This window comes from Pelagerythrobacter marensis, from assembly GCF_001028625.1.
GTDB lineage: Bacteria > Pseudomonadota > Alphaproteobacteria > Sphingomonadales > Sphingomonadaceae > Pelagerythrobacter > Pelagerythrobacter marensis.
Window position 1 is genome coordinate 275,821 of sequence record NZ_CP011805.1, and the last position, 57,671, is coordinate 333,491.

Here is a 57,671-nt window from a genome sequence, read left to right on the forward strand (position 1 = left end):
GACCGGCAGGCGCAGACAACCCGCCGCACTCGCCTCGTGCCTCGTTTCACGCCGAGGGTTGCAGGGGTGGCGATTGCTTTGGCGGCCTCGATCGCCGCAATCTTCGTTGCGATATCGATGCCCGCTGCGGATATCTATACGACCGAGGTGGGCGAACAGCGGATAGTGACGCTTCCCGACGATACGCGCGTCGCGCTGAACACCGATTCCGTGATGGAAGTCAGCTATTCCGGCGATCAGCGTGTGATTGAGCTCGACCGCGGTGAAGCCCTGTTCGAAGTCGCTCACGACAGTTCGCGCCCGTTCCTCGTGCGGACCCAGCAGGGCACCGTAACCGTGCTGGGAACGAGGTTCATTGTTCGCCACGATCGCGAGGCGGTGGAGGTGGCTCTGCTAACTGGAAAGGTTTCCGTACAGCCCGCTGACGTCCGCCGTCACCCTTTCCGAATTCACCCTGGCCAGCGCATTCGGCTGGGCGGTGTCGACGGTGCCCGCGTCGATGAACCGGCGCTCAACACGCTGACTGCCTGGCGCAGGGGCGAACTGGTTCTCCAGGGAACGTCGATCAGCGCGGCGGTTGAGGAGATGAACCGCTATAGTGAAAAACCGATCGTCATCAGCATGTCGGCGAGATTGTCGCAGAAGACGCTGAGCGGCATTTTCCGGGTTCGCGAAACGGAGCGCTTCGCGCGAACGCTTGCTGCGATGTACGGTCTCGACATCGAGATTCGCGATGACGGCTATTACCTCGGCGAAACCTGAAGCCCGATTGGGCTGGCCAAAAGTCTTGCCGCCTGACGCGACGAAGCTCTGTCCCGATAAAAGTGCGCGCAGTTCGAAATTTCTGCTGTGGGTTGCGTGCCGCCTGACGTCCTTCGGATAGATCACAACGGTTCTTCGCTTAATGAAGAGGCGTTGCTTTGCACAATGCCTATAGTATTTAGCTCGCCACATTAACAATATGTGGCGAGTTATTGGCGTTTGATATAAATTACTGCAAGAAAATTATTTTCTAGAGTCTTCTTATTGTAAGAATCTAAAAATAGATCGCTGATCACGGAGGCGGGTCGGAAATACGATCCGTAGGGATCAGTGGGGTATTTCAGAAATGGTGATGCTGGAGCGCACTGCTTTTGCGGTCGCAACTCTTTGCATGACGTGTTCGGGTGCGGCGTTTGCGCAGTCTGCGCAGGCCGTGGAAGATCGTCGCGTCGATATTCTGCGATATCGGGTGGAGGGGAACACGGTTCTGCCGCAGATCGAGGTGGAGCGTGCGATTTACCCGTTTTTGGGACCGGACCGGCCCGTCGAAGATGTCGAGCAGGCCCGGGCCGCGCTCGAGAAGGTTTATCGCGATCGGGGGTATGAGACTGTCGCGGTCCGCGTGCCCCAGCAGGACGTGCGGAACGGCGTCGTTCGCTTCGAGGTGACCGAGCTGCGGGTCGGGCGTTTGCGTGTGACTGGCGCGGAATGGACTTCGCCGGAGGAGATCAGGGAGAAAGCGCCTTCGCTGGCGGAGGGGACGGTCCCCAACTACAACGCGGTAAGCGGGGATCTGGCCGCGCTGAACACCTCGCGCGACCGGGTGATTGCGCCGGTCCTGCGCGCCGGCGAGACGCCGGACACGGTCGATGTCGATCTTGAAGTGACCGAGAGTGCGCCTTTCCACTGGACGGCCGAACTCAACGATCGCTACTCCTCGCGGACCGAGCGGCTGCGCGCCTCGGCCTCCGTGACGTACGGCAATCTGTGGCAGGCCGATCATTCGATCAGTTTGCAGGGCCAGTTCACGCCGGAAGATCCGGATCAGAGCTGGCTTGTCTCGGGTTCCTATGTTGCGCCGATCGCCGGCACGCCGCTGACGCTGGTCGCCTACGGTGTTCACAACGACAGCGACATCGGCGCCGTCGGTGGGATCAACGTCCTGGGATCGGGCGATATCGCCGGCCTGCGGGCGATCTATTCGATCCCCGGCGATAGCGTTTACCAGAGCCTGACCGCGGGTATCGACTACAAGAGCTTCGGCGAAGATCTGGTTTTGGGCGGTGATACGGCCTCGACGCCGATCGACTATATTCCGCTCAGTCTTGCCTATGGGCTGAACCACCGGGGCAGGAAGCTCGACGCCAATTTCAACCTTTCGCTGAACATGGGTCTGCGCGGGCTGGCTGCGACCAATGCGGAGTTTCGCGCAAAGCGTTCGCGGGCCAGCGCAAACTGGATCTACCTGCGTTCCAGCCTGGACATACTGTACCGCCTGCCGGCCGATCTGCAGCTGTCGATTGCGATGGCGGGGCAGCTTTCGGGCGAGCCGCTGATCAGCAACGAAGGTTTTGCAATCGGCGGGCTCGACAGCGTGCGCGGCTATCTCGAAAGCCAGGATCTGGGCGATCTGGGCTTTTCGCAGCAGATCGAACTGCGCAGCCCGGCGATTTCGGGCGGCGCCCTCAATGAACTGCGCTTCTTCGCCTTCACCGACATGGGCATCACCGGCATTCGCAAGCCATTGCCCGTTAACGGCGTGGTCGATGACGGGACACGCCTGCTGAGTGCGGGCGGGGGCCTGCGCGCGCGCTTCTTCGACAATGTCAACCTGATGCTGCTGCTGGCTGCGCCGCTGCGGAACGAGGAGTCCGTCGACACGGATTTCGGCGATCTTCGCGGCCAGTTCCGGCTGTGGCTCGATTTCTAATCTTTTCCCAGATCTTTCGGAGCGGACGAATATGAAAAAACTGCTGATATCCATGGCCGCCCTGGCCGCACTGGTGCCCGGCACCGCGGCGGCGCAGGAATGGTGGGATTCTGACTGGGGTGAGCGTCGGTCGATTTCGGTTTCTGCTGGTGATGTTGTTGGCGGTGCTGTTGGCAATGCGCCTGTTCTGGTTCGGCTTCACGCGGGCAATTTCGATTTTTCGCAGGTTGCGGCTGACGGGTCGGATCTTCGCTTCGTCACGGCGGACGGGACGCCGCTCGACGCGCATCTGGAGAGTTTCAACCGGCAGGCGGAAGTGGCTTTGGCCTGGGTCGAGCTGCCTTCGGTGGGCGCCGCGCAGCAGCAGATCTATGTCTATTACGGCAATGCGGATGCTCCGGCTGTAGGGACGCCGGCGGACACTTACGATGGCGAGCAGTCGCTGGTGGTTCATTTTGCCGAGGGTTCGGCCCCGCGCGATGCGACCGCGAACAACAATGCGATTGCCGACTTCGTGGGCGAACTGGTGCCCGAAGGTCTCGTGGCGGGCGGCGCCCGTCTGACCGGCAGCAGCCGGATGCAGATTGCGCCGAGCCAGTCGCTGACCATTGCCGCCGGGGGCGAGGCCAGCGTGTCGGCATGGGTCCGTCCTGCAGAACAGCAGGTGGGCGAAGCGGCGATCTTCACCAAGTATGGCGCGCAGGGGCCTGCGGGTGCGGAGCGGCTGTCGATCGGCCTGCGCGGCAATGCCCCTTACGTTCAGGTGATCGATGGTTCGGGCGCTGTGCGCGAGGCGGCGGCCGATGCGACGCTGGCGCCGGGCGAATGGGCGCATCTGGCGGTCAGTGCCGGGGACGGCGTGGTCACGCTATATGTCGGCGGACAGCAGGCAGCACAGGTTGCGGCCGATCTTCCGGCGCTCGGCGGCATGGCGCTGGTCGGCGCAAACGGGCAGCTTCCCTCGTTTGCCGGTGATCTTGACGAGCTGTGGCAGGCCAACACGGCACGTTCGGCGGACTTTGTTGCCTTTGCGGCGGCTTCGCAGGGGCGCGATGCCACAGTGGTTCAGACCAGCGGGGAAGCGCAGGAAGCGGGCGATGCGGCGGGTGGTCACAACTACCTGTCGGTGCTGTTCGGTGCGCTGACGGTCGATGCCTGGATCGTGATCGTGATCCTGCTTGTGATGCTGGCCATTGCGATTGCGGTGATGGTGAGCAAGGCGGGCCTTCTGTCGCGAGTGGAGCGGGCCAATGCCGCGTTCCGCGAAGCGTTCCGCAATGCTTCGGGGGAAGCCGGGCTGCACGATGGCCTGGTCGGATCGGATCGCCTGCAATGGGCACCGGCCTCGACCCTGGGGCAGCTGTTCTCCGTCGGGCGCGAGGAGACGCGCCAGCGCCTGGATGAAGGGCGCCGGTCGGCACGCGACCAGTTCGCACTGGCCCCGCAGTCGGTGGCGGCGATCCGGGCGGCGATGGATGCGCAGATGGCGCGCGAAGGGCAGAAGCTCAATGCGCGCATGGTGCTGCTGACGATCGCGATCTCGGGCGGTCCGTTCCTGGGGCTGCTAGGCACGGTGATCGGGGTGATGATCACCTTTGCCGGGGTTGCCGCGGCGGGCGAGGTCAACATCAACGCGATCGCGCCGGGCATTGCCGCGGCTCTGCTGGCGACGGTGGCGGGCCTTGCCGTCGCGATCCCGGCGCTGTTCGGATACAACTGGCTGCTGAGCCGCGTCGAGAAGGTCGAGATCGACAATCAGGTTTTCGTCGACGAGCTCGAGAAGCGTCTCGCCGAGACTTACCGCCCATCCGCTGCCGCACAGGCGGCGGGCTGAGCGCAGGGTCGAACGGGGAGACGAGCAATGCAGGTTCAGAAAAAGCGCAAGCCTTACGACGAGATCAACGTCACACCGATGGTCGATCTCACCCTGGTGCTGCTGATCATCTTCATCCTGCTGACCACGGCAGCGGTGCAGGGGATCAAGGTCAACGTGCCCAAGGCCAGTTCGTCGGTGAGCCTGGCCAAGCCGACGACCAAGGCGATCACGATCGACGAGAGCGGGCAGATCTACCTCGATACTTTCGCGGTGACGATCGACGAGCTTGAGACGCAGCTGCGCACCTTCAAGGCGACGACCGAGGAGTTCCCGGTGGTCGTGAAGGGCGACCGGGTCACCCAGTATGGCCGGATCATGGAAGTGCTCGACGTGTGCAACCGCGTGGGCATCGACCAGCTCGGCCTCGTCAGCGAACGGGTGCGGCCGTCATGAAGCCCGGTGCCGGTTCGCAGCGTCACGAGCCGACAGGCGGCGACGATCAGCGCATGTCCGCAAGGTCGTATCTGCTGATCGGCGGCATACTGCTCGCACTCGCGGGACTGTTCGCCTGGCTGTTGTGGCCGCGCGATGGCGGGCCGCCGCAGACCGAGCGGTTCGTGACCGAGATCGAGATGCTCCAGCCTCCGCCACCGCCGGAGCCGGAGATGGAAGATCCGATCATGGAGGAAGAAGAGGATATTCTGGAGCCGAGCGAGGAGCCGCCCAGCGAGACGCCGAACGAGGAACCGGTCGACCAGCCGCAGGATAGCCCGAGCGAGCCGAGCGATGCCAATCAGCTGGCCGGGCTCGACCGGCCCGCGGATGCAGGCTCCGACAACTTCCGCCTCGCGGCGGGCGGTGGCGGCGGACTGTTCGGACGCGGCTCCGGCGGCGGCGGAGGAGGCGGCGACTGGGGCGGCTATGTCGAAAGCCATATCCGCCGCGCGCTGCAACGCGACCCGCGCACCCGCGCTGCCAGAGGCTCGCTCCGGGTCGAGGTCACAATCACAGCCGACGGCCGCTTCTCCAGAGCAACCCTGCGATCCTCAACCGGAAACCCAGACCTCGACAAAGCCGTCCAGGACGTCCTCCAAAATATGCCAAGGCTCAGCGTCGGACGTCCCCAGGACAGACCGCCCCAGACTTTCGCCATCATCGACATGAAACGCAGTTGAGGCCCGACAGGGCCCTAGATTCAGGGAATCCATTCTATGAAAATCTCACTTCGAGGCATTCTGATGTCTTGCGGCGCCGGGCTGGTCCTGGCGGCCGCGGCCCCGGCCTCGGCGCAATCGGGCGATCCGGAGTTCTCGGTCGAACTCCTCCAGTTGATGGTCGACGAGGGGCTTCTGTCCGCCGAAAAGGCGCAGGGCCTGCTCGACCGCGCGAGAGCGCGGGTGGAGGAGAAGAAAGCGCGCGAAGTGGCCCAGGCCACCGCGATCGAGGTGCCTTACGTGCCCGAAATCGTGCGCGAGCAGATCCGCGATGAAGTAAAGGCAGAAGTTATCGCCAAGGCGCAGGAAGAGCGCTGGATCACCGCCGATCCCATTCCGAAATGGATCGACGGCATCGAGCTGTCCGGCGACATTCGCCTGCGGCGCGAACAGACCTATTTCAACGAAGACAATTTCTTCGGCTTTCCCGATCTGCAGTTCATCAACGACGCCGGCGGCGTCGTGGCTGCCGAGGGTGTGCCGACGCTCAACACGACCAACGATTTCGGTCGCTCGCTCTACCGCGCGCGTCTGGGTGTAAAGGCCCGGGTCGCCGAAGCGGTCGAAGTGGGCCTGCGGCTCGGCGCAGGTCGCGACCGTAGTCCGATCTCCACCAACGCGCTGCTCGGCGAATACTTCCAGAAGGACGGGCTGTGGATCGATCGGGCCTACCTGTCGGTACGACCGATCGATCAATTGACCCTCACCGGCGGGCGGATGCCCAACCCCTTCTTCTCGACCGATCTGGTCTGGGACGAGGATATCAATCCCGAGGGCGTGGCTGCCACCGTGCGCGTGCCGGTTACCGGCAAGGCGGGGCTGTTCGCTGTTGCCGGGGCTTTCCCGCTGGAATCCTACCAGACCAATGCTGTCGATCTCGAACGCTGGATGTGGGGCGTCCAGGCTGGCGGCGAGGTGAAGGCCGGCGATCTCACGTTCAAGGCCGCTGTCGCATACTACGATTATCGCAACCTCGAAGGGGTCAAGAACTCTCAGGATTCGCGCCTGACCGACTACACCGCGCTGCCTGTCCTCGGCATCGGCAATTCGAAGTTCAACATCCGCAACGATGCGACCACGCAACTGATCGGCCTGTCGTCCGATTTCGACGTGCTCAATGCCACGGCCTCGCTCGGCTATCGGATGTTCGATGACGTCGAAATCCGCCTGACCGGGGACTACGCCCGCAACCTGGCGTTCGACGCTGACGCGATTGCGGCGCTCGAATCCAGTTCGGCCAATCCGGGCGATACCGCATGGCAGGTCCGCCTCGATCTCGGCTCTCCAGCAATGTCCGGCTTCGGCGACTGGTTCCTCGGCGCCGCCTACAAGCGCCTCGAGACGGACTCGGTGCTCGACATCTTCACCGACAGCGATTTCGGTGCCGGCGGCACGGATCTTGAGGGCTACGTCCTCGAAGGCGGTTTCGGCGTTTACCGGAACACCTGGCTGGGTGCCCGCTGGCTGTCCGCAGACGCGATCGACCGCGCTGCGCTGGTCCCCGTCTACGGGGCCGACATCCTGATGATCGATCTCAACGCAGCCTTCTGAGGGACATGAAAACGATGCTCCGCACATTCAGTTTCATTGGCATTCTGCTGGCGTTTGGCACTTCCGCCATGCAGACGGCGGCGGTCGCGCAGGCGCCTCAGACGCAGGCGGCCGTCGCCGACCCTTCCCTCGCGCAGGATTTCGCAACCGGTGAGGAGGCGGCCGAACCTGCAATCGAACGGCTCAGGGCCGAGCTCGAGCGCCAGCGCCGGATCGCCGAGAACGCCCGTTATCAGGTCGAGCGGCTGCGCACCGAAATCGCTCTGAAGGACGAGCTTCTCGAACTGGGGCGGGAGCGTAACCGCGCACTCTACAGCACTGGCAGCGAGATCCTGCAGCGCTATGCCGACATGGGTCTCGGCGACGTCGTTTCCGCGCGCGAACCCTTCGTCCAGAAGGGCCGGGTCGAGCTGGAGAACCTGGTCCAGGACTATGAGGACGCGCTGCGCGCGGCCCGCTTCACTGGGGACACTCTGCCGCCGAGCGTCGAACAACGCATGCGCGAAGAGCTGACCGAGGCGCGCAGCGGCGAGCAGCCCGCCGACGCCGACACCGCCACCGACAACCAGGCCGAATAGACCTCCACCCGTTCCGGAGACACCCGATGCTTCCCACTTTCCTTCCTCGCGCAGCCCGCATCGCCGGTCGTAATGCCCTCATGACCGGTGCCAGCCTTGCGGCCATGGCCAGTTTCGCCATCGCCCCGGCCAAGGCGCAGGATGTGCCGCAGGACGTGGTATTCGGCGACATGATCGCGCTGACCGGCGGTAATGTGCAATTGCCCGATGGAAGCTATTCGCGATGGGAAGGGGCGAACAATCCGGTCATCGGCACCGATGCCGACGGCAATCCGCTCATGACCATCGAACAGACCAAGCAGCGCGCACTGCTCGATTGGGAACGCTTCAGCCTCAAGACCGGGGAAATCCTGGAGTTTCAGCAACAGGCCGCGGACTGGATCGCGGTCAACCGCGTCCATGGCGAACAGGCCAGCCAGATTGACGGCACGATCCGGGCGCAGGGCCGGGTCTTCATCCTCAACGATAACGGTGTCCTGTTCGGTGAGGGCGCCAATATCGATGTACGCCAGCTCGTCACCGGCAAGGGCGTCTCCGATGTGCTGATCGATGGCAATGTCACGACGATCGTCCAGAAGGACGAACGCGCCATCCTCAACTGGTCCGACATGTCCAGCCAGGCGGGCGAGGTTCTGCGGTTCCAGCAGGAGCAATCCGACTGGCTCGCGCTCAACCGATCGCTTCTTGAAGGCACGACCCGCCTTGCCGGGAATATCGAAGCAGACGGTCATGTCTATCTGGTCGCACCCGGCGGCCTTTCCATCGCCGGATCGATCGATGCCCAACAGGTGATCCTCAGTCAGCTCGATATCAGCGACGCGCAGTTCGAGGCGGGTCTCGATGAGAGAATTTGCGTAAGCCGCTGCAACAGCGGCTCGCGCTCCCCCACTTTCAGCAATAGCTGGGCGCCCGGATATGCCGATTTCGTTTCCGGCAAGATCGACGTGGATGAGTACTTCCGCGTGATTGGGGATGCCGCGTCGAGCGGCGGCGCGGACGTCTATGATGAGAATGACGAGAGCCGTTACAGCCTGATCGTCGAATCGACCGGCCAGATCACCACCGGCGCGCTTGGCAAGGCGATCCTGCTCGGTACCCGGGTCGACAATCGCGGCATCGTTTCTGTGACCGACGAAGGTCAGGTCATTCTCGCGGCGGGAGAAAATATCTGGCTCGATCGCGATCCCACACAGGATGGGCGCTTTGGCGCCTTCGCCGGTTACTGGGATATCTATCAGGCCGGGAGCATCCAGTTTGCCAGCGGCCTGCGTACAGTGAACGAGGCCAATCGCGCATTTTGGAAAGAGGTTACGGGCAACGACTACGAGTTGGGCTACCGCTTCGGAAATTTCGAATGGTCGCAAGTCGTGCCGCTCGCCGACGAGTTGTTGATCCTCAAGGCACTCGACCGGATCGACAGCCAGAACATCTATGTCCGTAATAGCGGGATCGTTAGTGCGGAGCGCGGCGGCTACATCGATTTCCGCGGCATGCGGATTGATCAATTTGGCGCGGTTCAGATGACGTCGACCGCGAATTTTCGCGGAACGATCAGCCTCGATGCGCGCAGCTATGCGCTCGACGAAGATGTCACCAACGATACGCTCGGCAGGCCGCTGCCCAACAACGGCGTCGTCACATTTGGCAAAAACAGCCTCACCCAGATTACGCCCGATCTTGAATCTGACGATACCATCCCGCTCACCGAAGGTGCCCAGAACGTCGGCACGCTGACGATCAATGCCTTCCGCGTCGACATGCAGGACGATTCGATGATTTACCTGCCCAGCGGGACGGTAAATGTCTGGCTCGACGACGAAAACAAGTTCAACGGATCGAACCGCGGCCCACAAGGCAGCAGCAACAATGAGACCGGCACACGCTTCCTCATGCGGCAGGGTGCGACGATCGATCTGTCGGGCTGGGAAACCACGGTGGGGATGGGATACCACCAGGTGAGCGGCAAAATCTTCGCAGCACAGCTCGCGGATTCTCCCGTCCAACGCGACGGCGTATTCTATCGCAAGGAAGTGACGGTCGACCGCCGTTACGGCACCGATCTCATCAACTGGGAAGGTTTCGACAATCTTTCCGCCGGGACGCTCGACCAGTTTCTGATCAATGGCGGCACGTTTACGCTCGACACCGATAACGACTTCATCATGATGTCGGGTTCGCTGATAGATATCTCCGGCGGCAGCATCACCTACGAAGCCGGTACGGTGACGACCACGCTGGTGCGGACGCTCGACGGGCGCCTGATCGATATCCGCGAGGCCAATCCTGACGAACTCTATATGGGCCTCGCCAACGAGTTTACTCAGTACGACGTCAAATGGGCCGAGCAGCAAACCTACATCGTGCCCTTCGTGTCGCCTACCGTCACGCGTCACGAGGAAAGCTATGTCGAGGGCGGCAATGCCGGTCTGATCGAGATCATAGCTCCCGATGTCGTGTTGCAGGGCACCGTGCTGGGTGATGTCACCATCGGCAAATACCAGCGTGAAAACATGCCCGATCTGGGCCAGTTCGTCATAGGGACGGGCGGCAAGGACGAAAGCGAATACAACTCGAACTATATCCGCGTGGACGGATACGAGAACGTCTTGGGTGCCGATTTCGGTATCGGCAATAATCTCAACTTTGCCTTTGCTCGCCAGAAAGGCCTGGAGCTCGGACTTCAGGGCGAGGAACTGGAGGTCTTTGTCGAAGGCTATACGAGCGGCAATCTCGCAGAGGCTTACGCGCGGTTCGAAGGCGAGGCGCTGGGGCTGGAGGGCGATGAACTCGATACGTTCATCGCAGACTATGCCGCAGCAAACCCGAGCGAGGATTACGCTCGCACATTTGGTGAAGCAGAGGGGCTGACGGGCGAGGCGCTGGACGCTTTCGTTGCCGAGTTTGTTGCTGCGCATCGACCATTCGGTGTCGAGTATGATGAAAGCCTGTTCGCCGCGGGCGACGGCGTTCCATCGGATCAGGTACTGAGAGACAACCTGCTGCTGACTTCGGACGATTTCTTCAATCGTTCGATCATGGGCAGCTTCGACATTACCGGCCGGTCTCAGCAGCCGCCTTCATCCGAATTGCCCGAAGGCGTGGCGCGCCACGGCGTGGTGATCGGCGAAGACGTCGCCCTGGACCTTTCCTATGGCGGCTCGCTCTCGCTCGCCATGCTCGACGGACAGATCGACTTCGCCGGCAGTATTCGAACCGGCGGCGGTGATGTGGCGCTGAGCGGCCGGGATCTTGTCTTCGGTGACGCGGCTGTAATCGACACCAGTGCCGGCTGGATCAATGAATACGAGGGGGCGAGCGGTGAATTCGGCCCTCGGCCGCTGGCAGACGCGATCCGCATCAATGGCGGCGATGTAACTTTGTTCGCGGGACAGGGTTCGGACAGTGCAGATGCGGGCAGCATGGTTCTGCCGGCATCTGTGACGCTCAACATGTCAGGCGGAGCCTGGGCTCGCCGTGACGGAACGATACGGGGCGGGACCGGCGGCGATCTTTTTATCGGGGGTCTCGATGCGAAGGAGCTCGCGGGCGATGCGCTGTATGATGCGGTTGCATTCGGACTGGGCGGTAATGGCAAGCTGACCCTCCAACTGGGCGGCACTGTCTACATTGGCGAGGAGGCCGGTGAATTCCCGGTCGATCCCGATGGCGAAGACACACCGATGCTCGCCCCTGGCGAAGACGGGGCCGATCCTGCACCGGGGCCGGAGCTTCCGGATTACTTGCTGCTTTCGCCGGAACTGTTTGGGAACAGCGGATTTTCAGCGATCAACGTCCAATCCGATCGCCTGATGGTGACCGAGGGAACGACGGTCGATGCCCGGGCTGCAACCTACCGGTTGATCCCGCCCGCTCCCGATCGCTCCATCGCTCCATGGCAGCTCGCCGATACTGGCAGCGATCTTTCGGACCTGCTCGAAGTTGTCGAACTGCCGCTCGGCATGCGACCCAAGGCGGTTCGCCGTGGCATGGATGTGACGCTGAACGGCGGCAGCATTGCCGTCGTTGCCGATGGCGCGTCGGTTCGCACCGAAGCCGGCGGCCAGATCGCCATCAACGCCCATGACATTGAGATTCACGGTCTGCTTCAGGCTGACGGCGGTGCGATTGGCCTTGGCGGGAGCAATGCCGGCGGGTCGATCCACATCGGAAGCAACGCGGAACTGCGCGCGCGTGGCGTCGCGGTGGTGACCGACATCGTTTCCTCCCGCGACGGCAGCGAATGGCGCGATGGTTATGTTCTTGACGGCGGCGAGATCAGCCTGAGCGCCGCCAGCCTGACGATAGATGAAGGCGCCGTGCTCGATGTGCGCGGCGCGGAGGCGGTCTTCGACATCCTGCCCGAAGACGGCAGCAGTCTCACGCGCGTTCCGACGCTGATCGGGTCGGATGGCGGTTCGATCGCGCTCCTCGCCGGGAAGCTCGATATTGCTGGTGCGACTTACCTCGCGCAGGGCGGTGGGACGCGCGGGCGCGGCGGCAGCTTCTCCCTACAATTCGAAGCGACTTTTGGCGCAGCCGAAGGCGATGGCCCGTCGACCGTCGATATTGCCCAGAATCTTCTGTTTCCCAACGGAGGCGTTTACGAATTTTACGACGAAAACTTCAATCTGCTCAGAGATTTGACTGGGGTAGATCTCAGCACAATCGCCTACCTGTTTCGTTATACCGACTTTGGCTTTTTCGATATCGCGGTCGAACCCGGCCTTTCGTTCGATAGCGTTGACGAACTTTCAGGCTTTATTGCCTCGCAGTCGCTTGGCTCCCTGGGATCGCCACCGGCGCTGATCGTCGGCGATCCGGATGTGGCGTTTGAGTATGTCGGCGGCGGCGACGGAGCCGCAGGCTTCCCTGCCGGATTCGGAGATCTCATCGGCTACCTCGGCTATGTGGAGCTTCCAGCCTACGACGGGCCTCCCCGCGAAACACGACTGCCGATCGACGCGATTGTGAACGGTGGATTCTCGTCCCTTACGCTCGGTTCCAACGCGCCTCTCATGTTCGCCGGCGATGTTACGATCGGTGCGTCCACACCATTGCAGTCGCTCAAGTTCACCGCACCCCTCATCGCTGCGCTGGAAGGGGCGAACGTGTCGCTCTCGGCTGAGGTCGTAAACTTCAACGAACCTACTTCCTCGCTCGGCCTGGACCTTCTCACTTCCGCGCTTGCGCTGACCAACGCCGCGACGGATGGTTCCGGGGCCACGTTCACTACACATAGCGGCACAATCACCGACATCGAGACTGCCGCCTTCCTCGGTTTCGACGCAGTCAACCTCTTCAGCGACGGGGACGTTCGTCTCCGCGGATATCCTCTTGATCAACTGATCGATGGGGAGCGTGCGCCGTCGAGCATGTCGGTCAGCGGCGATCTCAACATCAAGGCAGACCAGCTATACGCCGCGTCAGGTCGCGACTTCACCCTGCGCGCCGGCGGAACGCTGGAAATCCTGCCGCAGGATTCCGGTCAGCCGATCAACGATACGCCTTACGAAGCAGCGGCAACGCTGACTCTCGAAGCGCCGCGCATCGTTCAGGGCGGAACGGTCCGCTCGCCGCTCGGCGCGATCATCCTGAGCGCTATCGACGACGGCAGCGAAGGCGCCGGGACAGTGACCTTGCTCGATGGCAGCATCACGTCGGTCGCATCGGATGGAAATATCGTGCCCTATGGCCGCCTGAACAATGGCGATACCTGGCTCAATCCGCTCTATTTCGGAAACGATGGGCTCGATGCAGCCGAACTCCGCATTCTGCCTGAGCGTCGGGTAACGATCGAAGGCCAGGTGGTGGATTTGCAGGAAGGTGCGCTCGTCGATCTCCACGGCGGCGGCGATCTGCTCGCCAGTGAATTCACCCCCGGCACCGGGGGCACACATGACTGGCTGTCGGGATATTTCGACAACGATTACGACTGGATCTCGGACAATTCGGGCATCTATGCGATCGTGCCCGACTATCAGGGCGATGTTGCGCCAGTCGGGCTTGGTGATGGCGGCCCGCTGGTTGGACAGAAAATCTACCTGTCCGGCGGCGGCGGACTGGAAGCTGGCCATTACACGCTCATGCCGGCCGAATATGCACTGCTTCCGGGTGCCTTCCGCGTAACCGCCAATCATCAGTATGGTGGCGACTACACCGATGTGCAGCTCGGTGCCGGGCGACCGCTCAACGACGGTTCGTCGCTTCAGGCCGGCTACATGTATCAGGGCGAGATCAGCAATCGTGATCAGCGCACCAGCGCTTTCCTGGTCATGCCGCGGGAGACGCTGTTCGCTCGCTCCACATACAACATACAAACGGCGAGCGGGTTCTTCGGATCGAAAGAGTTTCTGGAGAAGGCACTGCGCGAAAACCGCGAAGTGCCCGATGCGCCGCGCACGCCACTGGATGGTGGTTCCATCGTACTGGCGGCGACGGAAAGCATGTATCTCAATGCAAGCGTCGACAGCGCCGCAGCCGAAGGTGGGCGCGGCGGTCTGGCCGACATTGTTGCCCCCAGGATCGCCGTCGTCGGCGCCGATACGGATACCAGCGCTTACGACGGATATCTGTTGCTCGACAGCGAGCAGCTTTCGTCGCTCGGGGCGGAAAGTCTCCTGCTGGGAGGCACGCGAGAGCAGGGCGACGTCAATCTGGAACTTTCAGTCACGGCAACCGAAGTCGTGATCGACAATGCCGGTTCGGTGCTCGACGGTTCCGAGCTTCTCTTTGCTGCGCAAGGCGATATCGCCTTGATGTCGGGCAGCGCGATCGAGACGACCGGTACGATAAGCGGAGACGCAAGTAACCTGCGGGTTGTCAGCGCGCATGGCCGTTTGGTCGACACCAAGGGAACGAGCACGAGCAACGACGATGTCGTGGTTCACGAAGCGCTCGACTTCGGTAGCGTGTTGCGCCTTTCCTCGAACGATCAGATCGACATCTTGCGTGATGCCGATGCGGTATCGGCGTATTCCGAACTGAGCGAAGCCGAGCTGACGGCCGTCAACGACTATCGCGCGGCTCTAGGCTTGGCTGCGATCGGCACGGGCGGTGTGATCGCGATCCACGATGGCGCGTCGATCGCTTCGAGCGCATCGCTGACGCTGGACGCTACCGACAATGTGCTGATCGATGAGGCGGCAACTGTGCGCGCTCCGCAGGTCAGCGCGTCGGCTTCGCGTGTCAGCATTGGTGCCGTGCCCGATGGGGTGGGCGGCCTGGTGTTCGGCGAGAACTCGCTCGGCGCACTGGCGCAGGCTGAGGACATCCTCCTCAAGAGCTATAGCGAGATCGACTTTTATGGCGACGTTGCGATCGACGCCGCGGGGGCACTCACATTCGATGCGCGTGCGATCCGGGCAGTCGATCCGAGTGGAGGGACAGTCTCGATCGCGGCGGAAACGCTGACTCTGGCGAACAGCAACGCTGGCCGGTCCGATATTGCGACAGGCGATGCGCGTCTGCGCCTCGATGCCGACAATCTTTACCTCTCGGGCAATGACAAGTGGCTGATCGGATTCGATCAAGTCGAAATGAACGTCGCCGAATATGTCGTCGGCGGCGATGAAAACACGCTCTACGTTCCGGGCGCGCTCGATATCTCGGCTGGCGCCGTGACCGCTGAGAGCGGATCACGCCAGTTCTTCGATGCGAGCGGTAACATCAGTATCGCGGCCAATGGTGCCGAACTGGACGAGTTCGTGACGTTCGGCGCGACGCTGGGGTTCACGGGAGCGAGCGTAAGCAATGAAGGTACGCTCGCCCTGACCGGCGGCACGGTGCAGATGCGCGCACGCGAAGGGGACGTCGTGCTTTCCGGCGGGGTGATCGACGTCACGAGCGATCAGCTGGAAATCTTCGACAAGCTCGTTGGCGTGGGCGCGGGCAATGTTTCGCTCGTTTCGGACGTCGGCGATGTCCGCATCGCCGAAAGCGCAGCGATCGACCTCTCGGGCACCGAGGCGGGCGGCGATGCCGGCACGTTGACGCTCTCCGCCGCACAAGGTGTGGTGGCACTGGCCGGCACTGTCCGCGCCGACGCAGCCGAAGGGTTCCGCTCCGGCTCGCTCGCAATGACGGTGCGCACGCTCGACGACTTCGCCGGCCTTAACGCAGCTCTCGACAATGGTGGCTTCCGTCAGTCGCGCGCGTTCCAGGTCAATCAGGGCGATGTCGCACTTGATGGCAATGTTTCCGTCCAGCAATTCACCGTCGTCGCCAACGACGGCTCGATCGACGTTTCGGGTACGATCGAGACGCCGGGCGAGCGCGGCGGTCGCATCCAGCTTTCAGCATCGGATACCGTAAGGTTGGCGAGCACTGCCAGGCTGCTTGCGCGCGCAGGGGCCGAAGACGGCGCAGGCGGCACCGTCCTGCTCGAAACGCGGGGACGCAACGGCGGAATGATCGAGATCGCGTCTGGCGCACTTATCGACGTCAGCGGTGAAGGAGAGGGTGGCCGCACAGTCCGGCTGCGCGCCCCGCAAGTGGGCGGAGATGACGTTGCGATCGGCGCGATCGACGGCACGATTACAGGCGCCCGGCAAGTCGTGGCCGAAGCCTATCGCAGCTATGACGATGTCGAGACGATCGATCAGGCGGTGATCGATCTGGTCAGTGCAGATGCCGACGCGTTCATGGTCTTTGCCGATACGATCAACGCGCGGCTGGGTGGCGGCGTGGAAGTGGCGCCGGGCATCGAGCTGCGCAACAGCGGCGACATGGAACTGGTTACCGACTGGGACCTTTCGGGCTTGCGCTGGGATGACGTAGCAGGCGTGCTGACGCTGCGTGCCGAGGGAGACCTGTTGATCAACGGCAATCTCTCGGACGGGTTTGCCGGCACCGATGCGGATGCAGCATTGCTTGGCGGACCGAGCTGGACCTTCAATCTCGTCGGCGGCGCGAACATCGAAAGCCCCAATTCACTGGGTGTGCTCCCGCTCGGGCAGCTCGCGGCAGACGCTGGATCGGTCGTCATCGGCGGCACGCCGGACACCGTTGAATACTATATTCGCCCGGAAGACGGACGGACCCGGCTTTTCCTGCGCGACCCCAACACCGGCCGTTTCCTGCGCGATGAGAGCGACGGATATTACTACCAAAGCTTCACCGAACTCGAATGGGATGAAGGCGCGGGCACCTATCTCGACCCGATAACCGGCGAACCGATTCCGTACGATGCTGAAGCGGGCTATGCCGATGCCGACAATTATGCTGCGCGGCCGCTGCCCTGGGCCTGGTTCAATATCGGCGGGGCTTACGGAATTTTCGTGCCGAACCAGGATATGACCGAAGTCAACCGTATCTCGGGGAATCCGCTGACGCTGACGGACTATTTCCAATGGGATAACGCCACCGGCAACATCGTTCGCACCGGTACCGGGGCGATCAACGTCGCTTCTGGCCGGAACTTCGTGCTGCAGGAATGGCCCTCGGTCCTCTACACTGCTGGCGAAGAAGCCGATCCGGTTGCCGATTTCGATCCGGTGCTGACCGGCTACACTCCCACCAATGGCGGCGACATCAATATCACCGCGGCGGGTGACATCATCGGCGGCGCCAGCCCGCAATTGCCTTCGGGCTGGTTGAGAAAATGGGGGAGCGTCACGCCGGAAGGTCTGTTCGCAACCGCTTCCGATCGACCTTACAATCAACTCACCTGGGTCGTGGACTTCGGTCGCTATCGCGCAGGGGTCGGTGCGCTTGGTGGAGGCAATGTGTCCGTCGAAGCCGGCGGCAATATCAACGAGCTTAGCGTGAACATCCCCACGACCGGGCGCGTGGCCGGTGGCCGCACCGAAGGCGAGGAGACGGTGTTCCACCAGACTGGTGGCGGCAACCTCACCGTGCGTGCGGGCGGGAACATTCGCGGCGGCCAATACTATGCAGGCGACGGCATCGGCGAGGTTACTGCGGGGGGTGCGTTCCTGGCATCTCCCGACGCCGTTGCCCGAATCTATAACGAGACCAACTCGGGAATTCGGGACGCGATATCCTACGATTGCGGTCGTTCGACCTGTGTCGACATCCACTCGGATCCGAGTGTGTTCACCACTTATTTCGATCTCAACCCGGTCTTCTACACTTCGGGCGGACAATTGAGCCTGCAGAGCGGCGGCGACATGAATGTGGAGGCGGTTCTCGATCCGCTAGCCTACGGCATGTACGAGAACCGAGAGGCAGTGATGCTGAGCTACACCGAGGACGCCTCGGTCTCGATTTTCTCGGCAGGCGGTGACATTCGGATCTGGAACAATTCCCAAAACCTCCGGACACCTCGCAATCTCGGCAACCATATCCAGCACACGCAGTATGACGAAGTCATCGACTTCAGTGGCACTTTCAGTGCGCTGCGTTTGACCGAACTCGATATGACCCTGTGGCCCGGCACAGTTCAGGCCACTGCCGCAGCAGGCGATATTGCCGTGTATGGCGGCCTGCTGATGGCTCCTGCGAAACAGGGCAACCTGGAGCTGATCGCGCGCGACAATGTCCAGATCGGCAACTTTTCCACGCTGACCACGCCGAACTCCAACAGCCCAATTTTCGTCGAGCGCAATCTTCAAAGCTCGCGTTCCGGCATCTACATGAGCCAGGCCTTCCTCGAACTGTTGCCTACGCCTGAAAACCCGCTCACCAGCATGGGTGGCGAGCTGACCGAAGCAGTGCTGCGCCATGCGGGCATGAGCGGCACCTACAACGACGAATACTCGATCTGGTTCAGCCGCGAGGTTCTGCCCGATCTTCATGCCGGCGATCTTGAGCCCGCGCGGATCTATGCTGGGCTGGGCGAGATCGTGACAACCGAGACGGTCAACCTGCCCAAGCAGCTCGAAATGCGGGCCGGGTCGCATGTGTACTTCCCTCGCATCACGGTCCAGCACAACAATCCTACGGATTTGACGCTCATCGATGCCGGCGGCGGAATCTATTTTACGACCAATTCCTTCGTCAGGGTGGCGGGCGAAGGACGGCTCGACTTCGAGGCAGGCGGCGATTTCTGGATACCTAGCAATGAACACGGTATCACGACCGACGACGTCCTTCTCGAAATGGGCCGCAACACGCCGGCCGAATACTGGCGGCCAGAAACGGATGCGGCCGATATATCGATCACGGTCGGACTGGACCAGGAGGCGGATTATTCCGGCTTCGCCGAGTGGTTGTTCAATCCCGAAGGGGCGGAGACGCCGGACTATGCCCTGATCGATGCCGGAAACGGCAAGATGCTATCGATGTATCTGTTCGACAGGCTCAATGGACGGGCCGATCGGGACGGCGATATCGAACTGATATCCGAGGATCTCGAAGCCGGCTTCGTCAACTATATCCGCGGCTTGCAAGGGCTTGAACCGCTTGAGAGCGAAGCCGAGCAGGCGCGCTATCTCTACGATGCCTGGGATTACTGGCTGGCGCTTCCCGCCGGACAGGATACGCCGTTCGACGGCTTCTTCCCGCGCGGGAAAGAGGCTGCGAATGTCGAGCCGACGTTCTACCTCCCTGAAGCGCAGCAAGGTCTGGTCAACTATGTCCGGCAGATGCACGGCATGGAGGAGCTTGCAACGCAGGAAGATCAGCTCGCTTTCCTCGATGAGGCCTGGGCCATGTGGGAAGCAATGCCGATTGATGACCAGAAGCCCTTCTATCGCACCGTGCTCGGTCTGGAACTGCGCAGCACGGGCCGCGACGCGAACGACGCGGATAGTCCGCGGTACGAGACCACGTTCCGCGGGTATGACGCGATCGCCCGTCTGTTCCCGGGTGCCGAGAAGCGCGAAGACGAGGCACTGGCCGAAGGCGAGAGCCGTTGGGACGGTAGTTTTCAGACCTATGCCAGCCGCGTCCTTTCGCAGGGCGGTGGTGATATCAGCTTCGTCATCCCAGGCGGCCGGCTTGATCTTGCCAACGTCGCGGCGACCAATGAACAGACCGGACAGCCCAGTTCCCCTGTCGACCAGGGCGACGCACTACGCGCCGGCTTGATCACGCAGAACGGCGGGGCAATCAACGTCTTCGCCCATGACGATGTGCTGGTGAACAGTTCGCGCGTTCTGACGGCGAAGGGCGGTAACATCATGATCTGGTCGTCATACGGGGACATTGCCGCCGGCGCCGGTGCCAAGACTTCCATCAGCCCGGCCAATTTCAATTATGAGTACAATGAATGGTTCGATCTGGGACGTGAAGCCGCGGGGCTTCCGACCGGCGCGGGGATTGGAACGCTGGCCAGCACCGATGGGGCCCCGGCGGCCGATGTCGACCTGATCGCACCGAACGGGATCATCGATGCCGGCGATGCCGGGATCCGGGTATCGGGCAACTTCAGCGTCTTCGCCGTGCAGATCCTGGGCACCGACAATATCGATGTTTCGGGTATCGCCACTGGGCTTCCGGTGCCACCGGCGGCTCCGCCGACCTCGCTCGATACCGGTGACGTAGCTTCTCAGGCAAATCGCGCGATTGATGCGATCACTGATGCGATGGCCCAGGCGCAAGAAAACGCCGCGGTCCAGGCACCATCGATCATCGAAGTTCGTGTGACCGGATACGGCGAAGAAGAATGCGCAGAGGACCGGCGCAACTGTAGGCCGGCCGGAAGCGGAACCGGCGCCGCTGCCACGCTCCCCGAAGCTCCCGGTACCGTGCTCACTCAGGTTGCAGCGAAAGCTGCCCCTTCGGCGCGAGTGGCGTTTAGCCTGCCGGCGCAATCGCTGCGGACCATGTTGACCGAGATCGGCCGCTCGGCTGGCGTCAACATCCTTTACGATAATGGCGTCCTCAAGAACCGGCGCGTTGCGGGCCTTTCCGGGTCGATGACCGTGGAGGAGGCGCTGAACCGTCTGCTGACGGGTGATCGAGTCGAGGCGATCAGGCTGGACGCCAGGACGATTATTCTCGTCCCGCAGCGTAGCGGCCAGCCGCAGAGCCAGAGCCTAACGGCGCGGCTGTGATTGCAGACCACATTTTGCAGCGACTTTCGGGCCGACACTTCGTCCGAATGCTGGGAGACCGTACGTGACCGAGAATTCGAAATTGCCCCTTTTCTATAGCGATCCCGCTCCGCTGTCCTCGCAGCGGCATGCGTCGTGGCGTCTGAAGGCGGGCGATATGGGCTTCGCGGCGGAGACCGCATGCGTGCCAATCGTAGTCGGCGAGATTGCGGCGGCCTCGCGCGACTACCCGATCGTGTTCGGTGGCGGCGACGCCACGCCTCTGGCGGTGGTCGGGCTGGAGCAGGCCAATCTGTTCGTGAACGATGGGGAGTGGGACAAGCACAGCTATCTTCCCGCTTATGTCAGACGCTATCCCTTCGGCTTCGTGAAGACTGCCGAGCCTGAAAGCTATGCCCTGGCAATCGACGCGGGTTCCGAACGGCTCACCAGCAAGGGCAAGGACGGCCTAGCATTGTTCGAGGATGGGAAGCCAAGCGAAGTTACACGTCAGGCCTTGGCATTTTGCGATAGCTTTCGCCGTGAAGCGCAAGCCACGCAGGAGTTCGCAGAGGCGCTACAGAGCCATGACCTGCTGATCGACCGGCGCGCCGATGCGACCTTGCCTAACGGACGCCAGCTGGGACTAGGTGGCTTTCAGGTCGTCGACGCGGACAAGTTCGCAAAACTGGATACGCAAGTGGTGGCCCAATGGCATGCGAGCGGATGGCTGGCGCTTGTGCATTTCCATCTCGCCTCACTGGACCGCTTCCGCAGCCTGCTCTCGCGGCAGACGGCGCGCGGTACCGCCGGCAACGCTGCACCTGGAGCGGAGGCGGCTGCTTGATAGCGGTTCCCGGTAGGGGGACGGATGGAAACGCCACAGCGCGGATCCCGCGTAATCAATCCTGCAAGATTCACGGGATTGCCGCTGTGCGCAGTCAAGTTCCAGAGCCCCGGTTCCGGCACCGGGATGCTGATCTTTGAGTTGACCAGAGCGGAACGCGGGCCATCGCCAAGGCTCCGGTCAACTTGTTGCGATGATAGCATGTCCACTCCGGATTTCAGCATCCCGAACAAGCCCGTCTCATCCAACCTGAACGGTGACTCGTGCCCAAGCACTCGCGGCGAGCGATCAGCTGGTTCACGGTCGGCTGCCTAATACCCTGCCCAAACTCCGCGAACACCTCGCCAATACCAGGGCAGGATGGGACAATGGTCGCGTGCCCACAATCAGTCAGAAGGGTGAGGGCCTTCGTTTCCAGCCGCAAGAATAGCCGCCGCCGAGCCATCCAGAAATGGGAGGATGCCGTTCCGAACGAATTTCGAAAGCTGCACTTCATCCTCCCCATCGAGCGAGAAGCGTCCATCCGCGAGAATCAGCGCGAAGCCATAGGTTAGCGCGATATAGCCGATCGCCATGCCATGCTTCTCAAAATTCGGGCCCGAAGACGCTACTTCAGATACATCGCCATAGATGAACCTGGTGACCTCCATGAGCGATCGAGCCGATACATCGTCGTACTCATCGCCATCGACATGCTCCCGCCTGCGCAACATGAGGCGCATGAGTTGTTTGTTCCTCAGGCAAAATTGGATGAATTCGGTCGCGGAAGCGATCAGTAATTCAGGCTTCGATCCATGGCCTGACCATGTGGTAACTGCACGCGTGATGGCCTGATCGAGGGATGCAGAGGCAATTTTGGCGAGAAGCTCATCCAGGTTGTTGAAGTGATTGTAGAAGTTTGCGGGTGCAATACCGACCTCTCTCGCAAGGCGTCGGACGCTGACATTCTCAAGGTTTTCTGCGGCAAGTATTCGCTCGGCCGCCTCCCTCAGATCGGCTGCGACATTGCCTTTGTGATAGGCGCGACCCCGAGGGTTAGGCCCTTTGCTATCCGATGGATCTGCCATTCTGCAGGGTCCTTAAAGGCTGGCACCACTCCATTTATGGGGACATGAACCAACACCAGAAATGTTGTCACATTTATTCGCAAGTACAATCTCAGAATAAATTAAACGCATTAGCGTCTGATTGCAATGCGATGAGGTGGGTAAACTTCCCCGCGTCCTATATTTCGGACAGTCGTGCTGGAGCAAAAAAAGATGCGGCTCGCGACCTCGACTATCGCCCAGGTCGTCAGTACTCGTCCCAGCGTCGCCGGTGGCGCTCGCTAAACGAAGATCGCTTTTCGACACATCGGGCGATAGCCCCAAGCGCACGATCGGCAGGCTAGGCCGCAGGCGGCGATCCACTCTGAACGACCGTCAATAAATAAAGTTAACATGCCGTTATTACTTTATTTTTATTTCACTCAACTGCATATTTTCGGGTCGTTTGTTCCTGACAACGATATATTAACTTAATCTTTCATTTACAATTTGGCTGGACAAGCGATGCGAACGATGTTCATATCGAGTCGTTCGCGCAACCTGTGGGGGACGGGCGTTGGCTGAGCAGTGGGCAAGATCGTGTGTATCGCCTCCTCTTCGGCGTGAGGTTCACACCGGAGTGATTGCAGATGGCCGCCCTCTTCGGCCGCTTGCGAATGTCGCTTGCCTTTTTCCCGGTCTGGTCGGCTTTGGGGGATTTCAACGATGACTATGAGTGCGAGAATATCCAGGTGCCAAGGCCGAGCCTGGCGCATGTGGCGGCGCACCTCGGGCCTGATTCCTTCAGGCACCGCGACGTTGCGGGCGACCACTCTTGCCGCACTGCTTCTCAGCGCGGCGCCTTCGGCCGCCCAGACAGCAGCTGAATCGACGACCCAAGCACCTTCGGCCTTTTCCGAACAGGCTGCGCAGCTCGGTGTCAGCCGCTGCGCCAATCTCTTCGCCGGTATCGGCCGTGCTGCCACGGCGGGATCTACCTATGCCGTGCAAGTGCAGGCCGATGGCGATGATCCGGACGCGCACGCCGTGCAGGGAGTCGTCGGCATTGCTTATGACAGGCCGGATACCCAGGGCCAGGCAGCGGCCGTCGTATCGGCTGCTCCCGCTGGGCAGGGTTGCGAAGGGCAGATGGTTCGCGTTGCACCCTTCCAGGTATCCTGCCCAGAAGTGCTGGGCCTGCTTCCCGAAGGAAGCACTGCTGTGGGCGATCTCGCGGGCGTTCCGCTCTACAATCTCGGCGGTAACCAGGGGCAAGCGCTGCTGGTGCCAAGCGGGAGTTCCTGCGTCGTCGTATCGATCGCACGCATGGTGGATAGTCCGTAACGATCGCCGGAACGGCGCGCACTAACGCGCCAGTTCCGGATTCCCAAGAATCACTGTCGAACGGGTTCGCGCATCGCGTGGCCGAGGGTTTTGTGCGCCTGAAATTGATCATCAGGGCGAGAAGTTGAGGGAGTTTATCATGCTTGGATTCGATGCAGCTTCGCACCGGGAACGCAGCAATCGTTTTGCCGGGAACTGGATTCCCGGAGGGGCGAACACCGCATCTCAACGTCGCCGACTGATGGCCGCCTTGCGGATGGCGCACCGGGTTCTGGGCCTGAAGCGCAACAACCTCGGGCTTGGCGCGCTAGGCTTCGGAAGGCCCTGCGCGATTTTCGGTTCCGTGGCCGAACCTGCCCACGGCGGCGGCGCCTCCAACATCGGTGAGGCAAAATGGCTTCTGGCTGGAACAGCATCGCTCGCGCTGATGGGCGTTCTCGCGGCTCCTGCTCATGCACAGTACAACGCCGGCGGCGGTAACGCCACGGGCACGCGAAGCGTCGCCATCGGTGCAGACTCGAGGGCGAGCGGCGGGCTTGCCGTTGCTGTTGGCAGCGACGCGAGAGCAACCGGCCTCGAAGGCACGGCCATTGGCAACAACACGACCGCTTCTGGTGTCAATTCAACTGTGCTCGGCAATCAGGCGACTGCGGCAGGCGCCGGTAGCATCGCCATCGGTGCAAATATGGGGCTCGCCGTCGACGCGGCTTCGGCAAGAGGTATCGCGATCGGATGGAGCGCAAGCGTCAGCAATGCTGTCGGTGGACTCGCTCTTGGCAGCAACGCCGCATCCAGCGCGGATGGGGCCACGGCCATCGGACAGTCCGCCAGTGCCGCCGGGATAAATTCAACTGCACTCGGTACCTCCGCAAGTGCCGCCGGCAGTGGTACGTATAATGTCAACCGCGCCGATGGGCTCGGCTTTATCGACGGTCCCGCTACTTTCCATGCTACGGCTTTAGGCGAATCTGCAAGCGCGAGTGCTGGCGGCGTCGCCATCGGGTCTGGAACAACGAGCTCTGGCCTTCTCGCTGTTGCGGTAGGCAATGGAGCGACTGCCTCCGCCACAAGCAGTGCGGCGTTTGGGCCGGGAGCTTTCAGCACCGCAACCCACTCTCTGGCGGTAGGGTTTCAAAATCTTGCGAGCGGTCTTCGCAGCACCGCGATCGGCCCGATTTCGACGGCATCGGGCGATGAATCCATCGCGATAGGTCTGTCGTCTGCGGCTAGCGGAACGCGTGCCATCGCCTTCGGCGCCTCGCCCACCGGCTCGGTTCTGCAGGACACTGTCGACAACACGCAGGCGAGCGGCGTGGACTCGATCGCTCTCGGGACATCTTCCAAGGCTTTGGCAGACAATGCCGTCGCGATGGGCAATGGCGCAGTCGCCGATGCGGAAGAGGCGGTTGCTATCGGCAACGGCTCCACCGCAACCGGCGGCAAGGCCGTTGCCATCGGCTCGCAGAACATTGCCAACGGCAACGGCGCGGTCGCGATCGGCGACCCCAACACCGCGACCGGCGATGGTGCGGTGGCGCAGGGCATGGACAATACCGCGACCGGGAACGGTTCGGTGGCCATGGGCAACACCAATATGGTCGGCGGCGGAGGACAGGCCGTGAGCACGCCCGGCACCGCGGCGCAGGGCGCGGTCGGCATCGGCTTCCAGAATACGGTCGTCGGTCAGGGCTCGGTCGCGCTTGGCAACACCAGCAGCGCGCTGGGCGCCGGCTCGCTGGCCTTCGGCGACACCGCAGTGGCCAACAACGCCGGCGATGTGGCGCTCGGCTCCGGCTCGGTAACGGCGGCACCCGTACCGACCGCAAGCACGACGATCGGCGGCACGACTTACAACTTCGCTGGCGCAACACCGACGAGCGTCGTCTCGGTCGGGGCAGCAGGTGCGGAACGCCAGATCCAGAACGTCGCCGCGGGCCAGGTCAGCGCGACTTCGACCGATGCGGTCAACGGCTCGCAACTCTTCGCCGTGGCCGACACGCTCAGCGGGCAGCTCACCCATTATGTCAGCATCAATGATGGGGGCGTGAACGGCGCGAATTTCGACAATAACGGCGCGCAGGAAGCTGGTGCCATCTCCATCGGCGTGGGGGCCTCGACAGCTTTGGGTGCGGCGAACTCCTTGGCGCTCGGCACCGACGCGACCGTTGCTGGGGGCGAGGCTGTTTCGATCGGTCATGGCGGCACGGCATTGGGCGACGGCGCGGTCACTTTGGGTGGCGGTCTCGCCAACTCCGCGAGCGGAACTGGCGTCCTCGCCATGGGCAGCGGCAATACCGCAGGCACGATACCGGAGAATCCCCTGTCGGATCCCACGATGGGCTCCGTGGCACTTGGCACAAACAATACGGCTGGTGATGAAGCACTTGTGCGAGGATCTTTCGTCCGATTCATTGCGCCAGGCAATGGCGCGGTCGCGATCGGAGAGGATAACAGGGCTACAGGCCCTGGGAATATCGCGATGGGCTTCGGCTCCAGCGCTACAATTGGTTCGTTGAGTGGCGGCGGCGATCAATTCCGATACGGCACTATTGCAATGGGGTACGAGACAACCGCCATGAGCGGAGCTGTTGCCCTCGGTAGTCAGGCGAACGGACGATTAGGTGCGGTGGCGATCGGCACGAATGCCGACGCAAACCAATACACAATCGCTATCGGCAGTAACGCCAGCGGTGTCTCCGACGCAATCGTGCTCGGACGCGACGCGACGGGTAATGTCTTTTCCGTGGCTCTCGGTACGGGTGCACAGGCCGACGCAGTGACCGCAGGGGGGCGAAGGACCAATGCTAGCGTCGCTATTGGTAATGGAGCATCTGCGAATATGACCGACGCGGCGGATTCAGGTGGCATGATCGCGCTCGGCTCAAACGCAACCGTCACCCGTACCGGAGCTATCGGCCTTGGGGCTGCCGCCAATGTCGATGCTGCAGCAGGCCTGGCCCTCGGTTTACGTGCTTCGGTAACGGGCGAGAACGGCACCGCCATCGGCGTCGACAGCAGCGCCACCGGCCTCAATGCGCTGGCCTTCGGTAACGGTGCGCAGGCAACCGGCGACAATTCGATCAGCGTGGGCACTGGCAACGTTGTTTCGGGCACCGGCTCGGGTGCTTTCGGCGATCCGAACACTGTGATTGGCAGCGGCTCTTACGCTTTCGGCAATGACAACACTATCGCTCAGGACAATACCTTCGTGCTGGGCAATGATGTGACCACGACGCAGGGTAATAGCGTTGTGCTCGGCAATGCGTCGACCGATCGCGCAGCGACGGCGGAGACGGGAATCACGATCAACGGTACCGCCTACACTTTCGCTGGCACGGGATCGGCGGCGGCTGGCGTCGTGAGCATGGGTGCAGCGGGCGCCGAACGCCAGGTTATCAACGTGGCGGCAGGACGCGTTGCATCCGACAGCACCGACGCGATCAACGGGTCGCAGCTCTTCGCTACCAATCAGGCGGTGGAGGCCGCCGCAGCAACCGCCAGCATGGGCTGGAACGTCCAGGCCAATGGCGATGCTGCGACCAATGTCGCGCCGGGCGATACGGTTCAGTTCGTCGACGGCCAGAATATCGACGTGACCCGCACGGGCGCCGATATCACGATTGCCACTAGCGCGGATCTTGTTGCCGACAGCGTGACACTGGCGAGCGGGCAGGTGCTCGATGCAACCGGTCTCGATATGGCCGGCACGACGATCACGGATCTCGCGGACGGCGACGTGTCGGCGACCTCGACCGATGCGATCAATGGCTCGCAGCTCTTCGCTACGAATCAATTGGTCGATCAGAACGCGACCGACATCACCAATCTCGGCAATCGCGTGACGACTGTCGAGGGTGACCTCGCTGATGTCGGCAATACGATCACCAACATTGCCGGCGACACATCGACCACCTACACCGAAGCGAACGGCGACGGCATCCGTTACGCTCGCACCAACGAGCGCGGCCTGGCGGAGAGCGACTCGTTCGCCCAAGGGGTGGGCTCGACCGCAGTCGGCTACGAGGCGACCGCCACAGGCGAAAGCGCGCTCGCGCTCGGCCGCGATGCGCAGGCCAGCGAGGCGGGTTCGGTGGCGCTCGGCTCCGGGTCGACCACGGCCGCGGCCGTGGCGACGACCGGCACGACGATCGACGGGCAGGCTTATACTTTTGCGGGCGGCGCGCCGGTCTCGACCGTGAGTGTCGGCGCAGTGGGTGCGGAGCGGACCGTCACCAATGTCGCGGCGGGCCGCCTGAGCGCCAGTTCGACCGACGCGGTGAACGGCTCCCAGCTCTTCGCAACCAACCAGGCGGTCGAAGCCGCAACGACGACGGCCAACATGGGCTGGAACGTTCAGGCCAATGGCGATGCCGCGACCAATGTCGCGCCGGGCGATACGGTTCAGTTCGTCGACGGTCAGAATATCGAGGTGACCCGCACGGGTACCAATGTCACGATTGCCACGAGCGCCGATCTTGTTGCCGACAGCGTGACACTGGCGAGCGGGCAGGTGCTCGATGCAACCGGTCTCGATATGGCCGACACGACGATTACCAATCTGACCGATGGCGATCTGTCGACGACCTCGACCGATGCGGTCAATGGCTCGCAACTCTTCGCGACCAACCAGCAGGTAGCGACGAACACCACCAACATCGCTGGCAATACGACAGCGATCACCAATCTCGACAACGCGATCACCGACATCAACAATGGCGGAGGGATCAAGTACTTCCACGCCAACTCGACCGAACCGGATTCGCAGGCGCTGGGGACGAACTCGGTGGCGATCGGCCCGAATGCGGTCGCCAACAACGCCGGCGACATTGCCTTGGGCTCCGGATCGACCACCGGCGCCGCCGTCGCCACCACGGGAACGACGATCGGCGGAGTGGCCTACGGCTTCGCCGGCACTGCACCGACCTCGACGGTCAGCGTTGGCACGGCGGGGGCGGAACGGACGATCACCAATGTCGCGGCCGGCCGACTCTCGGCCAGCTCGACCGACGCGGTCAACGGTTCGCAACTCTACGCGACCAACCAGCAGGTGACGACCAACACGACCGACATCGCCAACCTCGACGGGCGGATGACGACGGTGGAAGGCGATGTCAGCACCCTCGATGGCCGTCTGACGACGGTCGAGGGCGACGTGGCCACCATCAACACCACGATCACCGACATCAACAACGGCGCGGGCATCAAATACTTCCGCGCCAACTCGACCGAACCAGACGCGCAGGCACTAGGCACCGATTCGATCGCCATTGGTCCCAACGCGGTTGCCAACAACGCGGGTGACGTTGCGCTTGGCTCCGGCTCAGCCACGGCAGCAGCCGTGGGCACCGCTGGCACCACGATCAACGGCACCAATTACGCCTTCGCCGGCGCGGCCCCGACCTCCACCGTCAGCGTTGGCGCGGTCGGCGCGGAGCGCACGGTCACCAATGTCGCGGCGGGGCGTGTCAATGCGGCATCGACGGATGCCATCAACGGTTCGCAGTTGTTTGCGACCAACCAGGCGGTCGAAGGCCTCGCCAGTCAGGCTGACGACCTCGACGAACGGGCCATCAAGTACGATTGGAACGACGCGAACGCCAACGGCGTGATCGATCCGGGCGAAGTAAACTACAACTCGGCGACGCTGGCGGGTGCCGGCGGGACCACGATCACCAACCTCGCCGACGGAGCGGTCGATGCGGCCTCCAGCGATGCGATCAACGGTTCGCAGCTTTACGGGGTGAGCGAGAGCATCGTGAACAACCTAGGTGGCACGTCGGTCGTCAATCCTGATGGGACGGTCACTGGCCCTACGTATAATATCGCGGGCAACACCTATAACAGCGTCTATGATGCCTTCTCGGCCGTCGACGGCAATCTGACCCGCTATTACAGCGTCAACGACGCCGGGGTGGAAGGCGCGAACTACGAGAACGACGGAGCGACCGGCGTGAATTCGCTGGCTGTCGGTGTCGGAGCAGGCGCTTCGGCGGATGGTTCCGGCGCGATCGGTGAAGGGGCGCTAGCCACGGTCGAGGGATCGTTCGCCCTGGGCTCGGGCTCGGTTTCCGATCGGGCGCTTGCTCCGTCGAGCGGCACGATCATCGCGGGGACGAACATTATCCCGTACAACACGAGCGATGCGACGCTTCTGGGCGCAATTTCGGTCGGCAACGCGGCGACTGGCGAATATCGCCAGATCACCAACCTTGCCGACGGGACCCAGGCGCATGATGCGACGACGATCCGGCAGCTCCAGGGCGCGATCGGTTCGGTTTCCGCCACCACGACCAAGTATTTCCATGCCAACTCTACAGCAGGAGACTCGCTGGCAGTAGGCGCGGAATCGGTCGCGGTCGGCCCGGAAACAATCGTGAACGGCGATAACGGCATCGGCATCGGTAACGGCGCTCTCGTCCAGCAGACGGCGCCCGGTGGCACCGCGATTGGCCAGAACGCCGAAGTGTCGGCTGCGGACGCCGTTGCTCTGGGCACCAATTCGGAAGCCCACGGCATTCAGTCGCTCGCGATGGGTGCAGGAGCCAGCGCGACATTCGCCAACAGCGTCGCGCTGGGTGCCGGCTCAGGCACTGGCGTGGGGGCGCAAGTCGGATACACGGGCTACGGGCTTGCCGCACCGCAGAGCTCGGTCGGCGAAGTCTCGTTCGGAAGCGCCGGTGCAGAGCGTCAGCTCACCAATGTCGCAGCAGGCTCGGCACCGACCGACGCGGTCAATGTCAGCCAACTGAACCAGGTGGCGCAGAACACCGCCGAGTCGCTGGGCGGGGGTGCTTCCTATGACTCGACGACCGGCGAATACACCGGCCCCAGCTACGATGTCGGCGGCAACACGTACGACAACGTCGGGGACGCGCTGGATGCGCAGAACACGCAGATCGCCGAGGTCGACGATCGGGTGACGGATGTCGAGGACACGGTCACCGAGATCGACGGACGCCTCACAACGGTCGAGAACAACGTCGACAATATGGGCGACAGCCTGGCCAGCGGTCTTGGCGGCAATTCAAGCTATGACCCGAACACCGGCATGGTTCAGACCGAGCTGAATGTGGGCGGCAACACCTACAACAACGTCAACGATGCCATCCAGGCCGTCAGCGACACGGCCAGCGCGGGCTGGAACATTCAGGCCGAAGGCGGTGCATCGACCAACATCGGTTCCAACGGCACTCTGAACGTGACGGGCGGTTCCAACACTGTGGTGACGCTGAACGGTAACGAGCTGGAGATCGGCATGGTCGACAACCCCACCTTCGCCGGCATGGTTACGGCGAACGGCGGGCTCGCGGTCGGCGCGAACACCAGCGTCGATATGGGGGGCAATGTCGTTCAGAACGTCGGCGCCGGGGCCGTCAGCGCGACATCGACCGATGCCGTCAACGGCTCGCAGCTCTACGAGGTGCAACAGGTCGCCAATAACTCCGTACAGTATGACGAGGGCGGCGAATCCGTCACCTTCAACCCCGGCGGATCGGCGACGAGGCTGCAGAACGTGGCCGCGGGTGAGGCGCCGACCGACGCGGTCAACGTCCAGCAGCTCAACGACGGGCTTGCAGGTGCGGTGGAAGAAGCCAACGCCTACACCGACTCCAGGCTTGCCGGAATCGACTACGACATCCGCGATTTGCGCGAGAATGCGAATGCGGGAACGGCGGGCGCGCTGGCGGCAGCCGGTCTTCCCCAGGCTTTCGAACCGGGCCGCGGGATGCTGTCCTTCGGCGCTGGCACGTACCAGGGGCAATCCGCGTTCGCTATCGGCCTTTCGCGGGTGCTGGATGATGGCAAGACCGTGATCAAGGCCGGCGCCACTTACGACACGCAGGAGCGTGCGGGTGCGAACGTGGGCGTCGGCTTCCAGTTCTGATCCGTTCAATCAATTCGACAGGAGGGCACACATGATAGCCAGACTTCTCGCGCTGCCGGCAATCGCAGCAGCATCGATCGCCACCATGGCCACTGCACAGGATGACGTTTCGGAGACCACCGTCGCAACTTATGTCCCGACGGTTGATCCGGACGCCTTCGGTCGCGCTCCGCTGGAGGAGCGCAAGACGGGTGTGACGGTGGACCCTGCCGCTGTGCGGATGATCGTGCCGGGGCTGGAAAAGTTCAGCATCTACCGACTTATCGGCCCACCCCATTTCGGAGAAGGCATTACGCGGCGGTGGAACTACGTTCTCTTCTTTCCGCTTGAGCCCGGAAGCATGGAGCGGGTGCGGTGCCGAATGGAGATTCGCTTCGAAAAGCCCAAGGGGCGCTACCATGTCGTCGTGTCCGAAGTGGTCTGGAAGGATCAGGCATGCGCGGACAGGGTTGCGGCGGCCGGCTGATTGGAGAATGAAGGGCCTCATGCGTGCCTTTACTCCTCTTGCCATCGTGCTGCTCGCCTGCCTTGGCGCTCCTGCGGCGGCCCAGACCTTCGGGCCGCCGATCGAGGGGCTGTGTCTGCTCTCGCGCTCGGCTGCTATTTCCGCCTCCCGCGCCGGCCAGTCGATGCAAGGCCAATTGCGGCAGCTCCAGTCTTCGCTCTCGAGCGAATTGGAACAACGCAGCGCGGCTCTGCAGCAGCAGCGAAGCGCGCTTGAGGCGCGGCGGAGCGCCACCGCGCCGATCGAATACCAGCGTCAGCAGGCCGCGCTTGAGCAACAGTTGCGCGCGCTCGATCAGGAGCAGAACGGGCGCTTCATCATCGCCCAGCAGCGCGGCCAGCAGCAAATCGACCAGGCGCTCAATACGGCCCTGGGCCGGGTGGTCAGCGGCAGGTCCTGCGCCGTTGTGATGGAACGCGACAACTCCTACGGATGGAACAACGCCATGGACATCACGCCCGCCGTCGCGCGCGAGATGGACGGCATCCTGCAGGCGGTCGATCTCGGCTGACGGCAGCGGCAAGGACCAGCACCGGTCGGCTTGACGGCATTGGCTGCGCACCTTGAAGTAGCCCGGTAGCAGCTGCCACTCATTACCGAATGGCGATGCGCACCTCTGCGGCGATATTGCGTACCGGTTCGAGAAGGCGCCGGGATCAACGTCAACACACTGTTGCGAACGCAGACGGCCTGTGCACTGACACCCGGCGGACACGCGCAGGCCATGACGTTTCTAAAGATCGGGAAGACAGCTTAAGGTGCCCGAACTGGTTCCCAATCCGGTCTCCTCCACTGGAACCACACCAGGGACCGCCTGACACCTGCTAGTCAGATGTCCGATAGCGAGCGTCACGTCTGCGGCTGGAGGCGGAAGGGCCTGTTCACATTCATGCTGAGCAGGCGCCCGCCGCAACTTAACCAACCAGGCGTGGCACGCCTTTCTGACCGATCGCGCAGGCGAGGCCTTTATCCCAGCCGGCCAGCCGTGCCGCAGCGTCGAAAGTTGACGCCAAAAATTCCAGCAACGTCTCGCGTGGATCCGGAGCGGAGCGAACGGCTTCGTACGGGAGCACGAATTCCCCCAGCTTCTTGTCGAACCGTGCCGTTGCCGGCCCTACGAGCTGTTCGGCGAGCCGGTCGGGTGTGGGGTAGGCGTAAGAGTAGAAGCAGGGTTCGTCGATCCCGCCACCGCCGGGCCAGAAGCCGGCGGAACTGACCTCGTGACTGTAGGCTTCCCGCGTGACAGCGTCAGGCAGGTTGGGGATGCCCCCGGGATGGAGCGGCGCGGGCCTGCCCGAGAAGCGGGTTACGGCAAGATCGAAGCTTCCCCAGAACAAATGCACCGGACTGACCTTGCCGAGAAATCCGGTGCGGAATTCGTTGAACACCGCGTCGATCCGAACCAGCGCGCGATGGAAGCGCGAGACGGCATCGGCGTCCCACGGCCGCGCGGCAGTGTCCTCGGCGAAGGGAGTCGCATCGGGCAACTCGTTGGGAAAGCCATGATATTCAGGCGATCCGCCGAGGGTTGCGATCACTTTCTTGAACCTGCTGTCGAATTCAGCGATCGACATGGGTTCAAGCGGAAAGCCGTCGCTTTTTCCGGTCGGGCACGATGCGACAAGGCGCTGGCGCTGCAAGTCGAACTGGACGGTGATGCCCGGACCGTCAGGGATCAGCCCGGTCGTAAGCCCGTCTGCATTGACGTAGAGCGTCGCGTGCCACGAGTGATTGACCCAGGGCGTGTGGGCAAGCCGATACTTGCCGACGATTTGCGTTTGCAGGTGCAAGGCAGCACAACTTTCCTTCCACGGCTCAAAGGGAATTAACGGCCATTTGGCATTGTCGCACATAGCAGTTCTCCATGACTTCTCTCGGCTTGGGCATGCGCCCCCGCTTCCATCGCCGGCAAGTCCGGCCTCAGGCTGAGACCGCGGTAAGCGAGTAGGCGACACGGGGCGGAATCTCACCAAAGCCCTAGCGCTGGACCAGCCCGTCCGCCTCCATCTCCTTCAGCATCCTCGTCAACGTGCGATGGGGGGACCGCACCGAGCCGGTGCTTAAACTCGTTGAAGCGTAGCGCGCCTTCCACGAGCAAGAAAATCATCATGGGGCGCCATTTGCCGGAGAGGAAGTCGAGCGTCCTTTCTGTCGGGCAATGCCAGCCGTCCGGTAGGTTCGGGCTGGTTCGCCACAGTATCCTTTTGGATCGTACTTGCTGACATGTCAGCATGTACATATGTTGCGGCCAATTCGAAAGCAATGCCCCCGAGTGGGGCAAAGTACGCCCCTCGAAAGGCGATGCGATGAAGACACCCGATACTATCCTGCGCAACTACAGCCACCACTGGATGGACAACGGCGAACCCGTAAAGCGCCATCCGCGCGGTGTGGGCGAACATCCGCACAAGGGCTTCGAGCCGGTGACAATCGTCTATGACGGCGAGGTCAGCCACCGCGATTTCATCGGCGGGGGTGGCACCATCGGCGCGGGCGAGGCTCAGCGGATGATCGCCGATTGCGGCGTGCTGCACGAGGAGTTCCGTTCGCCCGGCTGTTCGGGGCGCTGGCCCCGGCCTGATCCATCTGTGTCCGAGGCGTTCGATCTCTCCGGCCACTTTTGCAGGCGCGCGACACACTCTTGCCCGATTGACCTATCACCCAGCCCACTGGCCCAAGGAATTTACGCATGATCGAACGCATTATCGGCAAACGCACGCATGACCTTGGCGGCGGGTTCGAGGTGGGCCGCGTGCTGCCCTTCCATGCGCGCCGGACGGTGGGCCCGTACATCTTCTTCGATCACATGGGCCCGGCAGACCTTGCGCCGGGCTTCGCGCGCGAGATGGACGTGCGCCCGCACCCGCACATCGGCATCTCCACCGTGACCTATCTCTACGATGGCGCCCTGACCCATCGCGACAGCCTGGGCGTGACGCAGGACATTCGCCCGGGCGAAGTCAACTGGATGGTAACCGGCAGCGGCATCACCCATTCCGAACGCTTCGATCACGCACGCGAGCACGGAGCGCATATGCACGGCATCCAGGCCTGGGTCGCCCTGCCGACCGAGCACGAAGAGGCCGATCCGGCATTCTACCACCACGAAGGCTCTGGCGACTTGCCGACATGGGAAGAGAAGGGCCTGCGCGGCCGTCTGATCGCAGGCAGCGTAGAAGGGATGCGATCGGCGGTGAAGGTGCACAGTCCCCAATTTTACATGCACTGGGACATGGATGCGGGCGCGAGCCGCATTCTGCCCACCGAGTACGAGGAGCGCGCGGTCTACGTCGCCGAGGGAACCGCCGAGGTTGCAGGGCAACTCCTGCGCACCGGACAGATGGCCGTGCTCGAACCGGGCAAGGATGCCTCTGTGACGGCCAGGGAAGCGGCCACCATTATGGTGCTGGGCGGCGATCCCATTGGCGAGCGGTTCATGCTGTGGAACTTCGTTTCCTCGTCAAAAGATCGGATCGAACAGGCCAGGGAGGACTGGAGGCAGGGGCGCATGAAGCTGCCCGATGCCGACAACGAAGAGTTCACCCCCTTCCCGGAAGATCGCGACTATGCCTGACCAACGACACATCACCGTCGCCCTGGAAGATGGCGAAAGGCATGGCCGATATGTCGGCAGGGTTGCCGGGTTCGATGCCGAAGGCGAGATCACCTTCACCCGGCGCGGATCGGACCTCATCAGCGCCGACCACACCGGCGTGACCGATGAGCTGAGGGGGACAGGGCTCGCGGCGGCGATGGTCGAATACCTCGTCGCCGATGCGCGGGCGCGCGGATTCCAGATCATCCCGATCTGCCCCTATGTCCGCGCCCGATATGAAAAGCACCCTGAATGGCGCGACGTTTTTACCGTTGGTCCGGGCGAAAAACCGAAGCTGACTGCGGCACAATTCAGAGGGGAATGATCATACCGTTGACTTCGGTGCCGTCTCAATGAAACGATTCCAGGTCAGTAAGGCGGAGGCGTCTGCGCTCGTTGATGCTTAGCAGCAGCGGTCCACCAGGCCAGGTCGTCAGCGAAGCGCGAGAAGGCGCGGTCAAGCGCGCGGCCAGCATCACCGACAGGTGCGCCATTTTCGTCGAGCGTCATGGCGATCGGGCCGACTGCCACGGTGCTGGGAATGACCACCATGCCCATCTCGGACAGGGTCCCGTGCCAGGCGAGGTTGGCGCGAACCCCGGACAGTCTGCCCGCCGAATAGCTGGCCACTGCCGCTGGACGCCAGAACCATTCCTCAAGGAAATGGTCAGTAAGGTTCTTGAGGCCGGGCTGAACGCCCCAGTTATATTCGCCCGTCACAAATACGAAGGCATCGGCGCTGCGGATCTGCTCTGCCAGGTCTTCCATCGCCTGCGGCGCTTGGCCCGGCGCGTATTCCTTGTACATCCGGTCGAGCATCGGCAGCCCGATTGCGCGCGCGTCGATCAGGCGGGCATCGTTCCCGCGGTCTTTGAGGCCTTGCACGATGTAGTCTGCAAGACGAATGCCCGCGCGATCGGAGCGATATGAGCCGTAGAGAACAAGGATCCGGTCACTCATGTCGTCGTGGTCTTCTCTCAATCCGCTGCATCAGCGCCCATAGTGACTGTAGCGGATAGTTATGGCAATCGCAGAGCCTAGCTAGCCGAAGCGTGCTAGGTGCGGCCCAAATCGCGGCATAGAAAGACTATCTCGGCTGCAGTCCGTCTGCCTGCAGCCGAGTTTCCGTGTTTGGCGAGTATCCGAATATATGGCAGCTCTCGACGACCTGATCCGAGACGGGGACTGACGACTATGTCGACGATAGCGGACGTCCCAGGCGGACAGTTGAACTCGATCGGCCCAATGACCTGCTCGACGATGGCTGTACTGCAGTCGCACTCCTCCTGAACGCCGCGCCCTGGCATGTGGCCAAGGCGTGTCGGGAAGAAGGCTATCGTCTCGATCTACTCAGGACAACACGCGGCCCCTAACAGGTGGACGATGCGAAGTGTCGGGGGAAGAGCCCGACAAAGGCTATTCGCTAAGACAGCTCTTAATCCTTCTTCACCGCCTCGCGGTCCCAGAAACGTAGCTTGGCGCAGCGGGCGAGGAATTTCTCGGCGGAGCCGGGCTTCGTCAGTTCGACAAAACCGTCATCCATCCGCTTGGCGACCCCTGCGCCCTCGAGCAGCGCCATCGCATCCGGGACGTAGGCGATGAACTTGGCATGGGCGAAGGCATCGTTGACGAAGTCGATGCTGGGCTTGTCCATGCCAAATTTCTCCGCCGCGTCCTTGCCCATTACTAGCGCCACGGCGTCGTAGACCACCGAGGGGCCGCCATCGATCTTCTGGTCGGCTGCCATCACCTTGCCGTCCGATAGCTTGGCGCCCGCGACATGCGGGGCAATTATCTCGGCGATCGCTCCGACAGCCGTGGCGGCGTCCTTGAGCGCCCTGACCGCGCTCGCATCGCCGCCTTCGGCAATATAGATGCCCAGCTTGCGCCCCTTGAAGCTGTCGGGACCGTTCTTGAGGATCGACAACGCCGGGCTTTCGGGCAGATCATCGACCGGCTTGCGTGCGGGGGTCGGCTTGGGTGGCAGTTCGGTCAGACCGATGCCGTCGGCGACTGTCTGGGCGAGGCCGTCGTCGATGTGTCGCAGATGGCCGACCATCCGCTGGCGGATGTCCATGCGCTCGACCTTGGAGAGTTCGAACACCAGCGCATTGCCCATGTGGGTCTGCTCGATCGCGGTCTGCGAGACGTAGAACTGGCGCGCCTGGCTGTAGTGATCGGCGAAAGTCTCGCTGCGCTCGCGCACCTTGGGTCCGGCGACCGGTGCGGCGTAGCTGGTGAAGCCGCGATCGGGGCTGGCCCGGGGGCCGCGTGGTTCGCGGTTGTCGTCCATGTCGCCCGACCAGCTGTTGGGTTCGTAATTTGCCCGCCCTTTGGGATTGGTCATCGCCATGTGGCCGTCCTGCTGGAAATTGTGGACCGGGCATTTGGGCGCGTTGATCGGGATATGCGTGAAATTGGGGCCGCCCAGTCGCTTGAGCTGGGTGTCGAGATAGGAGAAATTGCGCCCCTGGAGCAGCGGGTCCTCGCTGAAGTCGAGACCGGGGATGATGTTCTGCGTGCAGAACGCAACCTGCTCGGTCTCGGCGAAGAAATTGTCGACATTGGCGTCGAGTGTGAGCGTGCCGATGATCTCGACCGGGACCTGTTCCTCGGGGATGATCTGGGTCGCATCGAGCACATCGAACTCGAAGCGTTCGGCAAATTCCTCGTCGAACACCTGGATGCCCAGATCCCATTGCGGGAAGTCGCCCACCTCGATCGAATCCCACATGTCGCGGCGATGGAAATCCGGATCCATCCCGTTGATCTTGAGCGCCTCGTTCCAGATCACCGATTGGAGGCCGAGCGCCGGCTTCCAGTGGAACTTGACGAATTTCGCCTCGCCTTTGGCGTTGATCATGCGGAAGGTGTGGACCCCGAAGCCCTCCATGAAACGAAAGCTGCGCGGGATGGCGCGGTCGGACATGATCCACATCACCATATGCATGCTTTCGGGGCTCAGCGTGATGAAGTCCCAGAAATTGTCATGCGCGGTCTGCGCCTGCGGGAAGCCGCGGTCAGGCGCGGGCTTGGCGGCATGGATCAGATCGGGAAACTTGATCGCATCCTGGATGAAGAACACCGGGATGTTGTTTCCGACCAGGTCCCAGTTTCCCTGCTTGGTGTAAAACTTAGTCGCGAAGCCGCGGACATCGCGAGCGAGATCGGGAGATCCCTTGTTGCCCGCCACAGTGGAGAAGCGGGTGAAGGTTGGCGTCTTTTCGCCGACCTCGTTGAAGATCGCGGCGTGCGAGTACTCGGGAATAGCCTTCTTCAGCTCGAAGTGGCCATGAATGCCGTAGCCGCGCGCATGGACCACGCGCTCCGGAATACGCTCGTGATCGAAATGAAAGATTTTCTCGCGAGCGATATGATCTTCCAGCAATTGCGGGCCGCGCGGACCAGCGGAGAGCAGCGATAGCGATACCGATCGCCGTCATCGCGCCGGCAGCCGGCGTTTCGGCCCCTGCGTCAAAATTGACGACGCTTCGAGCAAATCCGCCAGTGACGGGATAGCCCCCTGAAAATGACGCGGCGATGTTGGCTGCACCAAGGCCTATCAGTTCCTGGTCCGGTTCAATCCGTTGCCGTCGTTTTGCAGCGAGTGTCTGTGCAACCGAGACCGACTCAACGAACCCAATCACAGATAACAGTAACGCGGGCACCAGCAGTTGTTGCCATAAGTTCGGATCGAACAAAGGGACCGTAAAGGGTGGCAGGCTCCGCGGAATCTCGCCGACCACCTTCACGCCCAAGCGTTCGAGATCGAAAGCCACAACAGCGAGCGTGGAAGCAACCACGGCGGCGATCGGCCCGGTTTTGGCGATCAGTTCTGCTGGACGGCCTGGAATGCCCAGTCGCATCAGCGTCGGCTTCAACCCCTTGCGAACCCAGAACAGAAACGTGAGCGAGGCGACGCCGATCCCGACTGTTGGCAGGTTGGTGCCCCCGATATTGCTGGCAAGGGTGGTCAATAGTTCGGGCATCGCTTCGCCTGAAGCTGCGATCCCGAGGATCGATTTTAACTGGCTGGTGGCGATGATGATGCCTGAAGCGGTAATGAATCCGGACACCACAGGATGCGACAGAAGGTTGGCAAGAAAGCCGAGCTTGAGCATCCCCATCAAGGTAAGGATAAGTCCAGACAGCAGAGCCAAAACCAGCGCTGCGGCGACGAACTCGGCACTCCCCGGCGGCGCGACGCTGCCCGCCGCCGCGAGGGTCATCAACGAGATGACTGCCACAGGGCCCACCGCCAGTGTGCGGCTGGTGCCGAAAATGGCATAGGCTATGATCGGTAGGATCGAAGCGTAAAGCCCCACCTCGGGCGGTAGCCCCGCAAGCATGGCGTAGGCCAGACTTTGGGGAATGAGCATGATGGTAACGATGCACGCCGCCAGACCATCATTGATAAGAGTCTGACGGTTGTAACTCTGGCCCCAGTCAAGCACAGGCAGGTATCGGGCGAGCATCGATATGCGCACTATTGCGGCTTGCCGGCCAGTTCCCACAAGCTCGCAGCGCGTGCGCCCGACCGGCAGAAGCTGATAACCTTGCCGTCGCACTGGCGCAACGCCTCGGCGAATCTGATACCGTCGTCGGGCGTGGCTTGACCCGGAATCACGGGAATATGCGTATAGGCAAGACCGTGTCGATTGGCCTCGGCTTCCAGTTCGGAGGACTTAGGCTGACCCGGCTCCTCATCGTCCGGTCGGGCATTGATGATCCCTTTGAACCCTTGAGCGGCCAACTCGCCGATCTCGGCTGGTCCCAACTGCGGTCGCACGGCTAGATTGGGCGACAGGTGCTTGCAGATTGTCATCGTCAATCTCCTAGGTTGCCGCTTTCGGCTTTCCGGAATTTTCGGCGGGCTGAGGCAGCAGTCGATGCGCGGCCATGCCGACGAGCATAGCGGCAACAAACAGCCAGACTTGCCACGCGCCCAGTACAAGTCCGGCGAAGGCTGGGCCCGGGCAGAAACCGGCAATGCCCCAGCCGATGCCAAACAATGCCGCGCCGATGAGCAGGCGCCGGTCGAGCCCGGCGTTTTCCGGAACGTGGAACTCGTCCGCCAGCATGGGATGCGTCATCCGGCGCCGGACCAGATAGGCCAGTGCGGAAGGGATAAGCGCAGCGCCCATAACGTACAGCAGCGTGGGATCCCATCGTCCTGCCACATCGAGGAAAGCTAGTACCCGAGCGGGATTGATCATATCCGACAGAGCGAGGCCCGCTCCGAAGATAATGCCAACCAGCAAGGCAGCCAGGGCATTTCGCATCATCAGACCCCCAAAACGTGACGAATGAAGAAGACGCTCACCGCAGCGACGCCCATGAAGGTCAACGTTGCCGCGATTGAACGGGGCGACAGGCGCGCCGTTCCGCACACTCCATGCCCGCTGGTGCATCCATTGCCCAACCGTGTGCCGAACCCGACCAGCAATCCGGCAACGACGAGGGCAGCAGGCGATGTCCCAATAAGCAGCTCGGGACGGCGAATGAACACTGCAACCAATCCCGCACCCAACGGCAGGCCAACAACGAACGCGGTCGCCTGCCCCCAGGGCGTGCCGCGCGTGTCGATCCTGCATGCCGTCGCCACCATTCCGGATACACCGGCAATTCGGCCGTTACCCAAAAGCAGCAGAGCAGCAGCGACGCCGATCAACAGGCCACCGGCGATCGCCACAAAAGGGGACAGAGGCTCCAACATGACAGGTCCTATCGCAGCAGGTTGAGGGGAAGCTTAAGGTAGATGTTCCCGTTGTCTTCGGGCTGAGGCAAATGGCCTCCGCGCATGTTGACCTGTATCGCAGGCAGAATCAGCCGGGGCATTTCCAGGGTGGCGTCACGTTGAGTGCGCATGGCCACGAAGTCGTCCTCCGTCACGTCCTTGTGAAGATGGACGTTGGCGGTGCGTTCGGCGAGCATGGTCGTTTCCCACACGAAGTGATCGCGGTTGGGCGCCTTGTAATCGTGACAGAGGAACACACGGGTTGCATCGGGCAATTCCATGAGGCGCCGCACCGAGCGATATAGCGCGCGTGCGTCACCGCCGGGAAAATCCGCGCGAGCCGACCCATAGTCTGGCATGAACATCGTGTCGCCGGTGAACAGCGCATCGCCGATGACGAAGGCCATGTCGGCCGGGGTATGGCCGGGAACGTGTAGCGCGATCAGCTTGAGCTCGCCGATCTGCAGCACGTCTCCGTCGTCCATCAGGACGTCGAATTGAGATCCGTCGCGCTCGAACTCGGTACCCTCGTTGAATATCTTTCCGAAGACGTTCTGCACGGTGGTGATTTCTGCTCCGATCGCGAGCCTCCCTCCAACCTTTTCCTGCAGATAGGGGGCCGCAGAAAGATGATCGGCGTGCACATGGGTCTCGAGCAACCAATCGACGATCAAGTTCTCCTGCTCCACGTAGGCGATGACCAGATCGGCGGACGCGAAACCGGTGGTCCCCGACGCATGATCGTAATCTAGCACGCTATCGATGATCGCGGCGCGCTTCGAGGCGGGATCGCTGACCACGTAAGTCGCGGTGAAAGTCGATTCATCGAAGAATGCCCGGACCACCGCGGCCTGCCGGTCGCCCCCCAATGTCTCTTCCACCAGAGTGGTAGCTCGTTTGAGATGTGTATCTGTCTGCATGGATCAGCTCCTGCGTTGTATGATTGCGCCCGCGTGTCCGAGTTGCGGACAGAACAGATCGTGGAGGAGGGAGAGCAACTGAAGCGCCTTGTCGTCGCAAACACTATAGAAGACTGTCTGAGCCTCCTTGCGCGTGGCGACGAGGTTCTGCTCGCGAAGCCGGGCCAAGTGCTGGGAAAGAGCAGAATGGCTCAACCCCACTTTCTCAGCCAGGCCGCCCACGGAATGCTCTCCGCTTTCTGCAAGGTGACACAGCACCAGCAAGCGTGGCGTGTTGGCCATCGCTTTCAGAAGGGCGACGGCTTCTGACGCCTGTGCTTCGAACATAACCTGCACCTCGATCTCACTATTTTTTAGCTATACCTAATGTAGATAATGCTTAAGAAAGGTCAAGAGCTCCGCGCACAGCGGGTTTACGCGGTACTCACCACTCAACCTGCGGAACCGCCCGATGCAATACTCCGTTGCGTCAGGACAGTATGGAGGCCTTATGATTCTCGAGAAGATCAAGACGCCGGGCTTGTCGCATCTTTCTTACCTGGTCGGGGCTGACGGCAAAGCGGCGGTCGTCGATCCCCGGCGAGATTGTGAAGTCTATCTCGAGAAGGCGCGTGCCGAGGGCCTTGAGATAACGCACATCCTCGAAACCCATCGGAATGAGGATTTCGTCTCGGGCGCACCTGTGCTGGCGGAACTGACGGGCGCAGCGGTTCTCCATGGACCGAACGCTGATGGTGAGGTCCTCTACGCCCAGACGACCCGCGAGGGCGACAGGCACAAGATTGGTTCGCTAGAGATCGAGGTGCTTGAGACGCCTGGCCACACGTTCGATCACGTCGCCTATGTGCTCTACGACAGCAAGTATCCTGAAGGCGCCGTCGGAGTATTCACCGGCGACGCCTTGTTCATCGGCGACGTGGGCCGCACCGATTTCTACCCCGACAGGAAACGGGAGGTTTCCGGCCTCTTGTTCGATTCTCTGCGCAAGATCTGCAGTCTGGGAGACCAGGCCATTGTCTATCCCGCGCATGGAGCCGGCTCGGTGTGCGGATCGGGCATGGCAGACCGGGAATTTTCAACGATAGGACACGAACGCCGAAACAATCCGCTCCTGCAGCTAGACGATCGTGCAGCTTTCATCGATCGCAAGGTCCACGAAAACCACTACCAGCCGCCATACTTCCGATTGATGGAGCGGTTAAATCTGGTTGGGGGCACGCCGGCGCCCCGAAGCCTTCGTCCCGCTCCGCTCACTCTCGATCAACTTGCAGGTTGCAGCGCCGATCGTCTGGTCGATGTCCGCGAGCCGCTGGCCTATGCCTCAGGCCATCTTCCGAGCAGCATCAATCTGCCGGTCGACATGATCCCTGCCTTTGCTGGCTGGTTCATTCGCGAGGGCGAAACTATCGCGCTCATCGGCTCTGCCCACGATCAGCTGGAGAAGGCGATGGAACACCTCGTGCGAATCGCGCTCGACAACGTGCTGGGCGGCTATGTCGGCGTCGTCCCCGCGGCTGCATCGGGTAAGCAGATGCAGCAGATCCCGATGATCGACACCGAGACCGTCAAGCGACGGCTCGCCGAGGACCATGCAGACTGGACCCTGCTCGATGTCCGCGACGCTGACGAACGTGCCGAGAACGCGATCGAGGGCTCGCAGCATATCTACGTGGGCGAGCTCAATGAACGCTGGCGGGAACTCGATCCTTCGCGCCGCTACACGCTTATGTGCGCTAGCGGGATGCGCGCAACGATTGCGTCAGGGTGGCTCAAAAGCAACGGAGTAGCAAACGTGGAAGTCTACCTTGGCTCAATGGGAGCCTGGAAGGCAGCGCAGGAAGAAGACTGAGTTCCATCATGTGGCGATCGTGGCTGATCAGGATCACGGCTCCCGAGTAGTCGTTGAGCGCCTGCACCAGTGCCTCGCGGGCATCGACATCAAGATGGTTGGTCGGTTGCGCGATCGCCAGAAAAGCCGAAACGCCCCAATTGTTGCCCATCTATTTCTTCCGCTCGAAGCATCCTTCTGAGGTCGTCTTGGGGTAAGGATCAGAATCGAAGTCCGCACAACTGTTTATGCGGATTCCGTTACAGGCTGACGAGTTGCTCCATACTCGCCATCTTCATTTGCACCATTCCGCCCGCCATGCAGATGGCAACGAGATGTGTTCGATTTCGAGCATGAAGCTTCAATCGGCAGTTTTCGAGATGCCGTTCAACGGTGCGTGGAGCGATCGAAAGCTGCTGCGCAATTTCCTTTGCAGAAAACCCCAAAGCGGAACGCTCGACAATCTCGTGCTCTCGCAGTGTGAGAGAAAAGCATGAGTGATAAGTCAATTGCGCCTCCAAACTATCTCGAAGTATTCCGAGACTACTGAGCAGGCGACCCCCGATTTCTTATGCGAATCAGTCTGCGCGAAGTTTTATTATTAACAGAAGATTGATCGAAGAGTCAAAATCGATTCCACGATTGGGTCAGTTCGGAGTGCAATGTGGGTAATTAAATAATTGTAAACATGACATTAATTTCGTGTTGCTGTGACGGTAAGCTGGTTAGTTTTACCTATGTTAATACCCGGGCGAGAAGCACAGGCCGTTTTCCCGGATAGGATAATTTCCCGATCTACGACAACTTCATGATCGTGGAACAGGGATGGGCATTATCCTATTATTCGAGCGCAATCCGTTCCGCGTATACTTAGCAAAGGAATGGAGATTGAAGATGTCTAAAATGAACCTTCTCGTCGCCGCTGCGATTCCTGCAGCTCTATTCGCTGTCCCGGCTGCGGCCCAAGACAGCGAAAGCTTTGAAATCGCCCTAAGCGGTTCAGTTGCGAGTGTGTGCGACATAACCCCGGAAGGAACCGGGAGTTACAATGTCGACATGCTCGATACGAACAACCAGGGCTTTCTGATTGTCGCGTTCTCCTGCAACTCGCCGTACATCGTTACGCTCGAATCCGCGAATGGTGGCATGGAGCACCAGGAAAGCGGCGGTTCGGTCCTGATCGACTATGATGTTGAAGCCACCTTTGGCGGCTTCGGGACTGTGAATTCCGCTGTGATGGCCGGCAGCCCCCAGACCATCGTAACCGAAACGAACTGGGCCAATATTCTGACGAATGGCGGCGTCCGTTCGGGGAATATGGATCTGCAGTTCGGTTCGCTGGCGGAATACGCGGTGGCCGGTACCTATGAAGATACCCTGACCATCGCCGTAACTGCCCAGCTCTGACGCTGATGCGGTTGACCGGGTCCGGGGCAATCCATCGCCCCGGACCCATTTCGCTTCACAGATGGATTCCTCGGGGGGCTCCGATGAAGAACGCTGGCAGATCCTTGCAAACCAATCTGGCGCTGCTGCTTGTTTGCATGGCTCCGAGTGTGGTCCACGCCTATGAGCTCGAACCAATCGTGGTTCAGCTGGCGCCTTCGGGCAATGGCTCGGTGCAGTCGATGACCATCACGAACACTCACGAGGTTCCCATTGCGATCGAGGTGGCTGTGTACCGCCGAGAGCAGAAAGTTGACGGAAGCGAAGAGCGAGAGGAGGAGCTGGACGACATCCTCCTGACGCCACCTCAGATGGTGATAGCCCCAGGTTCCAGCCAAACTTTCAAGGTACGCTACGTTGGGCCTCAGGATGTCCAGCGCGAGCGAACCTACCGCGTAGTGACCGAGCAGTTGCCGATCCGATTGAAAAAGGAAGAACGCGGCGATCTCAGTGCTCAAGTGTCGATGCGTTATCGCTACGAAGCGGCGCTCTACGTGGTCCCGCCTCAGCGCAAACCGGCCTTCCGCCTCCTCGATGCCAACCCGATCGAGACAGATGGAGAACGCTTTCTGGAGCTCGACATCGCTAGCGAGGGTAATATGCGCGCCATTCTTCAGAGCCCGCGCCTCACAGTCAGCGGAGGAGGGAGTACAGCGACTCTCTCTGGAGAAGAACTCGGCCCGCTCGAAGGCTTGAATATACTTGCCGGCAATCATCGCCAGATCCGTGTGTCCTGGCCCGAAAGCATCCCTTTCGGAGAAGTGGAGGCATCGCTCGATGCACGTCTGCTGATTCTTCAGTGAGGCGGATCGATGAGCAAGCGATCCGCCTTTTGTACGCTGCTCCTGCTCTCCACCGGGTTGTACTCAACAGCGACGTCTGCCGGAGTACGTCTTCCCTACAGCAATGTAATAGACAGCCTGGTCGGGCCAGAGGCAGTGGTCACCACCCTTTACCAGGCGAACAGCAACAGTGCGGACCCCGGCGCTACGGCGATAGGAAGTCAGCAAACCGGCGGGTCTCGGGAAGACACTGCGGAGGGCGAGAGCGGTACAGGCCCATCCGATGAACCGGTCGACAATCGTTCCATCGATGACATTTATCGCGAAGTTTTTGGCTCCGATCGTCCGGTGCTGGCAAGCGATGAATATGTCGTCCGCCTGAACGGAATCAATGTGGGGACCTTCCGCTTGCAGCCCCCTGAACCGCAAGCCGGCGGAGGCTGGATCGAGGGCCAATTCATCGAAACGATGATCACCCCCAATCTCATTCCCGAAATGGTGGCGCGATTTGAAGGTTTCGGAGCCTCCGAACAGGTCTCGTTTGCCTCCCTCAGAGCGAGCGGGCTGGATGTAGCGTTCGACCGGCAGCGACTGGTGTTGGAGGTTGGTCTACCGCCTCAGATGAGAAACCGGCAACTGATCAATCTGCGCGCTCGGGCCCGCCAGGGCAGCCTCGACCATGTGGAGAGGGCGCACATTTCGGGCTATCTCAACATCCGGGCAGGTATCGACCTTCTAGAAGACTCGAGAGTTCGAAATCCCGGTGTCGACAGGAGGGCGATCGATCTTGATGCAGCGCTTAGGTTCGGGCCATTTGTTCTGGAAGGCGAAATCGACTTCGACGATCGCCGGACAGAGCGGCGCTGGCGGCGAAACGACGTTTTGCTCAGCTATGACGATCGAGACTCCCTGGTCCGATATGAAGTCGGCGATCTCAGCATCGGCAGGAGACCCTTTCAGGGCTCGCCCCGTATCGCGGGCGCGGCGGCATTCCGGAAGTTCTCCATCAACCCCTACCTCAATTACCGGCCGGTCACGAGCAGGGACTTCGAGCTCGAACAGGGTGCCCGCGTCGAAGTTTTTGTCAACAACCTTCCGCTCCGGACAATCGACCTTCCCTCGGGCAGATACCGCCTGCAAGACTTCTCGCTTATCCCTTCGGCTATCAACGATATCCGGCTTCTGGTGACTTATCCCAGCGGCCGGGTGGAAGAATTGCTTTTTCCGGCGTTCTACGACTTTGAACTGCTGGACGAGGGGATCCGGGATTTTGGCGTCAATGTGGGAGTACCCTACACCGTACAGAATGGCCGTCGGGACTACGACTTCGGCAATTACAATATCCTCGCCTACTATCGGCAAGGTCTGACGGAGACCCTCACCGGAGGAGCGAGCGTTGAGGCTGACGAGACATTCGTGACGCTCGGTGTCGAAGCCATTTGGGCCTCTCCGATCGGAACCTTCGCCCTCAATGCCGGCAACGATATTCGGAACCCAGGCCCCGATAGCGGGCTGGTGACCCTACAATACCGATGGCGCGACGCGGATCGCGATCGAGACCGGACGATCGATGCCTTCGTACAACTCTCCGGTCGGGAGTACCGGACGCTGGACCAGATTTTTGGCGATAACCTGATTCAGACGCAGGCCCGCATTCGTGTCGGCCAGTATGTCAAAGACACCATAAGGGCACAGCTTTTCGCCGGCTATGAAACCTATCACCCCGATATCCCGACGAGCTATTCGGTCGGGCTAAGTCTGACGGGCAGTTTCGGGCGCTTCCAACTTGGCGGTTCGCTCGAATACCGCAGGGATGGTGATAGCAGTGGTCTGGTCGGGCAGATTTCATTCACTACCAGTTTCGGCAAGACGTCGGTGCTCGGCAGCTATTCCACTGAAGAAAATTCAATGCGCGCCCAGTTCACCAGGATCGAGCCCTACGGAATAGGCGCCATTACGGCCGGAGGAACTGTAGAGCGAACCGATCGGCGCGACCGGGAAAGCCTTCGGCTTGGCTATGTGGGGAACAGGTTCGAAGCGGGAGTTCAGCAGTTTGCCAACAATTATCTCACCGACGACGCAGACGCATCTCTTGTTACCGAATTCAGGCTAGGTACCGCTCTCGTCATGGCCGATGGCCACTTCGCGCTGTCGCGACCGGTGAGCAACAGCTTCGCCATCTTCACAGGTGAAGGCGGCGACATCGCCGTGGACCCCCAGACCCGCCTGGGAAGCGTGGAAAGCCGCTATATCGCCCGAAGCGGCGGTCTCGGTGCTGCGGTCGTCAATAATATGACGCCGTATTATAACCGCGTAATCCGCGTCGATTCCGAGGATGCTTCGCAAGTCTCGAGCGTTGCGAACAACCTGTTCGTCCTCAATCCCGATTACCGGTCAGGCTACTCGATCGCTCTGGAAGAAACGGGCGGCGTTGCGATAATCGGCAATCTTGTCGACATCGAGGGCAACCCGGTAGACCTTGCGGTTGGCACCTATCGCGTCGCGGGACGGCAAGACGACGGTGAACCGCAGAACATATTCACCAACCGCAACGGTCGCTTCTATATCGATGATATCGAGCCAGGGGATGAAATCGAAATAACGCTGCCCGGAGAAAATGGCGTCTACCGGATCGAAGTGCCGAACGATGCCCTGGGCCTTGTTTCGACCGACGACGTCATCCGTCCCGCTCCCAACGCACAATCAAGTATGTCCCTGACACCAGGAGAAGATCGATGAAGCGCCCGTCACTGCTAATCGCCGTTTGGATCTTATCGCTGCTGCCCAGCGGCGCCTTGGCTCAGAACGACATGTTGCTCTCCGACCCCGAAAGCGAATGCGCGTTGGCCATCGCGGGGGAAAGCAATGTCGATTGGGATGGGCCGTATGGGCGCGGTTACGATGTTTTCGATGAAACCATCGCATATGAATCCATCGAGATCCTTGTGCAGCATACCGGAGGAGCGTGTAACTTTATCCTGACCGCAACGCCCGTGTCGTCGGGCGGCCGTGCGGTATTGGCCAACGGCACCGCGCAACTTGAATATGATGTCCTGCGCGAAACTACCGGTCCGTCGATTATTTCTGGGAGCCTCGAAGGCACGCCGAGTTCGCGTATCCAGGGAGCGTTCGGACCGGGCGAAAGCATGGCCGCCGCCTTGTTGAGCATCTATATTCCCCCACTGCAGTTCGTCGAAAGCGGGACCTTCGATGGCCAATTCATCCTTCGGCTTTATCGGGAAGACGGCGCAAGCTCGACATTGGTAGACGAGCGGCCAGTGACCATTATCGCTCCCGTTGCTGCCCGTCTTCGGATCGACGCGCCAGATTTTGCGAACGGTTCCACGGTAGCTCTGATTGATCTTGGAGAGCTGAGCGGCGGGGCGCGTAAGGATGTGGCTTTCGATATTCGGAGCAACAGCCGCGTCAATGTCGCGGTGTCTTCTGCCAATCGCGGCGAACTGGCCCATGAAACGGCGCCGACATCGATCCCTTACCGTGTGAGCGGAGGAGGCCAGCTGATAAACCTGTCCGATAGGGCCGGAAGGCGGATCGGATCTTCCTTTGCGGGAAGGACTTTCGCGGTAGAAGTTGAGGTGCCGCCGGGATCGTATCCCGCTGGTCGCTATTCGGATGTGCTTACCGTCGTTTTTACGACCGAATGATATAATCCTTTTTGCAGAATCGGATGCCGCAACGAGTTGTTTGCTTCGGGTTGACCACCCCATCTGATAATTCTGGACCAACTCAGATGTGTCCAATCAATCGATGAGACTTGAGCTCAGTTCGGTCTGGGGCAGTCCTGAAAAAAGGACCCCGACCAGCCAGAACACCGGTGACTTGACTCCGGTCCACAGCAAATTTCGAGGGCCAATGCCCAGGAAACTGCCGCCTCCAGCATCATCCGCCAACTGCCGTTTGGTCGATTCGCCTGAAGCGCCTCCGGCCTGCAGGGAAATGTTGATTACGAAGCGAATCGCGACGGTGGATTCACCGTCACGAGATTGGCCGAGCCGAGCTACTCTGGCTACAAAAGTGATCCACAGCCGCGTATTTCATACGCATTTCATACGGCGGATCGTTGAGCGAGCTAAGTGCTTGAAATCATGGTGGGCGCGGCAAGGATTGAACTTGCGACCCCACCCGTGTGAAGGGTGTGCTCTACCACTGAGCTACGCGCCCGCCGGAAGGCCTTTCGACAAGGCCGCCTCCACGGCAGGGGCGCGCCTTTGCCATGCAGCGACGGGATTGGCAAGCGGCGCGTGAAACGCCGTTACTACGCTCCGCTAGTCGAGCAGCGTCGCAATCCGTGCCAGCCAACCGCGCCCGCTTGCCGCCGCGGTTCGCTGGGTCGCCGATGGCGGGCATTCGAGGCAATAGGCCTGCATTCCCTGCGCCGACAGCAACCGGTCGAGCGTGTTGCCTGCCTGGGCGAGCCGCGCCTGTTCCGCGCGGGCGACCGTGGCGAACAAGTCGCCGCCGCTGCGTGCACTTTCCCCCGCGATCATCTGGCGAATCAGCGAATCGTAAGGCTGCGTATCGGTGCCGAGATATTCGACATGCCAGTCGCCATCTTCCAGTTCGGCCTGTGTTGCGGCCCAGGCTAGTGCGTCCTGCAATCCGCCGTACTGATCGACCAGGCCGATCTGGCGCGCGGTTCCACCATCCCACACGCGGCCCTGGCCGATTGCGTCGACTCGCTCTGTCGACAGATTGCGCGATTCGGCGACGCGGGTGAGGAAATCGCGATACCCGTCCTCGATTGAATTCTGCAGAATGGCCTCGATTTCGGGAGTGAACCCGCCGATCAGGTCCGGCTGGCCCGAAAGCGGCGTGGTGCGCACGCCATCGGCATAGACGCCCCAGTTCGCGGCGGCATCTTCGAACGTCGGGATAACCGCAAAGATACCGATCGAACCGGTAATCGTTTCCGGTTCGGCGAAGATCCGGTCTGCGGGAGTCGACACCCAGTATCCGCCGCTGGCGGCGACGTTGGCCATCGAAACCACGATCGGGATGTCGTTTGCCTTGTGCCGCAGGATGGCCCGGCGGATTTCCTCCGACGCGGTGACCGATCCGCCGGGCGAATCGACCCGCACCACCAGTGCCGCCAGATCTTCGTCCAGCGCATCCAGCAACAGGTCGCGGATACGGTCGCCGCCAGCGGTTCCGGGGCCGGCGTCACCGTCAACGATCTGACCGGCAATGGTGACGACGCCGATTGCCTTGCCTGGCTGATCGGGCTCGATCTCGGCCAGCCACGGGGCGTATTCGGTATGCGCGAACGCGCCGGGGGTGTCGTCAACCGGATCGGGACCCGCGAGTTCCGCCACGCGCTCGCCGAATTCGGTCTTGTCGCCCAGCGTGTCGACAAGACCGGCATCCATTGCCGCAGTGCCGAGGTCGCCTTCGCTCTCGGCAATCCATTCGGCGGGGCTTTGCGTGATCCGGTCGAGTTGAAGCTGGGGGCGCGCCTTCTTGACGTTGGCCTGCCATTCTTCCCACAGCGCGCCATACAGCGCCTGATAGTTTTCCCGCGCTTCGGGCGACATGCCGCTGCGCGAATAAGGCTCTACCGCGGACTTGTATTCGCCGACCTTGTAGATTCGCGCATTGACGTTCAGGTTTTCCAGCAGCTCGCCGAAATAAAGATTCGATCCACCCGGGCCGGCGATGACCGCGCCGCCCATCGGATCGACCCACACCTCGCTCGCGTGGGAGGCCAGCAGCATTGCATCGTCGCCATAGAACAGCGCGTAGGTCAGCACCGGCTTTTCCGCTACGCGCGCGCGGTCGAGCGCGGCACCGATATCCTGGAGGTGAACCTGGCCGCCGCCGAGGAACGAGGTCAGATCGAGGACGATCGCCTTGATGCGGTCGTCTTCCGCTGCTTCGTCGATCGCGCGGACCAGATCGCGCGACTGATATTCGCCGATTGGCGGTTCGCCGGAAAGCAGCACGCCGAGCGGATCGATCGGAGCTTTCTCCTCCACCACCACGCCATCGAGTTGCAGCAGCAGGGCCCCTTCGCGAACCTGGGCCGGGCTGGGCCGGGCGGTGAGGATGGCGTAGAGCGCCATGAAGAACAGGAGCAGGAAGACGAGGCTCAGGCCATCCTTGATCCCAACCAGCAGCCGCCAGACCTTGCCTGCAAAACCCATAGTTCGAACAATCCCGAATAAATTCACGTATCTGGCAACCTAGTCCGACCTGGCCCCGCGATCCAGCCGAAAGGGCGCGAGCGGGCCATACAGCTCGACGAAGGGGATGGTGGCGACGCGAAACCATTGCCAGCATTGCTTGCGCACCCTAAGGGCATCGCTTCGATGGCATCGACGGGCACTCACGACACACCGGGCCGCTTTCCAGCGGGGGCGCGGGCATTTCCGCACCGCGACCTCACGGGCATTGCGCAACTGGAACGGCACGAAATCCTGTTTCTGCTGGCAGAGGCGGAGCGCTGGGTCGAATTCAACCGCCAGGCGGACAAGCACTGCGATGAGCTGGCCGGCCTGACGATCATCAATGCATTCTTCGAAAACTCCACCCGGACATTGCTGAGTTTCGAAATCGCCGGAAAGCGGCTGGGTGCCGATGTGGTCAACATGCACGCCGCGCAATCGAGCGTGAAGAAGGGCGAAACGCTGATCGACACCGCGATCACGCTCAACGCCATGCGGGCCGATGCTATCGTCATCCGGCACGGATCGAGCGGCGCGGTCGATTTGATCGCCAGCAAGGTCGATTGCCCGGTGCTCAATGCCGGCGATGGGCAGCACGAACATCCCACGCAGGCCCTGCTCGATGCTCTCGCGCTGCGTCACGCGCTGGAAGATCGGGGCGAGGGGAGCGAGGATTTTACCGGCCTGACCGTGACGATCTGCGGCGATATCCTGCACAGCCGGGTCGCGCGTTCCAACGCGCTTTGCCTGCAGGCGCTCGGTGCCTCCGTGCGCCTTTGTGCGCCGCCTGCGCTGATGCCTGCGGAAGTCGAGGCGATGGGCGTTGCGGCGTATCACGATTTCGATGCCGCGCTCGACGGGGCCGATGTGGCGATGATGCTGCGATTGCAGACCGAACGAATGAGCGGTCAGTTCATCCCGTCGCCCCGCGAATACCATCATCTCTACGGCCTTACCCGCGAGCGGCTGGAGCGGCGCGCGCCCGACGCGCTGGTCATGCATCCAGGGCCGATGAACCGCGGGGTGGAAATCGACAGCGACGTGGCCGACATGATCGACCGGTCGATCATTACCCGCCAGGTCGAAATGGGGGTCGCGATCCGTATGGCTTGTCTCGACGTACTGACGCGGCGCGCGCGGGCGGTGCCGGGCTGGAACGACGGGCAGTGGACATGAAGCAGGCGCGGCCGATCACGGTGACCGGCGGCAGGCTGGTCCTGCCTGACGGGATGCGCCCCGGCGCTCTGCGCATTGTCGATGGAACCATCGCAGCCGTTGGCGAGGCGGAGCCGCAGGATGGCGACGAGACGATCGACGCCGGCGGCGCCCTGATCGCCCCGGCTCTGGTCGATTTCGGCGTGTTCGCGATTGACAAGCCGGCGTTCCACTTCGGCGGCATCGCACGCGCTGCCCTGATGCCCGACCAGGCGCCGCCGCTCGATCTGCCCAGCCGGGTTTCACATCTGGCGAAAAGCGGGAAGCCGGATTTCTGGGTCCATCCGCTTGCCGCGGCGACACGCGGGCTGGAAGGGCGCGAGCTTGCCGAACTGGCGCTGATGAAGGAAGCGGGCGCGCGCGGAATTGCCACGGGCCGCCGCTGGATCGCCGATTCCGGCGTCATGCTGCGGCTGATGCAATATGCGGCGATGCTCGACCTGGTCGTGGTCGCCCATGCGGAGGACGGCGCGCTCGTCGGATCGGCGGCGGCGACCGCGGGGGAGGTCGCGACACGCCTCGGCCTGCCCGCCGCACCTGCCGAAGCGGAGGCGCTTGCCGTCGCTCGCGACATCGCGCTGGCCGAACTGAGCGGCGCCCGGCTGCATTTTCGCCAGGTCACCACTCGCGCGGCGCTGGATATCGTGCGTGCGGCGAAAGCCCGCGGTGTGACGGTGACTGCGGGTGTCACTCCGCCTCACTTCATGCTGTCGGATCTCGCAACTGCGGATTTCCGCACGTTTGCCCGCCTTTCCCCGCCGTTGCGGTGCGAGGGTGATCGTCAGGCGGTGATCGAGGCGATCGGAGACGGCACGATCGATGTCATCGCATCCGGCCATGATCCGCGCGGGCCGGAGGACAAGCGGCTGCCGTTTGCCGATGCCGAGCCGGGCATGGCGGGCGCCGAAACACTCCTGGCGATGACGCTGACGCTCGTTCGCGACGGTGTGATCGATTTTCCGCGGGCCTTCGATCTGCTGGCACGCGCCCCGGCGCGGTTGCTGGGGGTATCAGCGGGAGAGCTGCGCGAAGGTTTCGAAGGCGATGTGGCCTTGATCGACCCCGAAAAGCCCTGGGTCGTCGACCGGCGCAAGATGGAAGCGACCGCGGGCAATACACCGTTCGACGGGCAGCCGGCGCAGGGCCGCGTGCTGGCCTTGTTCAAGGGCGGGATCGCGCCCTAGCCGTTTCGTCAAAGCGTGCGCGGGCAGTCGATCGTCAGCGACGCGCCATGCGGACATTGCCGGCGATCGCACCGGGCAGCGGCCGGCCTTCGGCCCATGTGATGCAGCCTTCGCCGCGCGCCTTTACCGTCGAACACATCGTCCGGGCTTCAGCGGACTGAAGTCCACCCGCCGATACGCGGTAATAGGTCTTCCCGCGAACGCGCGCCTCGGTGATGACCATGCGATAGCGATCGAGGTTCGGATAGGTACGCGCGTAAACGCCCCAGGCGCGGCGCGCGCCCTCGCGGCTGGAGAACGACCCCAGCTGGACCAGATGCTTGCCGTTTGCGCCGTCGAAAGGCGCAGCCGCCTTCTCGCTTGCAGCTCGCGCCGTGCTGCGCGCGGAAGCTTCCACGCCGTACCGCGCGGGCATTTTCTGCACGACCGGTTCCGAAATGAACGCGATCACGCTTTCGGTAATCTGGGCTGGCGTGGCACCCGCGGGTGCCGGTGCGGCAAAGGCGCTTTGCACGTCTTTCGGGGCCTCGACCTGCGGCGGGGCGACCGCAAGCTGCGGTGCAGGCTCCGCGGCGGGCAATTCGGCTGCTGTATCGGCAGGAGTGTAAGCTGCGTAGGCATCGGATGCCCGCACCGGTGCAAGCTCGCCGGATTGGGGGGCAAGCGCGGCCGCCTCGGCAGCAAGCTGTTCGGAGCCGGGATTGTTGTTAAGCGCCAGCGCGACCGGCTGACCGGGATCGTTCACCACTGGTGCACCCAGCAGATGGGCGACCCGCGCTTGATACATTTCGGGCTGGACGGCCTTGGCCCATTCGCCGATCCGCTGATCGATCTCGTCCGAAGGAACATCTTCCGCCGCCATCAGGCGCGCGGCACGCCAATTGCCCTGCAGGGCGTAGGCATAGGCGAGGTTCTGCCGCACTTTCGCAGTGTTCAGGCCGCCGCGCAGGGCGTTGGCGAGCACGTTCGCACCGCGATCGGGCTGCCCGGCAAGGGCGAGCGCAAGCCCGAGATCGGCGGGATCGAGGTCGTCGCGCCAATCGTCGAGCACGGCAATTGCCTTCGGATAATTGCCTACGGCGATTTCGGCGAGGACATAGCTAAGCGCGGTGCGCGGCGAGTTGTCACCGAGCGACATCGCATCCTGAAAACTCGTGGCGGCCGACTGGAACCGACCGGCCTTGAGATAGGCCGCGCCCAGGACTGCGCGATACTGCTGGTTCCGCGGTTCGGCCCGGACTGCGGCTTCCGCATGGGCGACCGCAGCATCTTCCTGCCCCTTTTCCAGCGCCGTCTGCGCCTTGTTGGCGGACAGGTCGGCGCGGGGCGCGGACTTGGTCGTGCAACCGGTAAGGGCTGTGGTCGCAAGGGCGCTGGTCAGCGCGAGCGCGACGAGGCGATTGGTCTTGGCGGTCCGGGTCATAGAGCTTTCCCCACGTTCATCGCTTCCGCTCGATCCTAGCGGCAAGATCATCGAGTTCGGGCATCGTAGCCAGCATGGTATCCAGCGCTTCGGTGACAATCTGCTGTGCGCTGCGGTTGCGCATCGTGCAGGCCAGCCGCAGCTTGAGGTGCCGTTCCGCATCCAGCCGCAGCGTGAAGGCGGCGCGCTTCCCGCGCGCCAGCGCCGACCGGCGAGGTGCCGGCGGTGTGGCCGTCTCGATCGTCGCGCCCAGGCGCTTGGCCGCTTCGGCCTGCTGTCTGTGGACCGGCGATTCTTGCGGGCCGGCGGGTTTGGGCTCGACCTCGACATTGTCGGCCTTTGCCGGCTCGGGCGTGCCAAGCTGGTCCTTGGCCTCATGGTCGATCTCGCGCGATTGGGCCGCTGTCGCCGGATTGGCCGGGGCGGGCGTAAGCTGCAGAACCTCCGCCTCGCGCGGTTCTTCACCGCTCTCGGCACCCATATCGTTCCAACCCAGATCCTCGATCCGTTCGGCTGCCGCGCTCTGACCCGTGATCAGTGCGGACTGCGGCCGCATGGCCGGTCGTGCGCCCCCCTTGCGGGCAAGCAGCGAAGAATTGAGGGAGGCGAAGTTGGTATCGCTCATGGCTCGTTCGCGGTCCTACTGCGCCACCCGGCGGCCGAAGCCCCCGGCAGGACGATAGACCCCGGCGGCCGGCGAAACCGTGTTCGGGGCCGCGAATACGGTGCGGCGGAAATTCTTTTCGAGACGGTCGGCGACGTAATTCCATAGGGCCGTGACTTCGGCGGCGCTGCGGCTGTCGGGATCGACTTCCATCACCGTGCGGCCATCGATCATCGATGCGGCATAGTCGGTCCGCTGATGCAGGGTGATCGGCGCGACGGTACCGTGCTGGCTCAGCGCGACCGCAGCTTCGGACGTGATCTTGGCTTTCGGGGTGGCGGCATTGACGACGAAGACGAGCGG

The 57,671-nt window shown here is 62.0% G+C and carries 37 protein-coding genes, 1 tRNA gene and 1 pseudogene (2 of these 39 only partly in view); 23 read left to right on the forward strand and 16 right to left on the reverse strand.

Annotated elements, in window-relative coordinates:
• The 9 genes from AM2010_RS01385 to AM2010_RS01425 all read left to right on the forward strand — a co-directional run.
• Positions 1-762, forward strand: the 3' portion of a protein-coding gene (locus AM2010_RS01385; RefSeq protein ID WP_053043837.1) for a FecR family protein. 231 nt of this gene lie to the left of the window's left edge; only the last 762 of its 993 coding nucleotides appear in the window; its start codon lies beyond the left edge, outside the window; it ends in the stop codon at positions 760-762.
• Positions 763-1,195: 433 nt separating this feature from the next.
• The gene (locus tag AM2010_RS01390; protein WP_169747776.1) at positions 1,196-2,692 is read left to right on the forward strand and encodes a ShlB/FhaC/HecB family hemolysin secretion/activation protein; all 1,497 of its coding nucleotides are present in this window, start codon (positions 1,196-1,198) and stop codon (positions 2,690-2,692) included.
• A gap of 31 nt (positions 2,693-2,723) precedes the next feature.
• The gene (locus tag AM2010_RS01395; protein ID WP_047805555.1) at positions 2,724-4,526 is read left to right on the forward strand and encodes a DUF2341 domain-containing protein; all 1,803 of its coding nucleotides are present in this window, start codon (positions 2,724-2,726) and stop codon (positions 4,524-4,526) included.
• 27 nt (positions 4,527-4,553) lie between these two features.
• Entirely contained in the window at positions 4,554-4,961 is a 408-nt protein-coding gene (locus AM2010_RS01400) for an ExbD/TolR family protein (protein WP_047805556.1), read from the forward strand.
• Positions 4,958-5,683 (forward strand): energy transducer TonB family protein, encoded by a 726-nt coding sequence (locus tag AM2010_RS13625; protein WP_053043840.1) that lies wholly within the window; start codon positions 4,958-4,960, stop codon positions 5,681-5,683. Before AM2010_RS01400 ends, AM2010_RS13625 begins: the two co-directional genes overlap by 4 nt.
• A 36-nt stretch (positions 5,684-5,719) precedes the next feature.
• The gene (locus tag AM2010_RS01410; protein ID WP_082132760.1) at positions 5,720-7,273 is read left to right on the forward strand and encodes a putative porin; all 1,554 of its coding nucleotides are present in this window, start codon (positions 5,720-5,722) and stop codon (positions 7,271-7,273) included.
• Between the two features lie 5 nt (positions 7,274-7,278).
• Positions 7,279-7,851, forward strand: coding sequence for a hypothetical protein (locus AM2010_RS13630; RefSeq protein WP_053043844.1), 573 nt, complete (start codon positions 7,279-7,281; stop codon positions 7,849-7,851).
• Between the two features lie 26 nt (positions 7,852-7,877).
• Positions 7,878-20,807 carry a filamentous haemagglutinin family protein gene (locus AM2010_RS01420; protein WP_082132761.1) on the forward strand — a complete coding sequence of 4,310 codons (12,930 nt, stop codon included), beginning with the start codon at positions 7,878-7,880 and terminating at the stop codon, positions 20,805-20,807.
• A 64-nt stretch (positions 20,808-20,871) separates the two neighbouring features.
• Positions 20,872-21,633 (forward strand): SapC family protein, encoded by a 762-nt coding sequence (locus tag AM2010_RS01425; RefSeq protein ID WP_047805558.1) that lies wholly within the window; start codon positions 20,872-20,874, stop codon positions 21,631-21,633.
• Between the two features lie 386 nt (positions 21,634-22,019).
• Here AM2010_RS01425 and AM2010_RS13900 read toward each other — a convergent pair whose 3' ends face one another.
• Positions 22,020-22,700, reverse strand: a complete 681-nt coding sequence (locus AM2010_RS13900; protein WP_082132762.1) for a TetR/AcrR family transcriptional regulator — start codon at positions 22,698-22,700, stop codon at positions 22,020-22,022.
• Between the two features lie 732 nt (positions 22,701-23,432).
• Here AM2010_RS13900 and AM2010_RS01435 point away from each other — a divergent pair.
• The 4 genes from AM2010_RS01435 (at position 23,433) to AM2010_RS01450 (ending at position 32,903) form a co-directional block, all read left to right on the forward strand.
• Positions 23,433-24,002, forward strand: coding sequence for a hypothetical protein (locus AM2010_RS01435; protein ID WP_053043845.1), 570 nt, complete (start codon positions 23,433-23,435; stop codon positions 24,000-24,002).
• Positions 24,003-24,141: 139 nt separating this feature from the next.
• Positions 24,142-31,887, forward strand: a complete 7,746-nt coding sequence (locus tag AM2010_RS01440) for a YadA-like family protein (RefSeq protein WP_053043846.1) — start codon at positions 24,142-24,144, stop codon at positions 31,885-31,887.
• A gap of 31 nt (positions 31,888-31,918) precedes the next feature.
• On the forward strand, positions 31,919-32,353 hold the full coding sequence (locus tag AM2010_RS01445) for an outer membrane protein assembly factor BamE (RefSeq protein ID WP_047805560.1): 435 nt from the start codon (positions 31,919-31,921) through the stop codon (positions 32,351-32,353).
• 7 nt (positions 32,354-32,360) lie between these two features.
• Positions 32,361-32,903 carry an OmpH/Skp family outer membrane protein gene (locus tag AM2010_RS01450; protein ID WP_201784025.1) on the forward strand — a complete coding sequence of 181 codons (543 nt, stop codon included), beginning with the start codon at positions 32,361-32,363 and terminating at the stop codon, positions 32,901-32,903.
• Between the two features lie 403 nt (positions 32,904-33,306).
• On the opposite strand, the gene AM2010_RS01455 is transcribed toward AM2010_RS01450, so the two are convergent.
• Entirely contained in the window at positions 33,307-34,245 is a 939-nt protein-coding gene (locus AM2010_RS01455; RefSeq protein ID WP_047805561.1) for a DUF5996 family protein, read from the reverse strand.
• A 453-nt stretch (positions 34,246-34,698) separates the two neighbouring features.
• On the opposite strand from AM2010_RS01455, the gene AM2010_RS01460 reads away from it, so the two are divergent.
• The 3 genes from AM2010_RS01460 to AM2010_RS01470 are packed head-to-tail and all read left to right on the forward strand — an operon-like array spanning position 34,699 to position 36,312.
• Positions 34,699-35,085, forward strand: coding sequence for a pirin family protein (locus AM2010_RS01460; RefSeq protein ID WP_058350879.1), 387 nt, complete (start codon positions 34,699-34,701; stop codon positions 35,083-35,085).
• Entirely contained in the window at positions 35,082-35,966 is an 885-nt protein-coding gene (locus tag AM2010_RS01465; protein WP_047805563.1) for a pirin family protein, read from the forward strand. Before AM2010_RS01460 ends, AM2010_RS01465 begins: the two co-directional genes overlap by 4 nt.
• A complete protein-coding gene (locus AM2010_RS01470) occupies positions 35,959-36,312 on the forward strand; it encodes a GNAT family N-acetyltransferase (protein WP_047805564.1) in 354 nt (117 codons plus the stop codon). The genes AM2010_RS01465 and AM2010_RS01470 overlap by 8 nt, the downstream gene beginning before the upstream one ends.
• Positions 36,313-36,356: 44 nt before the next feature.
• Here AM2010_RS01470 and AM2010_RS01475 read toward each other — a convergent pair whose 3' ends face one another.
• From AM2010_RS01475 to AM2010_RS13910, 8 genes and pseudogenes are all read right to left on the reverse strand, one after another.
• Positions 36,357-36,947 (reverse strand): NADPH-dependent FMN reductase, encoded by a 591-nt coding sequence (locus tag AM2010_RS01475; RefSeq protein WP_047805565.1) that lies wholly within the window; start codon positions 36,945-36,947, stop codon positions 36,357-36,359.
• Between the two features lie 475 nt (positions 36,948-37,422).
• Positions 37,423-39,375 carry a catalase gene (locus AM2010_RS01480; protein WP_276325048.1) on the reverse strand — a complete coding sequence of 651 codons (1,953 nt, stop codon included), beginning with the start codon at positions 39,373-39,375 and terminating at the stop codon, positions 37,423-37,425.
• Positions 39,376-39,457: 82 nt separating this feature from the next.
• Positions 39,458-40,462 (reverse strand): annotated as a pseudogene (locus AM2010_RS13905) (SulP family inorganic anion transporter); the annotation flags it as partial.
• 11 nt (positions 40,463-40,473) lie between these two features.
• Positions 40,474-40,812, reverse strand: a complete 339-nt coding sequence (locus AM2010_RS01490) for a protein tyrosine phosphatase family protein (RefSeq protein ID WP_053043848.1) — start codon at positions 40,810-40,812, stop codon at positions 40,474-40,476.
• 10 nt (positions 40,813-40,822) lie between these two features.
• A complete protein-coding gene (locus AM2010_RS01495) occupies positions 40,823-41,272 on the reverse strand; it encodes a YeeE/YedE family protein (RefSeq protein ID WP_047805567.1) in 450 nt (149 codons plus the stop codon).
• Positions 41,272-41,703, reverse strand: coding sequence for a YeeE/YedE family protein (locus AM2010_RS01500; protein WP_047805568.1), 432 nt, complete (start codon positions 41,701-41,703; stop codon positions 41,272-41,274). The genes AM2010_RS01495 and AM2010_RS01500 overlap by 1 nt, the downstream gene beginning before the upstream one ends.
• Before the next feature lie 8 nt (positions 41,704-41,711).
• A complete protein-coding gene (locus AM2010_RS01505; protein WP_047805569.1) occupies positions 41,712-42,644 on the reverse strand; it encodes an MBL fold metallo-hydrolase in 933 nt (310 codons plus the stop codon).
• Positions 42,645-42,647: 3 nt separating this feature from the next.
• On the reverse strand, positions 42,648-42,971 hold the full coding sequence (locus AM2010_RS13910) for an ArsR/SmtB family transcription factor (protein WP_058350880.1): 324 nt from the start codon (positions 42,969-42,971) through the stop codon (positions 42,648-42,650).
• Between the two features lie 163 nt (positions 42,972-43,134).
• Here AM2010_RS13910 and AM2010_RS01515 point away from each other — a divergent pair, with 163 nt between their 5' ends.
• Entirely contained in the window at positions 43,135-44,493 is a 1,359-nt protein-coding gene (locus AM2010_RS01515; RefSeq protein ID WP_047805571.1) for an MBL fold metallo-hydrolase, read from the forward strand.
• Between the two features lie 239 nt (positions 44,494-44,732).
• Here AM2010_RS01515 and AM2010_RS13920 read toward each other — a convergent pair whose 3' ends face one another.
• Positions 44,733-44,993 carry a response regulator transcription factor gene (locus AM2010_RS13920; RefSeq protein ID WP_338047412.1) on the reverse strand — a complete coding sequence of 87 codons (261 nt, stop codon included), beginning with the start codon at positions 44,991-44,993 and terminating at the stop codon, positions 44,733-44,735.
• Positions 44,994-45,366: 373 nt separating this feature from the next.
• Here AM2010_RS13920 and AM2010_RS01520 point away from each other — a divergent pair, with 373 nt between their 5' ends.
• The 4 genes from AM2010_RS01520 to AM2010_RS01535 all read left to right on the forward strand — a co-directional run bounded on the left by AM2010_RS01520 (position 45,367) and on the right by AM2010_RS01535 (position 50,365).
• Positions 45,367-45,879 carry a hypothetical protein gene (locus tag AM2010_RS01520; protein ID WP_150115210.1) on the forward strand — a complete coding sequence of 171 codons (513 nt, stop codon included), beginning with the start codon at positions 45,367-45,369 and terminating at the stop codon, positions 45,877-45,879.
• A gap of 83 nt (positions 45,880-45,962) precedes the next feature.
• Positions 45,963-46,721 (forward strand): fimbrial biogenesis chaperone, encoded by a 759-nt coding sequence (locus tag AM2010_RS01525; RefSeq protein ID WP_047805573.1) that lies wholly within the window; start codon positions 45,963-45,965, stop codon positions 46,719-46,721.
• Positions 46,722-46,730: 9 nt separating this feature from the next.
• Positions 46,731-49,439 (forward strand): fimbria/pilus outer membrane usher protein, encoded by a 2,709-nt coding sequence (locus AM2010_RS01530; protein WP_150115211.1) that lies wholly within the window; start codon positions 46,731-46,733, stop codon positions 49,437-49,439.
• Positions 49,436-50,365: a hypothetical protein gene (locus AM2010_RS01535; protein WP_047805575.1), complete on the forward strand. Its 930-nt coding sequence runs from the start codon at positions 49,436-49,438 to the stop codon at positions 50,363-50,365. Before AM2010_RS01530 ends, AM2010_RS01535 begins: the two co-directional genes overlap by 4 nt.
• Before the next feature lie 442 nt (positions 50,366-50,807).
• Here AM2010_RS01535 and AM2010_RS01540 read toward each other — a convergent pair.
• Both AM2010_RS01540 and sppA read right to left on the reverse strand, forming a co-directional pair.
• Positions 50,808-50,882 (reverse strand) — tRNA-Val (locus AM2010_RS01540).
• A 104-nt stretch (positions 50,883-50,986) separates the two neighbouring features.
• On the reverse strand, positions 50,987-52,861 hold the full coding sequence (gene sppA / locus AM2010_RS01545) for a signal peptide peptidase SppA (protein ID WP_047805576.1): 1,875 nt from the start codon (positions 52,859-52,861) through the stop codon (positions 50,987-50,989).
• Between the two features lie 165 nt (positions 52,862-53,026).
• Between sppA and AM2010_RS01550 the strand changes: the two genes are divergently transcribed.
• Positions 53,027-54,058, forward strand: a complete 1,032-nt coding sequence (locus tag AM2010_RS01550) for an aspartate carbamoyltransferase catalytic subunit (protein ID WP_047805577.1) — start codon at positions 53,027-53,029, stop codon at positions 54,056-54,058.
• Positions 54,055-55,281 (forward strand): dihydroorotase, encoded by a 1,227-nt coding sequence (locus tag AM2010_RS01555; RefSeq protein WP_047805578.1) that lies wholly within the window; start codon positions 54,055-54,057, stop codon positions 55,279-55,281. Before AM2010_RS01550 ends, AM2010_RS01555 begins: the two co-directional genes overlap by 4 nt.
• Positions 55,282-55,315: 34 nt before the next feature.
• Here the strand turns inward: AM2010_RS01555 and AM2010_RS01560 are convergent, their stop codons facing one another.
• The 3 genes in view from AM2010_RS01560 to AM2010_RS01570 are tightly spaced (at most 16 nt apart) and all read right to left on the reverse strand, a layout consistent with a single transcriptional unit that may run on beyond the window.
• Positions 55,316-56,704 (reverse strand): SPOR domain-containing protein, encoded by a 1,389-nt coding sequence (locus tag AM2010_RS01560; protein WP_047805579.1) that lies wholly within the window; start codon positions 56,702-56,704, stop codon positions 55,316-55,318.
• Positions 56,705-56,720: 16 nt separating this feature from the next.
• The gene (locus tag AM2010_RS01565; RefSeq protein WP_047805580.1) at positions 56,721-57,329 is read right to left on the reverse strand and encodes a hypothetical protein; all 609 of its coding nucleotides are present in this window, start codon (positions 57,327-57,329) and stop codon (positions 56,721-56,723) included.
• Positions 57,330-57,344: 15 nt separating this feature from the next.
• Positions 57,345-57,671, reverse strand: the final stretch of a protein-coding gene (locus AM2010_RS01570) for a ParA family protein (protein ID WP_047805581.1). It continues 390 nt past the right edge of the window; the window shows 327 of its 717 coding nt (coding positions 391-717); its start codon lies beyond the right edge, outside the window — the gene reads right to left on this strand; it ends in the stop codon at positions 57,345-57,347.

Bases quoted from the DNA above. Each gene is read 5' to 3' on its own strand.
- AM2010_RS01395 (WP_047805555.1), top strand. From the start codon at position 2,724: ATGAAAAAACTGCTGATATCCATGGCCGCCCTGGCCGCACTGGTGCCC.
- AM2010_RS01400 (WP_047805556.1), top strand. From the start codon at position 4,554: ATGCAGGTTCAGAAAAAGCGCAAGCCTTACGACGAGATCAACGTCACA.
- AM2010_RS13625 (WP_053043840.1), top strand. From the start codon at position 4,958: ATGAAGCCCGGTGCCGGTTCGCAGCGTCACGAGCCGACAGGCGGCGAC.
- AM2010_RS01410 (WP_082132760.1), top strand. From the start codon at position 5,720: ATGAAAATCTCACTTCGAGGCATTCTGATGTCTTGCGGCGCCGGGCTG.
- AM2010_RS13630 (WP_053043844.1), top strand. From the start codon at position 7,279: ATGAAAACGATGCTCCGCACATTCAGTTTCATTGGCATTCTGCTGGCG.
- AM2010_RS01420 (WP_082132761.1), top strand. From the start codon at position 7,878: ATGCTTCCCACTTTCCTTCCTCGCGCAGCCCGCATCGCCGGTCGTAAT.
- AM2010_RS13900 (WP_082132762.1), bottom strand. From the start codon at position 22,700: ATGGCAGATCCATCGGATAGCAAAGGGCCTAACCCTCGGGGTCGCGCC.
- AM2010_RS01435 (WP_053043845.1), top strand. From the start codon at position 23,433: ATGTGGCGGCGCACCTCGGGCCTGATTCCTTCAGGCACCGCGACGTTG.
- AM2010_RS01440 (WP_053043846.1), top strand. From the start codon at position 24,142: ATGCTTGGATTCGATGCAGCTTCGCACCGGGAACGCAGCAATCGTTTT.
- AM2010_RS01445 (WP_047805560.1), top strand. From the start codon at position 31,919: ATGATAGCCAGACTTCTCGCGCTGCCGGCAATCGCAGCAGCATCGATC.
- AM2010_RS01450 (WP_201784025.1), top strand. From the start codon at position 32,361: ATGAAGGGCCTCATGCGTGCCTTTACTCCTCTTGCCATCGTGCTGCTC.
- AM2010_RS01455 (WP_047805561.1), bottom strand. From the start codon at position 34,245: ATGTGCGACAATGCCAAATGGCCGTTAATTCCCTTTGAGCCGTGGAAG.
- AM2010_RS01460 (WP_058350879.1), top strand. From the start codon at position 34,699: ATGAAGACACCCGATACTATCCTGCGCAACTACAGCCACCACTGGATG.
- AM2010_RS01465 (WP_047805563.1), top strand. From the start codon at position 35,082: ATGATCGAACGCATTATCGGCAAACGCACGCATGACCTTGGCGGCGGG.
- AM2010_RS01470 (WP_047805564.1), top strand. From the start codon at position 35,959: ATGCCTGACCAACGACACATCACCGTCGCCCTGGAAGATGGCGAAAGG.
- AM2010_RS01475 (WP_047805565.1), bottom strand. From the start codon at position 36,947: ATGAGTGACCGGATCCTTGTTCTCTACGGCTCATATCGCTCCGATCGC.
- AM2010_RS01490 (WP_053043848.1), bottom strand. From the start codon at position 40,812: ATGACAATCTGCAAGCACCTGTCGCCCAATCTAGCCGTGCGACCGCAG.
- AM2010_RS01495 (WP_047805567.1), bottom strand. From the start codon at position 41,272: ATGATGCGAAATGCCCTGGCTGCCTTGCTGGTTGGCATTATCTTCGGA.
- AM2010_RS01500 (WP_047805568.1), bottom strand. From the start codon at position 41,703: ATGTTGGAGCCTCTGTCCCCTTTTGTGGCGATCGCCGGTGGCCTGTTG.
- AM2010_RS01505 (WP_047805569.1), bottom strand. From the start codon at position 42,644: ATGCAGACAGATACACATCTCAAACGAGCTACCACTCTGGTGGAAGAG.
- AM2010_RS13910 (WP_058350880.1), bottom strand. From the start codon at position 42,971: ATGTTCGAAGCACAGGCGTCAGAAGCCGTCGCCCTTCTGAAAGCGATG.
- AM2010_RS01515 (WP_047805571.1), top strand. From the start codon at position 43,135: ATGATTCTCGAGAAGATCAAGACGCCGGGCTTGTCGCATCTTTCTTAC.
- AM2010_RS01520 (WP_150115210.1), top strand. From the start codon at position 45,367: ATGTCTAAAATGAACCTTCTCGTCGCCGCTGCGATTCCTGCAGCTCTA.
- AM2010_RS01525 (WP_047805573.1), top strand. From the start codon at position 45,963: ATGAAGAACGCTGGCAGATCCTTGCAAACCAATCTGGCGCTGCTGCTT.
- AM2010_RS01530 (WP_150115211.1), top strand. From the start codon at position 46,731: ATGAGCAAGCGATCCGCCTTTTGTACGCTGCTCCTGCTCTCCACCGGG.
- AM2010_RS01535 (WP_047805575.1), top strand. From the start codon at position 49,436: ATGAAGCGCCCGTCACTGCTAATCGCCGTTTGGATCTTATCGCTGCTG.
- sppA (WP_047805576.1), bottom strand. From the start codon at position 52,861: ATGGGTTTTGCAGGCAAGGTCTGGCGGCTGCTGGTTGGGATCAAGGAT.
- AM2010_RS01550 (WP_047805577.1), top strand. From the start codon at position 53,027: ATGGCATCGACGGGCACTCACGACACACCGGGCCGCTTTCCAGCGGGG.
- AM2010_RS01555 (WP_047805578.1), top strand. From the start codon at position 54,055: ATGAAGCAGGCGCGGCCGATCACGGTGACCGGCGGCAGGCTGGTCCTG.
- AM2010_RS01560 (WP_047805579.1), bottom strand. From the start codon at position 56,704: ATGACCCGGACCGCCAAGACCAATCGCCTCGTCGCGCTCGCGCTGACC.
- AM2010_RS01565 (WP_047805580.1), bottom strand. From the start codon at position 57,329: ATGAGCGATACCAACTTCGCCTCCCTCAATTCTTCGCTGCTTGCCCGC.